Source organism: Paraburkholderia atlantica (genome assembly GCF_000092885.1).
Taxonomy (GTDB): Bacteria; Pseudomonadota; Gammaproteobacteria; order Burkholderiales; family Burkholderiaceae; genus Paraburkholderia; species Paraburkholderia atlantica.
Genome location: NC_014117.1, coordinates 2,176,482 through 2,233,201 on the forward strand (window position 1 = coordinate 2,176,482; position 56,720 = coordinate 2,233,201).

The 56,720-nt window shown below is 64.9% G+C and carries 53 protein-coding genes, 1 tRNA gene and 1 riboswitch (2 of these 55 cut by a window edge); of the genes, 29 read left to right on the forward strand and 25 right to left on the reverse strand.

Translation table 11 applies throughout. The annotated features are described in order from the left end of the window. Positions 1–1,679 carry the 3' portion of an FdhF/YdeP family oxidoreductase gene (locus tag BC1002_RS09655; RefSeq protein ID WP_013089861.1) on the forward strand. Its footprint begins 658 nt before the window's first position, so the window shows 1,679 of its 2,337 coding nt (coding positions 659–2,337); its start codon lies beyond the left edge, outside the window; its stop codon occupies positions 1,677–1,679. 38 nt (positions 1,680–1,717) lie between these two features. On the opposite strand, the gene BC1002_RS09660 is transcribed toward BC1002_RS09655, so the two are convergent. Continuing rightward, positions 1,718–2,221, reverse strand: coding sequence for a M48 metallopeptidase family protein (locus BC1002_RS09660; RefSeq protein ID WP_013089862.1), 504 nt, complete (start codon positions 2,219–2,221; stop codon positions 1,718–1,720). Positions 2,222–2,372: 151 nt separating this feature from the next. Here BC1002_RS09660 and BC1002_RS09665 point away from each other — a divergent pair, with 151 nt between their 5' ends. Beyond that, positions 2,373–2,684, forward strand: a complete 312-nt coding sequence (locus BC1002_RS09665) for a helix-turn-helix domain-containing protein (protein ID WP_085954265.1) — start codon at positions 2,373–2,375, stop codon at positions 2,682–2,684. Between the two features lie 73 nt (positions 2,685–2,757). Here the strand turns inward: BC1002_RS09665 and BC1002_RS09670 are convergent. Next, positions 2,758–2,842, reverse strand: a tRNA-Leu gene (locus tag BC1002_RS09670). 140 nt (positions 2,843–2,982) lie between these two features. On the opposite strand from BC1002_RS09670, the gene BC1002_RS09675 reads away from it, so the two are divergent. The 8 genes from BC1002_RS09675 to BC1002_RS09710 all read left to right on the forward strand — a co-directional run bounded on the left by BC1002_RS09675 (position 2,983) and on the right by BC1002_RS09710 (position 10,777). Continuing rightward, positions 2,983–4,050, forward strand: a complete 1,068-nt coding sequence (locus BC1002_RS09675) for a LacI family DNA-binding transcriptional regulator (RefSeq protein ID WP_013089863.1) — start codon at positions 2,983–2,985, stop codon at positions 4,048–4,050. Positions 4,051–4,143: 93 nt separating this feature from the next. Next, complete coding sequence (locus BC1002_RS09680; RefSeq protein ID WP_013089864.1) at positions 4,144–5,226, forward strand: ABC transporter substrate-binding protein; 1,083 nt, start codon at positions 4,144–4,146, stop codon at positions 5,224–5,226. Continuing rightward, the gene (locus BC1002_RS09685) at positions 5,223–6,047 is read left to right on the forward strand and encodes an ABC transporter permease (protein ID WP_013089865.1); all 825 of its coding nucleotides are present in this window, start codon (positions 5,223–5,225) and stop codon (positions 6,045–6,047) included. The genes BC1002_RS09680 and BC1002_RS09685 overlap by 4 nt, the downstream gene beginning before the upstream one ends. Positions 6,048–6,097: 50 nt before the next feature. Then, positions 6,098–7,018 carry an ABC transporter permease gene (locus tag BC1002_RS09690; RefSeq protein ID WP_041734658.1) on the forward strand — a complete coding sequence of 307 codons (921 nt, stop codon included), beginning with the start codon at positions 6,098–6,100 and terminating at the stop codon, positions 7,016–7,018. Next, positions 7,015–8,061, forward strand: coding sequence for an ABC transporter ATP-binding protein (locus tag BC1002_RS09695; RefSeq protein WP_013089867.1), 1,047 nt, complete (start codon positions 7,015–7,017; stop codon positions 8,059–8,061). Before BC1002_RS09690 ends, BC1002_RS09695 begins: the two co-directional genes overlap by 4 nt. A gap of 57 nt (positions 8,062–8,118) precedes the next feature. Beyond that, positions 8,119–8,943 (forward strand): phosphodiesterase, encoded by an 825-nt coding sequence (locus tag BC1002_RS09700; protein WP_013089868.1) that lies wholly within the window; start codon positions 8,119–8,121, stop codon positions 8,941–8,943. Between the two features lie 141 nt (positions 8,944–9,084). Continuing rightward, positions 9,085–10,284, forward strand: a complete 1,200-nt coding sequence (locus tag BC1002_RS09705) for an MFS transporter (RefSeq protein ID WP_013089869.1) — start codon at positions 9,085–9,087, stop codon at positions 10,282–10,284. Between the two features lie 190 nt (positions 10,285–10,474). Continuing rightward, positions 10,475–10,777, forward strand: coding sequence for a DUF1493 family protein (locus tag BC1002_RS09710; protein ID WP_157874688.1), 303 nt, complete (start codon positions 10,475–10,477; stop codon positions 10,775–10,777). Between the two features lie 22 nt (positions 10,778–10,799). Here the strand turns inward: BC1002_RS09710 and BC1002_RS09715 are convergent, their stop codons facing one another. The 5 genes from BC1002_RS09715 to BC1002_RS09735 all read right to left on the reverse strand — a co-directional run bounded on the left by BC1002_RS09715 (position 10,800) and on the right by BC1002_RS09735 (position 13,263). After that, positions 10,800–11,231 (reverse strand): response regulator, encoded by a 432-nt coding sequence (locus BC1002_RS09715; RefSeq protein WP_041734659.1) that lies wholly within the window; start codon positions 11,229–11,231, stop codon positions 10,800–10,802. 20 nt (positions 11,232–11,251) lie between these two features. Continuing rightward, the gene (locus BC1002_RS09720; RefSeq protein WP_013089872.1) at positions 11,252–11,884 is read right to left on the reverse strand and encodes a response regulator; all 633 of its coding nucleotides are present in this window, start codon (positions 11,882–11,884) and stop codon (positions 11,252–11,254) included. A gap of 182 nt (positions 11,885–12,066) precedes the next feature. Further along, a complete protein-coding gene (locus tag BC1002_RS09725; protein WP_041734383.1) occupies positions 12,067–12,612 on the reverse strand; it encodes a ferritin-like domain-containing protein in 546 nt (181 codons plus the stop codon). 219 nt (positions 12,613–12,831) lie between these two features. Further along, positions 12,832–12,993 (reverse strand): DUF1328 domain-containing protein, encoded by a 162-nt coding sequence (locus BC1002_RS36180; RefSeq protein ID WP_006052455.1) that lies wholly within the window; start codon positions 12,991–12,993, stop codon positions 12,832–12,834. Between the two features lie 93 nt (positions 12,994–13,086). Continuing rightward, a complete protein-coding gene (locus BC1002_RS09735) occupies positions 13,087–13,263 on the reverse strand; it encodes a DUF1328 family protein (RefSeq protein WP_013089874.1) in 177 nt (58 codons plus the stop codon). 40 nt (positions 13,264–13,303) lie between these two features. Between BC1002_RS09735 and BC1002_RS09740 the strand changes: the two genes are divergently transcribed. Then, positions 13,304–14,941 (forward strand): sensor histidine kinase, encoded by a 1,638-nt coding sequence (locus BC1002_RS09740; protein ID WP_013089875.1) that lies wholly within the window; start codon positions 13,304–13,306, stop codon positions 14,939–14,941. 218 nt (positions 14,942–15,159) lie between these two features. Continuing rightward, complete coding sequence (locus BC1002_RS09745) at positions 15,160–15,297, forward strand: entericidin A/B family lipoprotein (RefSeq protein ID WP_013089876.1); 138 nt, start codon at positions 15,160–15,162, stop codon at positions 15,295–15,297. A 266-nt stretch (positions 15,298–15,563) separates the two neighbouring features. Here BC1002_RS09745 and BC1002_RS09750 read toward each other — a convergent pair whose 3' ends face one another. Continuing rightward, positions 15,564–16,361 carry a DUF4397 domain-containing protein gene (locus BC1002_RS09750; RefSeq protein WP_013089877.1) on the reverse strand — a complete coding sequence of 266 codons (798 nt, stop codon included), beginning with the start codon at positions 16,359–16,361 and terminating at the stop codon, positions 15,564–15,566. 308 nt (positions 16,362–16,669) lie between these two features. Here BC1002_RS09750 and BC1002_RS09755 point away from each other — a divergent pair, with 308 nt between their 5' ends. Beyond that, entirely contained in the window at positions 16,670–18,712 is a 2,043-nt protein-coding gene (locus BC1002_RS09755; RefSeq protein WP_013089878.1) for an NADPH-dependent 2,4-dienoyl-CoA reductase, read from the forward strand. Positions 18,713–18,748: 36 nt separating this feature from the next. Here the strand turns inward: BC1002_RS09755 and BC1002_RS09760 are convergent, their stop codons facing one another. The 6 genes from BC1002_RS09760 to BC1002_RS09785 all read right to left on the reverse strand — a co-directional run bounded on the left by BC1002_RS09760 (position 18,749) and on the right by BC1002_RS09785 (position 23,467). Further along, a complete protein-coding gene (locus tag BC1002_RS09760) occupies positions 18,749–19,678 on the reverse strand; it encodes an EamA family transporter (RefSeq protein WP_013089879.1) in 930 nt (309 codons plus the stop codon). A gap of 436 nt (positions 19,679–20,114) precedes the next feature. Beyond that, a complete protein-coding gene (locus tag BC1002_RS09765) occupies positions 20,115–20,363 on the reverse strand; it encodes a pentapeptide MXKDX repeat protein (protein ID WP_013089880.1) in 249 nt (82 codons plus the stop codon). 93 nt (positions 20,364–20,456) lie between these two features. Then, positions 20,457–21,260, reverse strand: coding sequence for a molybdopterin-dependent oxidoreductase (locus tag BC1002_RS09770; protein WP_013089881.1), 804 nt, complete (start codon positions 21,258–21,260; stop codon positions 20,457–20,459). Positions 21,261–21,335: 75 nt separating this feature from the next. Next, complete coding sequence (locus tag BC1002_RS09775; protein ID WP_013089882.1) at positions 21,336–21,986, reverse strand: cytochrome b/b6 domain-containing protein; 651 nt, start codon at positions 21,984–21,986, stop codon at positions 21,336–21,338. A 49-nt stretch (positions 21,987–22,035) separates the two neighbouring features. Beyond that, the gene (locus BC1002_RS09780; RefSeq protein WP_013089883.1) at positions 22,036–22,899 is read right to left on the reverse strand and encodes a DUF1223 domain-containing protein; all 864 of its coding nucleotides are present in this window, start codon (positions 22,897–22,899) and stop codon (positions 22,036–22,038) included. Positions 22,900–23,008: 109 nt separating this feature from the next. Continuing rightward, positions 23,009–23,467, reverse strand: coding sequence for a hypothetical protein (locus BC1002_RS09785; protein WP_013089884.1), 459 nt, complete (start codon positions 23,465–23,467; stop codon positions 23,009–23,011). A 582-nt stretch (positions 23,468–24,049) separates the two neighbouring features. Here BC1002_RS09785 and BC1002_RS09795 point away from each other — a divergent pair. From BC1002_RS09795 to BC1002_RS09820, 6 genes are all read left to right on the forward strand, one after another. Further along, positions 24,050–24,454 carry a GreA/GreB family elongation factor gene (locus tag BC1002_RS09795; protein WP_013089885.1) on the forward strand — a complete coding sequence of 135 codons (405 nt, stop codon included), beginning with the start codon at positions 24,050–24,052 and terminating at the stop codon, positions 24,452–24,454. Positions 24,455–24,595: 141 nt separating this feature from the next. Further along, positions 24,596–24,713, forward strand: a riboswitch (TPP riboswitch). 88 nt (positions 24,714–24,801) lie between these two features. Continuing rightward, positions 24,802–26,733, forward strand: coding sequence for a phosphomethylpyrimidine synthase ThiC (gene thiC, locus BC1002_RS09800; RefSeq protein ID WP_013089886.1), 1,932 nt, complete (start codon positions 24,802–24,804; stop codon positions 26,731–26,733). Positions 26,734–26,879: 146 nt separating this feature from the next. Beyond that, a complete protein-coding gene (locus tag BC1002_RS09805; RefSeq protein ID WP_013089887.1) occupies positions 26,880–27,104 on the forward strand; it encodes a glycine zipper 2TM domain-containing protein in 225 nt (74 codons plus the stop codon). Positions 27,105–27,348: 244 nt separating this feature from the next. Continuing rightward, a complete protein-coding gene (locus BC1002_RS09810; RefSeq protein ID WP_013089888.1) occupies positions 27,349–27,828 on the forward strand; it encodes a hypothetical protein in 480 nt (159 codons plus the stop codon). A gap of 213 nt (positions 27,829–28,041) precedes the next feature. Then, positions 28,042–29,640 (forward strand): L-lactate permease, encoded by a 1,599-nt coding sequence (locus tag BC1002_RS09815; protein ID WP_013089889.1) that lies wholly within the window; start codon positions 28,042–28,044, stop codon positions 29,638–29,640. Between the two features lie 292 nt (positions 29,641–29,932). Continuing rightward, positions 29,933–30,862 carry a DMT family transporter gene (locus tag BC1002_RS09820; RefSeq protein ID WP_013089890.1) on the forward strand — a complete coding sequence of 310 codons (930 nt, stop codon included), beginning with the start codon at positions 29,933–29,935 and terminating at the stop codon, positions 30,860–30,862. An 82-nt stretch (positions 30,863–30,944) separates the two neighbouring features. Here BC1002_RS09820 and bamC read toward each other — a convergent pair whose 3' ends face one another. Beyond that, the gene (gene bamC / locus BC1002_RS09825) at positions 30,945–32,174 is read right to left on the reverse strand and encodes an outer membrane protein assembly factor BamC (protein ID WP_013089891.1); all 1,230 of its coding nucleotides are present in this window, start codon (positions 32,172–32,174) and stop codon (positions 30,945–30,947) included. A 398-nt stretch (positions 32,175–32,572) separates the two neighbouring features. On the opposite strand from bamC, the gene BC1002_RS09830 reads away from it, so the two are divergent. Together BC1002_RS09830 and BC1002_RS09835 are read left to right on the forward strand one after the other, a co-directional pair. Further along, complete coding sequence (locus tag BC1002_RS09830; RefSeq protein ID WP_013089892.1) at positions 32,573–33,037, forward strand: DUF2844 domain-containing protein; 465 nt, start codon at positions 32,573–32,575, stop codon at positions 33,035–33,037. Between the two features lie 67 nt (positions 33,038–33,104). Next, positions 33,105–34,367, forward strand: a complete 1,263-nt coding sequence (locus BC1002_RS09835) for a DUF3443 domain-containing protein (RefSeq protein ID WP_013089893.1) — start codon at positions 33,105–33,107, stop codon at positions 34,365–34,367. A gap of 50 nt (positions 34,368–34,417) precedes the next feature. Here BC1002_RS09835 and BC1002_RS09840 read toward each other — a convergent pair whose 3' ends face one another. Together BC1002_RS09840 and BC1002_RS09845 are read right to left on the reverse strand one after the other, a co-directional pair. Further along, on the reverse strand, positions 34,418–34,861 hold the full coding sequence (locus tag BC1002_RS09840; RefSeq protein ID WP_013089894.1) for a hypothetical protein: 444 nt from the start codon (positions 34,859–34,861) through the stop codon (positions 34,418–34,420). Positions 34,862–35,221: 360 nt separating this feature from the next. After that, entirely contained in the window at positions 35,222–35,554 is a 333-nt protein-coding gene (locus BC1002_RS09845) for a hypothetical protein (protein WP_013089895.1), read from the reverse strand. Positions 35,555–35,883: 329 nt separating this feature from the next. On the opposite strand from BC1002_RS09845, the gene leuA reads away from it, so the two are divergent. Then, positions 35,884–37,590, forward strand: coding sequence for a 2-isopropylmalate synthase (gene leuA / locus BC1002_RS09850; RefSeq protein ID WP_013089896.1), 1,707 nt, complete (start codon positions 35,884–35,886; stop codon positions 37,588–37,590). A 130-nt stretch (positions 37,591–37,720) separates the two neighbouring features. Here the strand turns inward: leuA and BC1002_RS09855 are convergent, their stop codons facing one another. The 5 genes from BC1002_RS09855 to BC1002_RS09875 all read right to left on the reverse strand — a co-directional run bounded on the left by BC1002_RS09855 (position 37,721) and on the right by BC1002_RS09875 (position 44,255). Then, positions 37,721–38,500 carry an amino acid ABC transporter substrate-binding protein gene (locus BC1002_RS09855; RefSeq protein ID WP_013089897.1) on the reverse strand — a complete coding sequence of 260 codons (780 nt, stop codon included), beginning with the start codon at positions 38,498–38,500 and terminating at the stop codon, positions 37,721–37,723. Positions 38,501–38,640: 140 nt separating this feature from the next. Beyond that, positions 38,641–39,879: a benzoyl-CoA 2,3-epoxidase subunit BoxA gene (gene boxA / locus BC1002_RS09860; RefSeq protein WP_013089898.1), complete on the reverse strand. Its 1,239-nt coding sequence runs from the start codon at positions 39,877–39,879 to the stop codon at positions 38,641–38,643. 59 nt (positions 39,880–39,938) lie between these two features. Continuing rightward, the gene (gene boxB / locus BC1002_RS09865; RefSeq protein ID WP_013089899.1) at positions 39,939–41,366 is read right to left on the reverse strand and encodes a benzoyl-CoA 2,3-epoxidase subunit BoxB; all 1,428 of its coding nucleotides are present in this window, start codon (positions 41,364–41,366) and stop codon (positions 39,939–39,941) included. 98 nt (positions 41,367–41,464) lie between these two features. After that, complete coding sequence (gene boxC, locus BC1002_RS09870) at positions 41,465–43,144, reverse strand: 2,3-epoxybenzoyl-CoA dihydrolase (RefSeq protein WP_013089900.1); 1,680 nt, start codon at positions 43,142–43,144, stop codon at positions 41,465–41,467. A 112-nt stretch (positions 43,145–43,256) separates the two neighbouring features. Beyond that, a complete protein-coding gene (locus BC1002_RS09875) occupies positions 43,257–44,255 on the reverse strand; it encodes a helix-turn-helix transcriptional regulator (protein ID WP_013089901.1) in 999 nt (332 codons plus the stop codon). 238 nt (positions 44,256–44,493) lie between these two features. Between BC1002_RS09875 and BC1002_RS09880 the strand changes: the two genes are divergently transcribed. From BC1002_RS09880 to BC1002_RS09900, 5 genes are all read left to right on the forward strand, one after another. Next, positions 44,494–44,961 (forward strand): DUF4863 family protein, encoded by a 468-nt coding sequence (locus tag BC1002_RS09880; RefSeq protein WP_013089902.1) that lies wholly within the window; start codon positions 44,494–44,496, stop codon positions 44,959–44,961. A 71-nt stretch (positions 44,962–45,032) separates the two neighbouring features. After that, positions 45,033–46,622 carry a benzoate-CoA ligase family protein gene (locus tag BC1002_RS09885; protein ID WP_013089903.1) on the forward strand — a complete coding sequence of 530 codons (1,590 nt, stop codon included), beginning with the start codon at positions 45,033–45,035 and terminating at the stop codon, positions 46,620–46,622. Positions 46,623–46,634: 12 nt separating this feature from the next. Next, entirely contained in the window at positions 46,635–47,495 is an 861-nt protein-coding gene (locus BC1002_RS09890; protein ID WP_013089904.1) for an alpha/beta fold hydrolase, read from the forward strand. A gap of 120 nt (positions 47,496–47,615) precedes the next feature. Next, positions 47,616–47,927, forward strand: a complete 312-nt coding sequence (locus BC1002_RS09895) for a hypothetical protein (RefSeq protein WP_013089905.1) — start codon at positions 47,616–47,618, stop codon at positions 47,925–47,927. 119 nt (positions 47,928–48,046) lie between these two features. After that, entirely contained in the window at positions 48,047–50,164 is a 2,118-nt protein-coding gene (locus tag BC1002_RS09900; protein ID WP_013089906.1) for a phosphocholine-specific phospholipase C, read from the forward strand. Positions 50,165–50,279: 115 nt separating this feature from the next. Here BC1002_RS09900 and BC1002_RS09905 read toward each other — a convergent pair whose 3' ends face one another. Both BC1002_RS09905 and BC1002_RS09910 read right to left on the reverse strand, forming a co-directional pair. Then, on the reverse strand, positions 50,280–50,660 hold the full coding sequence (locus BC1002_RS09905; protein ID WP_013089907.1) for a DUF5594 family protein: 381 nt from the start codon (positions 50,658–50,660) through the stop codon (positions 50,280–50,282). A 49-nt stretch (positions 50,661–50,709) separates the two neighbouring features. Continuing rightward, a complete protein-coding gene (locus tag BC1002_RS09910; protein ID WP_013089908.1) occupies positions 50,710–52,374 on the reverse strand; it encodes an acyl-CoA synthetase in 1,665 nt (554 codons plus the stop codon). Between the two features lie 326 nt (positions 52,375–52,700). Here BC1002_RS09910 and BC1002_RS09915 point away from each other — a divergent pair, with 326 nt between their 5' ends. Next, on the forward strand, positions 52,701–53,567 hold the full coding sequence (locus BC1002_RS09915) for a hypothetical protein (protein WP_013089909.1): 867 nt from the start codon (positions 52,701–52,703) through the stop codon (positions 53,565–53,567). A 10-nt stretch (positions 53,568–53,577) separates the two neighbouring features. Here BC1002_RS09915 and BC1002_RS09920 read toward each other — a convergent pair whose 3' ends face one another. Beyond that, the gene (locus BC1002_RS09920) at positions 53,578–54,486 is read right to left on the reverse strand and encodes a LysR family transcriptional regulator (protein WP_013089910.1); all 909 of its coding nucleotides are present in this window, start codon (positions 54,484–54,486) and stop codon (positions 53,578–53,580) included. A 126-nt stretch (positions 54,487–54,612) separates the two neighbouring features. Between BC1002_RS09920 and BC1002_RS09925 the strand changes: the two genes are divergently transcribed. Then, positions 54,613–56,720, forward strand: partial view of a 3-hydroxyacyl-CoA dehydrogenase NAD-binding domain-containing protein gene (locus tag BC1002_RS09925; RefSeq protein ID WP_013089911.1) — the 5' portion only. The gene runs 13 nt beyond the window's last position; only the first 2,108 of its 2,121 coding nucleotides appear in the window; it begins with the start codon at positions 54,613–54,615; its stop codon lies beyond the right edge, outside the window.

Consider the following 56,720-nt stretch of genomic DNA (forward strand, 5'->3'; position numbering starts at 1 on the left):
TGATCTTCGGCCAGAACCCGGCCACCAACCATCCGCGCATGCTCGGCGAGTTGCGCGAATGCGCGAAGCGCGGCGCCACGATCGTGTCGATCAATCCGCTGAAGGAGCGCGGCCTCGAACGTTTCGCGAGCCCGCAGCATCCGGTCGAAATGCTGACGATGGGCAGCACCAGAATCAGCTCGGTGTTCATCCGACCGAAGGTCGGCGGCGATTTCGCGCTGCTTAAGGGCGTCGCCAAACGCGTGCTCGAACTCGACGACGAAGCGCTCGTGTCGGGCCTCGAGCGCGTACTCGACGTCGACTTCATCGCCGAACACACGGTCGGTTTCGCCGCCTTCGCTGACGATCTGCGCGCCGAGCGCTGGGACACGATCGTGGCCGAGGCCGGCGTGCCGCTCGACGAGGTGCTGAAGCTCGCCGATATCTATGTGAAGGGCCGCGCGGTGATTTCGACCTGGGGCATGGGTCTCACGCAGCACAAGAACTCGGTCGCGACGGTGCAGTTGCTGTCGAATCTGATGATGATGCGCGGCAATATCGGCCGGCGCGGCGCGGGGCTGTGCCCGGTGCGCGGCCACTCGAACGTGCAGGGCGACCGCACCGTCGGCATCGAGGAAAAGCCTACTGAAGCGTTTCTCGACCGCCTCGGCGCAGCCTACGATTTCGCGCCGCCGCGCGAGCACGGACTCGATGTCGTCAACACGATTCAGGCGATGCTCGATGGCAACGTGAAAGTGTTCATCGGCCTCGGCGGCAATTTCTCGATCGCGACGCCGGACACGCCGCGCACGTGGGACGCGATGCGCGCATGCGAGCTGACCGTGCACGTGACGACGAAGCTCAATCGCAGCCACCTCGTGCACGGCCGCGACGCGCTGATCCTGCCGACGCTCGGGCGCACCGAGATCGATATTCAGAACGGCGTGGCGCAAGGCGTCAGCGTCGAGGATTCGATGAGCATGGTGCACATCTCGTACGGGATGAACAAGCCGGCGTCGGACAATCTGCTATCCGAAGTGGCGATCGTCGCGCGGATGGCGCATGCGACTTTGGGCAGCGGCAAGGTGGACTGGCTCGCGCATGCGGCCGACTACGCGCTGATTCGCGATGGCATTGCGAAGGTGATCGACGGCTTCGACGACTACAACGAGCGCCTGAAGAAGCCGGGCGGTTTCCATCTCGGCGTCGCGTCGCGCGATCGCATCTGGAAGACGCCGAGCGGCAAGGCGCAGTTCATCGCCCACGCGATCGCGCTCGACACGCCGATTCATCAGGCGAAGAAACGTCACGGCGAACGCCTGATGACGCTGATGACCACGCGCTCGCATGATCAGTACAACACGACGATTTATGGTCTCGATGATCGCTATCGCGGCGTGTACGGACAGCGGCGCGTGCTGTTCGCCAACAAGGACGATCTCGCGATGCTCGGGTTCGCGGCCGGTCAGCGCGTCGATATCACGAGCGTGTGGGCCGATGGCATCGAGCGACGGGTGGACGGCTTTCTGCTAGTCGAATATGACATTCCGCGCGGCTGCCTCGGCGCTTACTATCCGGAGACGAATCCGCTGGTGCCGCTCTCCTCGGTCGCGGATGGCGCGGGGACGCCGACGTCGAAGTCGATTCCGGTTTTGCTGACCGCGTCGGCGGTGCAGGATGCCGCTGCTCTGGCGGCCTGAAGTCAGCTCTATTTTCCGCGCCTGCCGCGCGGCGTCCCTCACACGGGCTTTTTCGCCAGATCGCGATGCGTCAGATACAGACGTAGATCGAATTCGATCTGGTGGTAACCCGGCTGCATGAACTCGCACAGACGATAGAACGCCTTGTTGTGATCGCTCTCTTTCAGATGCGCGAGTTCATGCACGACGATCATCTTCAGAAACTCCGGCGCCGCGCCCTTGAATAACGACGCGATGCGGATTTCCTTCTTCGCCTTCAGCTTGCTGCCCTGCACGCGCGAAATGCTCGTATGCAGGCCGAGCGCGTGACGCATCACGTCGAGCTTGCTGTCGTAAGTGACCTTGTCGATCTGCTCCGCGTTGCGCAGGTGTTCGCGTTTCAGCTCGGCGCAGTACTCGTAGAGCGCGCGGTCGGTTTGCACCTCGTGCGTGTTCGGGTACTTCTGCGCGAGGTAGGAGCCGAGCTGATCGTCGGCGATCAGCGTTCTCACCTTGTCTTGCAGAGGTGCGGGGTAGCCGGTCAGGTATTTGAGCGAAGACATGAAGGCGGATTGCGGTTGGCGGGGGTGATATTACGCTCTAGCGGATGCTACGGTTTGCGATTCGTCTGTTTGTTGTCCAGACGCCTGGTCAACGTCACAGCCCTGCACGAGCGGTCGAGTTGGCTTCATCCGGTCAACGCCGAAAACTTATATTGTCCAGATCATCAACGGGCCGGACGGGAAGCCCGCCTTCGTCGTCATTCCCTACGCGGATTACATGACTGAGCGCAATGCGGACCGAAACCTGATTCCGAACGACGTCGCGAGCCGCACGGTTGACGGCGCTTCACCGGTACGCGCATGGCGCGAACATCTCGGTTTCACTCAGGCGGACATCGCGGCGCGTCTTGGCATCAGCCAGTCTGCTTATGCACAACAGGAAAACAGCGACCGTCTGCGCAAATCATCGCGCGAAAAGATCGCGGCCGCGCTCGGTATCAGCGCGAAGCAACTGGACTTCTGATCGGGAAAACTGGAGAGCGAGATCGGCACGGCGATCATCGGCGTGCGCGCTTCGTGCCTGTCATTTGAAACTCTGGTGCCGGGGACCGGACTTGAACCGGCAAGCCCGAAGGCGGCGGATTTTAAGTCCGCTATGTTTACCAATTTCATCACCCCGGCAGGGTCGCAATCGCGCGTGGTCGCGAATTCTACCATCGCCTCGCCGGAGCCCCAAGAACGCCCGACACCACGTTCATCCCCAAGTCACAAACCTTGCCGATAATCCGCTCACGAAAACGATTACAGCGGACCGCAAACCGATGACGCCGACGATCAAGGATGTCGCCGCCCACGCGGGCTTTTCCATCGCCACGGTATCGCGCGCGATCAACGCGCCGCATACCGTGAACCCCATCACGCTCGACAAGGTACGTCAGTCGATCGACGCGCTGAACTTCCGCCCAAGCCCGCTCGGCAGGCAATTGCGCGGCGAGCGTACGCGCCTGATCGGCGTCGTTCTGCCGACTCTCGCAAACCCGGTGTTCGCCGAATGCCTGCAAGGCATCGACGATCTCGCGTCGGCGCAAGGCTATCGGCTGATGCTGATGACCACGCAGTACGACGTGGACCGCGAACGTCACGCGATCGAAACGCTGCGCGAGCATCGCGTCGAAGGCCTGATCCTGACCGTCGCCGATGCCGACACCCATCCGCTGCTCGACGAACTCGACCGCGACGGCCTGCTGTACGTGCTGATGCACAACGACACGGTACGCCGCCCGTCGGTGTCGGTCGACAACCGCCTCGCCGCCTACGACGGCGTGTGCCGGCTCATCGCAAACGGCCATCGCCGCATCCTGATGCTGGCCGGCTCGTTCGCCGCGTCGGATCGCGCGCGTCAGCGGCATCTCGGCTACACCCAGGCGATGCAGCAGGCCGGCCTCACGGCCGCGCCCGCGCTCGAAGTCGATTTCAACGCCGACGAACTCGCGCCGTCCGTGCTCGCGCACCTGACGCACGGCGCAAACCGTCCGACCGCCCTCTTCTGCAGCAACGATCTGCTCGCGATGGTCGTGATGCGCGGCCTGCGCCGCGCGCGGCTGAGAATTCCGCAGGACATGTCGATTCTCGGCTTCGACGGCCTCGCGATGGGCGAACTGCTGTCGCCCGCGCTCGCCAGCATCTGCGCGCCGAATCGCGAGATCGGCCGCGCGGCGTGGCAGCGTCTGCTCGCACGCATCGGCGGCGCTCGCGACGAGCGCACATTCCCCGCCACCTCGCTCGCATTGACCTTGCCGCACAGCGTGCGCGAAGGCGCGACGATCGCGGCGCTCGGGTCGCAGACAGATCACTACAGGGCATCACCAACGCAAGGGCTGACCGCCTAGCAGCCTTCGCGCAATACAACCGCTTGCAACCACCTTTTACGGGCCCGGAGTCAGTGCGAAAGCACTTGCACCGATCGACACAGGAGACCTGCAGTGACCCGCTCGACCTCACGCTTCGCCACCTCGCGCAATCCGCTCTGGCAGAAACTCTCGCACGCCGCCGCGACCGTACTGCCGGCGAGCCTGCTCGTCGCCGGCGCGGCCCTCGTCACGCTCGCGCCGCAAAGCGCGCGCGCCGATGAAACCGCGATCTGCTACAACTGCCCGCCCGAATGGGCCGACTGGGCGAGCCAGATCAAGGCGATCCAGCAAAAGACCGGCATTCGCGTGCCGTTCGACAACAAGAACTCGGGCCAATCGATCGCGCAGCTGATGGCCGAGCAGAAAAGCCCGGTCGCCGATGTCGTGTATCTCGGCGTGTCGTCGGCGTTCCAGGTCAAGGATAAGGGCGTGATCCAGCCGTACAAGCCCGCGCATTGGGACGACATTCCCGCCGGCCTGAAAGACCCGCAAGGCTACTGGTTCACGATCCACTCGGGCACCCTCGGCTTCTTCGTCAACAGGGACGCGCTCGAAGGCAAGCCGGTGCCGCGCTCGTGGGCAGATCTGCTGAAGCCCGAATACAAAGGCATGATCGGCTACCTCGATCCGTCGAGCGCGTTCGTCGGCTATGCGGGCGCGGTCGCGGTGAACCAGGCGCTCGGCGGCACGCTCGACAACTTCGAGCCGGGCCTCGACTGGTTCCGCAAGCTCAAGGCGAACGCGCCGATCGTGCCGAAGCAAACCGCGTACGCGCGCGTGCTGTCGGGCGAAATTCCGATCCTGCTCGACTACGACTTCGATGCGTACCGTGCGAAGTACAAGGATCACGCGAACGTCGAGTTCGTGATTCCGCAGGAAGGCACGATCTCGGTGCCGTACGTGATGAGCCTCGTGAAGGGCGCACCGCACGAAACGAACGGCAAGAAGGTGCTCGATTTCGTGCTGTCCGACGAAGGCCAGAAACTGTGGTCGCAGGCGTATCTGCGACCGGTGCGCGCGAGCGCGATGAATGCCGAGACCGCCGCGCAGTTCCTGCCCGCGAATGAATACGCGCGCGCCAAGCCGGTCGACTTCGCGAAGATGGCCGAGAAGCAGTCGGGCTTCGGCGAGCGCTATCTGCAGGTGATGCATTGAACGACGTCACGTTCCCGCTGCGCTGGCGCATCGCATTGCTGGCGCCGGCGCTGGCGGTGTTCATCGCGTTCTGGCTGCTGCCGATGGGCGCGCTCGCGCAGCTCTCCGGCGGCGGCCACGCATTCGCGACCTATCGCGCGATGCTGACCAATCCGCGCTATATGTCGAGCCTTGGCGCGACCGTCGTGCTGTCGGCGGCGGTCACGGCGGCCACGCTGGTGCTATCGGTGATCGCGGGGCTGCTGCTCGCGCGCCGCGAATTCGCCGGCAAGCGCACGCTACTCGCGCTGCTGACGTTTCCGCTCGCGTTTCCCGGCGTCGTCGTGGGCTTCATGGTCATCATGCTCGCCGGACGTCAGGGGTTGATCGGCGCGCTGTCGCTGAAGCTCGCGGGCGATCGTTGGGTGTTCGCGTATTCGATGAGCGGCCTGTTTCTCGGCTATCTGTACTTCTCGATTCCGCGCGTGATCGTCACCGTGATGGCCTCCGCGACCAAGCTCGATGCGTCGCTCGAAGAGGCCGCGCGCTCGCTCGGCGCATCGCCGTGGCGCATCATGCGCGACATCGTGCTGCCGGCGCTGTCGCCCGGACTGATCGCGGCGGGCGCCGTATGCTTCGCGACCGCGATGGGCGCCTTCGGCACCGCGTTCACGCTCGCCACCGACATCGACGTGCTGCCGATGACCATCTATACCGAGTTCACGCTGAACGCGAACATGGTGACCGCCGCGGGTCTTTCGATCGTGCTGGGCATCGTCACGTGGGCGGTGCTGGCGATCGCGCGCAGCGCGAGCGGTTCGGGCGTGGCGGCGAGCGCATGAACGGCGCGTCGCCTGAAGCCAGCGTGAGCGCACATAACGACAATCTATCCATGAACTCAGTTACGGTCTCCTCGCCCTCCTCGCCGTCGCAGCCGGCCGCGGGACCGCGCGCGCGACGCGCATGGCCTTCCACGCGAAGCTGGCTCGCCGCGGGTCAATGGTTCGTCACACTGCTGCTGTGCGCCTTCCTGATCGTGCCGGTCGTCATGTCGATCGTCGCGGGGCTGACGGTCAACTACTTCAAGGGCGTGTCGAGCGGACTCACGCTGCGCTGGCTCGTCGAAGTGTGGACCCAGTATCACGGCTCTGTGTGGCTGTCGCTCGAAGTGGCCGCGGCGACGCTCGTCGTCACGCTGGTGACCGGCGTGCCTGCGGGCTACGTGCTCGCGCGCAGCAAGACGCGCTTCGCACGCATCGTCGAGGAGTTTCTGGTGCTGCCGATCGCGCTGCCCGGCCTCGCTTCGGCGCTGGCGCTGCTGGTGATCTACGGCGGCTTCACCGCATTCCGGATGAGCGCGGCGTTCATCGTGGTCGGGCATGTGGTGTTCACGCTGCCGTTCATGGTGCGCGCGGTCGCCGCGGTCTGCGCGAGCAGCGATCTGCGCACGCTCGAAGAAGGCGCGGCAAGCCTCGGCGCGGGCTTCTTCACGCGCTTCGTCACGATCGTGCTGCCGAACGCGCGGCCCGGCATCGTCGCGGGCGCACTCGCGGTGCTGACGCTGTCGATCGGCGAATTCAACCTCACGTGGATGCTGCACACGCCCGATACGAAGACGCTGCCGGTCGGCCTCGCCGATACCTACGCGTCGATGCGCATCGAGATCGGCAGCGCTTACACGATCCTGTTTTTCATCATGACGATGCCGCTGCTCGTCGCGATGCAATGGCTCGGCGTCGATGCGACCGGCCAGCGCAGCGCGTCGAAAAAGCGCGGCGCCGCCTCTTGCCCTAAACCCATCGACACGCCATGAAACTGACCTCGGTTCCCATCACGCTCACGCAGTGCGCCAAAACGTTTCGCGGCACGCGCGTGCTCGAACCGCTCGACCTGTCGATTGGCGCGGGCGAAACTCTCGTGCTGCTCGGACCGTCGGGCTGCGGCAAGACGACGACGCTGCGCCTGATCGCCGGCCTCGAAACCCCGGACGCGGGCGGCCGCATCGCATTCGGCGACGACGACGTGACCACGCTGCCGATCGAAAAACGCGCGGTCGGCATGGTGTTCCAGAGCTACGCGCTGTTTCCGAACCTGACCGTGCGCGGCAACATCGGCTACGGTCTGAAGATCAAGCGTGTGCCGGCGGCCATCGCCCGGCAACGCGTCGACGAACTGCTCGGCATGATGCGGCTAACCGCTCACGCGGACAAACCGATCGATCAACTGTCGGGCGGCCAGCGTCAACGTGTGGCGCTCGCGCGCGCGCTCGCGGTGCAGCCGCGCGTGCTGCTGCTCGACGAACCGCTGACCGCGCTCGACGCGCGTCTGCGCGACGCATTGCGCACCGAGATGAACGCGCTGTTGCGCGAGCTCGGCATCACCACCGTTTACGTGACCCACGATCAGGCCGAAGCAATGGAGCTCGGCGATCGCATCGTCGTGATGAGCGCGGGACGCATCGAGCAGATCGGCTCGCCGCGTGACATCTACTATCGCCCGGCCAATCGCACGGTCGCGCAGTTCGTCGGCACGATCAACCGTATCGCGGGCGAGCCGCGCGACGGCATGCTGACGACGAGCGGCGGCGCCGTGCCGTTGCCCGCGCATGCGTCGAATCCGAACGGCGCGCACGAGATCTTCTTTCGCCCCGAGGACGCACGGCTCACCGACCCCGCGCTCGCGCAACTGCGCGGCCAGATCGAAAGCACCGCGTTCCTCGGCGAACGCACGCGCCTGACGATCGGCGGCGCCGCGCCCGAGCCGCTTTTCGTCGACGTCGCGGGTCGTATCGAGCTTGCGCGCGGCACGCCGGTTGGTATCTCGATCGAGCAGGACGCACTGATTGCGCTATCGTAGGTACAAACAGCGCCGCAGCCTGGCGCTCAACACGAAGCAACCCGAAGGACCTCTGTCATGCTGCTGGCTCAAATAAGCGACCTGCATATCAAGCAACCCGGCGCACTCGCGTATCGCCGAGTCGATACCGCTCCGTACCTCGCGCGTTGCATCGACGCGCTGAACGCGCTCACACCGCGCCCCGACGCGGTGCTGATGACCGGCGACCTCGTCGATCAGGGTGACCCTCGGCAGTATGCGCACCTGAAGACACTGCTCGATCGGCTCGAGATCCCTTACTTCCTGATGGTCGGCAATCACGACGAACGCAACGCGTTGCGCGCGGCGTTTCCCGAGCGCGAGGAATTGCTAAGCGGCGGCGAGTTCGTGCAGTACGCGGTCGACGTCGGCCCGCTGCGCGTGATCGCACTGGATTCGCTGGTGCCCGGCTCGAGCGCCGGCATGCTGTGTGACACGCGGCTCGCGTGGCTCGCGCAGCAACTCGATGCGGCGCACGGCAAGCCGGTCGTGGTCGCGCTGCATCACCCGCCGTTCGCGTGCGGCATCGGACATATGGACGAGATCCGGCTCGACCCGGCGGCATCGGACAAGCTCGCGGCGCTGATCGCCCGCTATCCCAACGTCGAGCGCGTGCTCTGCGGGCACGTGCATCGCTCGATGTTCGTGCGCTTCGGCGGCACGATCGCGAGCGCGATTCCAGCGCCCGCGCATCAGGTGGCGCTCGATTTTCGCGAAGAAGGACCGTCGGCGTTCGTGATGGAGCCGCCCGCTTACGCGCTGCATTACTACGCTCCGGAGACGGGCATCGTCACGCATCATGCGTATGTCGATGCGGCCGACGGCCCGTATCCGTTCTACGACGCTGGCGCGTTGATCGACTGAAACGGGCGGTATATCTCTCTGCAACCTGATAGCGGCCGCGCGAGCGAGCCTCGCGCGGCCGTCAGCAGGAACCCCACCGCTCCGGTATGATCGGCACGCTTGAGGACCGCGCATGGGCCGGTCCGTCGATCCGCCTCCGTCATGTCCACTTCCGACGCTTCCACTTCCGCTTCCTCCGCCCGGTCGTTGCGCGGCGTGTTGCTGCTGCTCGCGACGATCGCTGGTGTCTCGGTCGCGAACATCTACTTCAATCAGCCGCTGCTCGACAACTTGCGCCAATCGTTTCCGGACAGCGCGTCCTGGGTCGGAGCGGTGCCTGCCGTCACGCAGCTCGGCTACGCCGCCGGCATGCTGCTGCTCGCGCCGCTCGGCGACCGCTTCGACCGGCGTCTGTTGATCCTGCTGCAGATCGCCGGCCTGTGCGGCGCGCTCGTCGTCGCGGCGTCGGCACCGACGCTCGCGGTGCTGATCGTCACGAGTCTCGCGATCGGCGTACTCGCGACGATCGCGCAACAGGCGGTGCCGTTCGCGGCCGAACTCGCACCGCCCTCCGAGCGCGGCCACGCGGTCGGCACCGTGATGAGCGGCCTCTTGCTCGGCATCCTGCTCGCGCGGACCGCGGCGGGCATCGTCGGCGAATACTTCGGCTGGCGCGCGGTGTTCGGCGCATCGGTCGTCGCGCTGCTCGCGCTCGCGGTCGTCATCATTTTGCGTCTGCCGAAGAGCCAGCCGACTTCGACGCTGCCGTACGGCAAGCTGCTCGTGTCGATGTGGCATCTGGTGACCGAGCATCGCGCGCTGCGTGAGGCGTCGCTGACCGGCGCGGCGTTGTTCGGCGCGTTCAGCCTTTTCTGGTCGGTGCTCGCGCTGCTGCTCGCGGGCGCGCCGTTTCATCTCGGGCCGCAGGCGGCGGGGCTGTTCGGTATCGTCGGCGCGGCTGGCGCGCTCGCCGCACCGCTGGCGGGCAAGTTCGCCGACCGGCGTGGACCGCGCGCGATCATCACCGTGTCGCTCGTGCTGGTCGTGATCGCGTTCGTGATCTTCGGCGCGTCGGCGAAGAGCATCGCGGGACTCGTGGTCGGCGTGATCATTCTCGACATCGGCGTGCAGGCCGCGCAGATTTCCAATCAGTCGCGCATCTATGCGTTGAAGCCCGATGCGCGCAGCCGCGTGAATACCGTGTACATGGTCGCGTATTTCATCGGCGGGGCGCTGGGCTCGGGTGTCGGCGCGATCGTGTGGCCGGCGTTCGGGTGGATTGGCGTCACGATCGCGGGGATCGGGTTTGCCGGGCTCGGCGCGTGGAATCATTTGCGCTTGCCGGCGCGGGCGGGGAATTGATATCAGGCTGATCAGGGCCGGATCAGAATCGTCTTGTCGATTTGCCACCGCTGGCGGAGCCTGCTAACGCCTGTCGCATTCCGTCGCGCGTAATCATCCTTCGCCCATTTCATTACTCGTCGTTACTGGATAGCTTAACGGACTGGTGTGGCACGAGTCGAAGATTCGCGCCATTGTTCATCGACGCGTTATGCGTTGTCCCCTGCCCGATCAAGTCCACACGCGCGACATGGATCTGTATCACGATCTGGAGTGGGAGCCGCCGAAAATCGTCGACGTGATGCGGGCATGGGCTGAACGCTTCAATGTGGACCTGCGCGATTTCGACGTCGCATATTACGTTCCATCCGCCAACATGCGAAAGCGCGACATCGTCGCGGCCGCGTTGAAGTCCCCGTTTAGTGCCAGCGCGCGAGAATTACTCGGTGGACGTTCGCTTACCCTTGGGATGCTCGAAGAAACCATGAAGCGCGGATCATTGGAAACCGACTAGAAGCGTCCGCCAGCGCGAGTTCTTACTCGTCGCCACCCCGCCCCAACGCATACTCATGCAGCGCATCGAGCACACGATCGAACTCGAACGATTTGTCGTAAAAGTGCCGCACACCGTACTGCTCGCAGCGCGCTCGATACGCGGGCAACGCATGATTGGTCAGCACCGCCGCGAACATCGAATCGATCAGCCCCTCGCGCTGCAGATACGCGAGCACCGGCACGCCCGAGCCCTGCTTCAGCTGCAAATCGACGATCACCGCGTCGAATGCTTCGTCGCCGAGCAACGCGATCGCCTGATCGGCGGAATCGGCATAAGCGGCCACGCGCAGCAGGCCCGAAGCATCGATCGCTTCCACGAGGCTGCGGCGAATCAGCGGCGAATCCTCGATCAGCAGCACGCGCAACGGCGCGCGGCTGGCTGGATCGGTAGCAGGGTTCGATTCGCTGTTCATCGGGATGTCTCGATCGTCCGTCATTCGATCAGACCATTCTTGATCGCGTAATACGTGAGGTCCGCGTTGTTCGCGAGTCGCATCTTCTCGAGCACCCGCGCGCGATACGTGCTCACCGTTTTAACCGACAGATGCAGTTCTTCGGCGATCTCCGTCGGCAACTGGCCGGCCGCGAGCTTGCAGAAGATCTGGAATTCGCGCTCCGACAGCGCCTCATGCGGACGCCCGGCGGCGGGCTTGTCGAGATTGTCGGCAAGCGTATCGGCAACCGCCTCCGACAGATAGCGATGCCCGCGCGCGACCGAGCGGATCGCGCGCACGATTTCCTCGGGCTCGCAGTCCTTGTTCAGATAGCCGTTCGCGCCTGCGCGCAGCAGATTGATCGCGTACTGGCTCTCGGGGTAGCCCGACAGGATCAGCACGCCCTGCTCGGGACGCACCTGCTTGATCACCCGCAACGTATCGATGCCGTTCTTGTCCGGCATCGCGATGTCGAGCAGCACCACGTCGAAGGCCTGCTCGCGCACGAGGCCGATCGCTTCCTCGCCGGTGGCGGCCTCGGCGGCGACGCACATATCCGGCTCGTCGGCGACGAACTGTCTGAAACCACCTCGAACGATCGCATGATCGTCAGCTATCAGCACTCGAATCATCGGTTGGGTGTCCGTGCAAAGGGAGTCGCTCCTAAGCCGACATTGTAATGAGCCGGGGCCACGACTGAACGCGAAATGCGCGGGCGGCTTCGCACCGTAGCCGCCGGCATTCGCGGGTTCGCTGGCGCCCGGTCGACGCTTTTTCGCCGCGTCTTCCGTCGCCTTCCTGTCACCTTGGCGTGCTATTCACGCCCCGCGAGCAGATCCGCCATATCGTCGGCATGCTCTTCCTCGACCGCGAGAATCTCCTCGAACAGCCGGCGCGTGGTCACGTCCTTCTCGCCGAGATAGCGGACGATCTCGCGGTACGTGTCGATCGCGATGCGCTCCGCGATCAGGTTCTCGCGAATCATGTCGGTCAGATCGGTGCCTTCCTTGTATTCCGAATGCGCGCGTGCCTTTATGCCGTCCGGCGCGAAATCGGGTTCGCCGCCAAGCTGCACGATGCGCTCGGCGATGCGATCGGCGTGTTCCTGCTCCTCGCTCGCATGCTCGGCGAATTCCGTCGCGACCGCCTCGGAGTTGATGCCCTTCGCCATGAAGTAGTGCCGCTTGTAGCGCAGCGTGCAGACGAGCTCGGTGGCGAGCGCGTCGTTCAGCAGCTTGAGCACCGTGTCGCGATTCGCGCCGTAAGTCGGCGTGACCGGACCATCCGACATATGCTTGCGCGCGTCCTCGCGGATCTTCTTGATGTCCATCACGAACGTGTCGCCAGATTGCTTCATCATCGAACTTCTCCTTTATCCGGTATTGGGGGAATCGCGCATCAGCACGCGTCGCGCCTGATGCGCCGAGGGTGGAATGACGGCGCGTTTCGAACGCCGGCGCCTCGATCGAAGGATTCAGACGCCGTGCGTTCACGCGCCTTGTTGACTACCTGTTTCTATGTATACGTATTGCGTACTTCGCTGCCGATTTCGTGTTGCGTTCATCCACGGCTCGCGCCGCTAGGTTCGAAACACGCCGAGCAGCAACGTGACCACGAACACGACGAGGAAGATGTAGAACAGGATCTTCGCGATTTCGGCCGCGCCGGCCGCGATGCCGGTAAAGCCGAACACCGCCGCGATGATCGCAATCACGAAGAAGACGATGGCATAGTGAAGCATGGCATTTCTCCCTTTTGTTGGCCTTGCAATCGACTACCAGCAAACCACTCGCCTGCTATCAAGGCGCGGCTTGCCGCCACTGCGATGGCCGCGCTAATCGATCGTTTTCTTCGTCACGACGAAGCCCAGCACGAGGAACACCACGCACAGCACGACAAAGACGAAGAACAGGAACTTCGCGATCGCCGCCGCGCCGGCCGCGATGCCGGTAAAGCCGAGAAGACCCGCGATCACCGCGATGATCGCGAAGAACAGCGCCCACTTCAACATGATGGTTTTCTCCCGAAACATTGAATGAACGATCGGGTCCATGCTATCGATGCGTGGCGCCGCGCGCATTCCGACGCTCGCCGTTTTTCGTGTGAGAATCCGCTTACATTGGATTACGACGACGTTACGCGCGGCTTCGCTCGATGCTGCAGTCGACGCCCGAGTCGATGCCCTCTTTCTGGAGTCAAATGTGTCGAATCTGCAGAACCCGCCGGAACAGCCCGGCGCGCGCGGCACGGCGCGGCTAGCCGACTGGATGCGCAAGCGCAGCTGGGCGATCGCGATGACGGTGGCGATCGTGATCACGGTGGGCGGCCTTGTGATTCTGGAGAGCGCGCGTCAGCGCATTACGGCCGAGTACGAAACCGCGCTCGAAGCGCGCGACGTCACCGTGCAACTGAGCACGCTCGCGAGCGACCTGTCGCGCCTCAGCGCGCAACAAAACCAGTTTCTTCTGACGAAGGACGACGCATCCGCCCGTGCGTTCTGCGCGAGCGCCGCACGCATCCGCGAGACCACGCAGCAGTTGGACCACTTCTATCGCGGCGGCCGCGCGGACAGTGCGGAGCTCGCGAGCTTTACGCAGATACTCACGCTGATCGATGCGCGCATCGGCGCGGGCGCCGCCGCGATGCAGCACGCGGCGCCGCATCCGCTCGAGCTCGGCGCATGCGGGCCCGTGAGCGACGTCAATCCGGCGGACGCGTCCTTGATCGACAGCACGCTCACGCTACTGCGCGACAACGAGGAGCGTCGCGCGCAGCACGCGCTGGCCGCGAGCCGCGCCGATCAGCGGCTGTCGACGCTGTGCGCGGCGGGTCTGTCGGCGCTGAACATCGTGCTGTTCATTCTGCTGTTTCGCAATCTCGGCATTCAGATAGACCGGCAGGCGCGCGCGCAGCGTCAGTTGATCACACAGCAGGAGGAACTCGACCAGTTGGTCAACGAGCGTACGCGCCAGCTCGAAGCGCTCGGCTGGCATCTGCAGGCGGTCAGCGAAAACGAAAAGACCCAGCTCGCGCGCGAGTTGCACGACGAGCTCGGCGCGATTCTGACCGCATGCCGGATGGATGTCGCGTGGGCGCGCCGCAAGCTGAAGGACAGCGAGCCGGACATCGCCGACAAGCTGCAGCGCGCGCTCGCCAATCTCGACCAGGGCATCGCGTTGAAGCGGCGCATCATCGAGGACATGCGGCCGACCGTACTCGCCAATTTCGGGCTCGTCACCGCGCTGCGCACGCTCGCCGACGAAGCCGCGCAGCGCAACAACTGGACGCTCGAACTGCACCTGCCCGCCGACGATGTCCAGCTCGACGAACAGACCGAGATCGCGCTCTTTCGGGTCGCGCAGGAGTCGCTTACGAACGCCGCCAAGTACGCGCGGGCCTCGAAGGTCGGCATCGCATTGCGGGTCGGCGACGGCGAGGTCGCGCTGCATATCGCGGACAACGGCGTCGGCATCATGCCGGCCGATCTGAAACGCACGCATACGCACGGCCTGCTCGGCATGCGCCAACGCGTGGCCGCGCATGGCGGGCGCTTCGACATCCGCCGTGGCGCGCAAAACGGCACCGAAATCGACGTCGTGATGCCGAGCGCGAGCACCGCGACTCCTTCGGTGGATCAGCCGCTGACGTCGCCGGCCACGCCGTCTACTTCGTCGCAAAGTCCCGTCTGACAGGCACTCGCCGCGGCAACGCCAAGCCATTGTAGGAGTGCGCCGACGCAAACACCGGAGCACGCCTACAACAAAATCGCGGCACGGCCGACAGCGCCGCCCCCGCCCTTTTTTTACCATGCAATCAGGCCGGTTCGAAACCGGATCGAAACCTGATCGACTGGCATGGCCCCGGTCGGACGACATCAACCGATGCATTCTCGACAAGGAGAAGTTTCATGACTCGACTGATCGCTTTGCTTGTGCTCGCAGGAACCGCCATGCTTGTCACTGGTTGCAACACGATGGCCGGCGCCGGCCAGGATATTTCGAAGGGCGGCCACGCCATCACGAACGAGGCGGAAAAGGCAAAATAAGCCGGCACATGGCAGCAGGATTTGCAGAGCCCGTCGCGGGATGCCGCGGCGGGTTTTTTTTCGTGGAAGTTTGCTTGCAGGTTTGTGGCGCGGCGCGACGCGACGTGTTTTCAGAACGCCATCAAACAGAACGGCGACCCACTGTCGTGGATCGCCGTGCCGTCCTCCCGCTTTCCGACCACCCGAAGTCCTTGATTGTCCGGCTGGCGCGAGCGGCTCATCAATGCTCACGCCGCGCGAGGCTCATCCGATGATCGGCGGCCCCGTCATTGCCCGGTCAACGTATTCGACAGTTCCACACTCGGCGTGCTCGTGTTGCCGTTCTGTACGACCAACAGGTGAATCTGCCCCGGCACCAGTTGGCTCAATGCGCCCGCGATCGGCACGGACGTGATCAGCCAGTCCGCGTTGTTCGCCAGCGAGAACGAGTTCGACTGGAAGATCGGCGTCTTGCTGCCGGCCACCGTCGCGATCAGCACGTACTGACCGCCCGACACGTAGATCGAATCCTGGCCGCTCGCCGGCACCGCGTTCTTGAACGACACGCCGGAGATCGTCGGCGACACCTTGGCGATGCTGGTGGCGGTGGCCTGCACGAGATAAAGGTCGAGGTCCGGCGCGTTCGCCGACGCATTGAAGCCGCGCACGCGCGCGTCATTGGTCAGCAGTCCCTTGTCGAACGGATCGTCGATCAGGCCGATGTCGGGCGCGGACACACCCGGCAACGCGAGCACCGTGTACACGTGGCCCTTCGCGACATTGGGGAAGGTGCCGCTCGCGAGCGCGTTCTTCGTGCCGGTCGCCGCATACGCGACGGTGGTCGAGCCCGTGTCGATATTGGTGAGGTTGGTCACGCCTTTATACGAGATGTTGGTCTGTCCGGAAGGCGCGCTGCCATTGACGAGGAAGTCGACCGCGGGCCCGCCCGGAAACGCGTGAACGAAGTGGATCTCGGGATTGGTCAACCCCAGCTCCTTGCCCGCATCGCTGCCACCACCGCCGCCGCACGCGCTCAATACCGCCGCGGCCGCAACGACCGCCATCATGGTTCGGATCATTTTCATTGTGTTCACCTGTGTCGATGTCGGGCTTGACGCTCATCGCCCATTGATACGTGGACGCCCGCGGAAGACCTCGCGGTCGCCCTCCTCCCATCCGTGCCGCACGGCGCGCCGGTTTTGTCGGTGGCGTGTCCGTGTCGATGGACGCTCGCAGTCAGCAATGGATGTGCCGTGCCCTTAATATCTGGCGTGAGACAACTGACCAAGGTGTTGCGGATCAATGGATTGCGGCGATTTAGAATTTTTCCTCGGCGGCCTGGTCCCGCGCGCGGTGTATCGTTCGTGCGGCCCTTCACTTACACGGTCCCTGCATGTCTTACCAACACTTACTCGCCGAGCTCGACCTGGGCTTCACACGTCTGTCCAACCGCGTGGTGATGGGCTCGATGCACACGGGCATGGAAGACCGCTTCTGGCATTACCCGCAACTGGCCGCGTACTTCCGCGAGCGCGCGAAAGGCGGCGTCGGCCTGATCATCACGGGCGGCATTTCGCCGAATCGCGAGGGCTGGCTGCTGCCGTTCGGCGGCACGCTCAACTCGGTATTCGATCTGCGCAATCACCGGCTCGTGACCGAAGCCGTGCATGCGGAGGGTGGCAAGATCGCGCTGCAGATCCTGCATGCGGGCCGTTATGGCTACCAGCCGTTGGTGGTGTCGGCGTCGGCGTTGAAGTCGCCGATCTCGAAGTTCAAGCCGCGTGCGCTGACGCTCGCCGGCATCGACCGAACCGTGCGCGACTACGCGCGCTGCGCGCGGCTCGCGCAACGCGCGGGCTACGACGGCGTGGAGATCATGGGAAGCGAAGGCTATCTGCTGAACCAGTTCCTGTGCCCGCGCACGAACCGCCGCACCGACCGATACGGCGGCAGCATCGAGAATCGCATGCGGCTCGCCTGTGAGATCGTCGAGCGGGTGCGCGCCGAATGCGGCGAGCGCTTCATCGTCGTGTACCGGCTGTCGCTGATCGATCTGGTCGAGGGCGGCAATACGTGGGAGGAAACCGTGCAGGTCGCGCAAGCGCTCGAAGCGGCCGGCGTGACGATCTTCAACACCGGCATCGGCTGGCACGAGGCACGCGTGCCGACCATCGTGACCTCCGTGCCGCGCGCGGCGTTCGCTTCGCTCACCGCGCGTCTGAAAGCATCCGTCAACGTGCCGGTGATCGCGTCGAACCGCATCAACACGCCCGAGGTGGCCGAAGCGCTGATCGCCGACGGCGCGGCGGATCTCGTGTCGATGGCGCGGCCGCTGCTCGCCGATCCCGACTTCGTGCTGAAAACCGCCGAGGACCGCGCGCACGAAATCAACACCTGCATCGCGTGCAATCAGGCCTGCCTCGATCACACGTTCAGGAATCAGCGCGCGAGCTGCCTCGTCAATCCGCGCGCGGGGCGCGAAACCGAGCTCGTCTACCGGCCGCTCGCGAGCGCTCGCGAGGCGCGCTCGATCGCAGTGGTCGGCGCCGGTCCGGCCGGGCTATCGGCCGCGACGTTGGCGGCCTCGCGCGGGCATCGCGTGACGCTGTTCGAGGCCAGCGACACGCTCGGCGGCCAGTTCAATCTCGCGATGCGCGTGCCGGGCAAGGAAGAGTTCAGCGAAACGATCCGCTACTTTGGCAGCCAGTTGCAACGCCATCGTGTCGACGTGCGGCTCGGCACGCGCGTCGATGCTGCACTGCTTGCCGCGGGCGCCTACGACGACGTGATCGTCGCGACCGGCATCGTGCCGCGGCGGCCGGCGATTGCCGGCATCGACGGGTCCAACGTGCTGTCGTATGTCGACGTGCTGCGCGGTGCGCCGGTCGGCACGCGCGTCGCGGTGATCGGCGCGGGCGGCATCGGCTTCGACGTCAGCGAGTTTCTGCTGCATCGCGCGGGCGAGCCGCTGCCGGTGCCGCGCGATACGTGGCTCGACGAATGGGGCGTCGACCTCGCGGTGCGCGAGCGCGGCGGCCTGAAGCCGCCCGTTGCCGCGCAACCGGCGCGGCAGATCTGGCTATTGCAGCGCAAGGCCGGCAAGCTCGGCGCGGGGCTCGGCAAGACGTCGGGCTGGGTGCATCGCGCGGCGCTCGCGAGGAACGGCGTGCAGATGCTCGGCGGCGTCGAGTATCGGGAGATCAGCGCGCGCGGTCTGAAAATCGCGCGAGACGGTACCGACGAATGGCTCGACGTCGATACGATCGTCGTGTGCGCGGGGCAGGAGTCGTTGCGCGAGCTGTTGCCGTCGACGGTCGATGGCAAGCACGGCGGTGGCGGTCCGCGTTTTCACGTGATCGGCGGGGCGAAGCTCGCGACCGAGCTCGATGCGAAGCGAGCGATCCGCGAGGGCGCGGAGCTGGCGGCGGCGCTCTGACAACAGCGGCGCGATTCGACGAGAACCGCGCCGCTCTCAGGCGCTGCCGTTCTTCTGGTAGTCGAACCAGAACGACAAGCCGACGCTGCTCAGGATCACGATCGTCGCGATCACCGTCGAGCGCGTGACCGGCTCGCCGAGCAGCAGCGCGCCCAATGCAACTGCGACGATCGGATTCACGTACATGCAGCTGCTCGCAATGATCGGGCTCGTGTGGCGGATCAGATAACCGTACGCGACGAACGCGGCCATCGTGCCGATCAGCATCAGATACAGGAACGCGACGAGCGGCAGAAAATGCAGTTCCAGCATCTGCTCGCCCGCCGCCCACGCGACCAGCGTCGAGATCGCGCCGCCGAGGCCGATCTGCAGCGAGGTCGACAGAAACAGGTCCGACGGAAGCTTCAATACCCCGGCCAGATGCGCGCCGCCAGCCCAGAACAGCGCGCCGCACAGAATCGCGAGACTGCCGCCCACCGAGCCCGGCGTGCTGTCGCCGTGACTCAGAATCACGATGCCGGCGAGTCCGAGCCCGACCGCGAACCATTCGCCGCGGCCAATCTTTTGTCCGGCGACGGCCGCGATCACGGTCGCGAACAGCGGCACGGTCGCGACCATCACGGCCGCGGTGCCGGTGCCGACCGTGCGCATGCCGTACGCGAGCATGCCGCTCGACAGACCCACCAGCATCGTGCCGACGAGGCCCGCGTTGCGAATCTCGGCGACGCTCGGCCAGGCCGGCTTGCGGCGCGCGGCGAACACGAACAGACCAATGCCGGCGAACAGGTTGCGCAAGCCCGACATCAGCAGCGGCGGGAACGAGCCGAGCGCGACGTGCACGGCGAGATAGGTCGAGCCCCACACCAGATAAACGACGGCAAGCGCGAGCGCGACCCGCCCTTTGCGCGACTGCGGCAGACGCAGCGGCCAGCCACGCGGAGAAAAGATTAAACGTTGCAGCGACATGCGTTCAGCCCGCCGTCGCCACTCGACCCGCGCATTGCGCTCGATGCCCGCGAGGCGCCGGGCCTGCGTCGATGCTTTTCGGGCGGGATGGCGGGCACCGCATCGGCGATGCGGTCTGACGGGTGAGGCAGGCGGACATGTCGGTGGAACAGTAAGACGATGAGCGGCGCAGGGAGCGCCAGAAACGGCTGTGGCGGCGGAATCGGTCAAAACGACACGATGCAACGCGGCCGTGATGCGCGGCGATGCCGCCGGCGAAAGCCGCGGCGCGCAACGCATTATGCAGTAAGCGCCGAGTGCGCCGCGCGACAGAATCGTAACTTTTTGGTGTTCCTGCAACAGAAAAGCCGGGGACGCATCCCCGGCTTGCATTCGGTTCCGTATCCGTTCGATGCTCAGCGCATCAGCAGGATCGCTAAGCACCGTGGGCGCGGACTCAGTTGCCCATCGCGCCCGACGCCTCGTGCTTCATGCCCATCGCGCCGCCGTCCTTTTTCATCGAATCGTGTTTCATCGCGTCTTTTTTCATGCTGCCCTTCGACATGCTGTCTTTGGACATCGAACCTTTCGACATCGCGTCTTTCGACATTGCATCGTTGGACATCGCGCCGCTCGCCTGAGCGAATGCCGCGCCGCCGCTTGCCAGCATCAGCAACGCGATCGTGGTGATTGCAATCTTCTTCATGGGATGACTCCGTGGGTAGTGGATGAATCGAAACCGGCTCGTGCCGGCGTGCTTCCGAAGCCGCTGCCGCAAGCGCGCGTGCGCCCGCATGCGTCAGGAGCCTCCGAACCAGTTGTAGCCCTGGTCGACCCAATAGCCGCCGGGATACGTGTTGGTGACGAAAATCTCGACGATGTGCTTCGGATTCTTGTAGCCGAGCTTGGTCGGCATCCGCAGCTTCATCGGGTAGCCGTATTTCGCGGGCAGCCGCTCGCCGTCGTAGGAAAACGTCAGCAGCGTTTGCGGATGCAATGCGGTCGGCATGTCGATGCTTTCGTAGTAGTCGTCCGCGCATTTGAAGCCGACGTACTTCGCCGTCGTATCCGCGCCGACACGTCGCAGAAAATCGCCGAACGGCGTGCCGCCCCAGCGGCCGATCGCGCTCCAGCCTTCCACGCAGATATGTCGCGTGATCTGCTCCGCATGCGGCAGCGCATACAGTTCGGGCAGCGTCCACACGCGCTGGCCGGTCACGAGCCCGCTCAGTTTCAGCTGGTAATCGGAGCCGTCCACGTGGGGCACGTCATCGATGCCGTAGTACGCGTTGAAGGGAAACGGTCGCGTGATCTGCGCTTCGGTGTAGGTCGGCGCGAGCTGCTTCGGATCGAACAGCGCGGCCTGCGCGCGATCGTTCAGCCGCGATACGGCGCTCAGGAAGCGGTTCACGGAAGTGTCGTCGGTCAGCGAGCAGCCGGTCAGCATCGATAGCCCGCCGAGCGTCAATAGCTGCTTGCCGAACAGGCGTCGCGACGGCATCGCCAGTTCGCGCTTCGCATCGAGCAGGATCGATGCACGGTCGAGCGTGTGGCTTACGCGCTGCGTGGATTGGCCTGCTGGTTTGTCGATCGGCTTGTTCATGATTCGATATCCGTAGGGTGTTCGCATTGCGCTTTCAGGAGCGTGAACATGAGCATGGTCGTGGGCAGCCGCGGCTCAACGTCCGCGCAGCATCGCGAGCAACGAACGCGGCACGAGCGCCACCATCGCCAGATGCACCGCAAGAAACGCGGCCAGCAGCGACATCGCGGTGAAGTGCACGACGCGCGCGTTGTCGTAGCCGCCCATCAGTTCACGCAGCAGCGGAAACTGCACCGACTTCCAGATCGCGAGCCCCGATAGCACCAGCACGATCAAATCGGCGATCGCGAACAGGTAGGCGAATTTCTGCACTGCGTTGTAGACGCGCAGATCGTCGTGCGACAGCTTCCCGCGCAACGCGGCGATGAAATCGCGCAGCACCGCGCGCGGCGTCAACGGCAGGAACTTGCGCACGAAACGCCCGCTCGCGAGATTCAGCGCGATGTACACGAGGCCGTTGAACACCAGCAGCCACATCGCCGCGAAGTGCCATTGCAGCGCGCCGCCGAGCCAGCCGCCCAGCGTGATCGCGGTCGGAAAGCTGAACGCCGGGAAGATCGGCGACGCGTCGTAGATGCGCCAGCCCGACAGCATCATCACGATCGCGGCGAACGCGTTCAGCCAATGCGTGATGCGCAGCCACAGCGGGTGAATGACGGCGCGCTTCGGTGCGGCGGGCGCAGCGGGTGCGCCGGGGCGCAACGCGTGGGGTGTGGGTGTGGACATGGCGGCTCTCCTCGGGCAGCGGTAGAGAATGCGTCGCGTGCGATGTCGATCAACGGCACGCGGGAAGATCGGCCGCTTGCAGCACGTCGCCGCTCGCGTCGCTTTCGACGAATGCGACCACGCCAAAGCGGTCGGCGGCGTGGGCGACTGGATCGGCTTTCGCGTCGACGCTCGCATCGCGTACATCGATGTCCTGACGAATCCGCGCGTGACCGGCGACGAGTGGCACGGGCCCGAACCACGCACGCACGACGCGTTCGTGATGCAGCGTCGCGCCGCGGTTTTCGCCCGCGCCGACCTGCGTCGTCAGCGCGTTCTCGTAGACCGCGAGATAGGCGCTCAACGGACCCGTGGCGGGTGCGGCCGTCGTGCTGAACTGCGCATCGACATCGAATGCGCCGGGCTCACGCGGGCTCAGCGCGAGCGCGACGCTCGCCTGCGCGGGTGCGGCGACGAGCTCGTCGATGCGGCGCTCGAAACTGTCGCGTTGCGACCAGTCGCGCAGCTCGCGGCCCGCGACGAACACTTCCGGCGTATAGATCGTGTGCGCGCCCGCGAGGTGCGTCAGCGTCTGCTGACGTTCGGTGAAGCGATGCTGGGAAAAGCGGTCGGTCCAGCCGAGGCTGTTCCAGTAGTCGACGTGCAGCGCGAGCGGCACGATGCCGTGCGCGGCGCTATTGCTTTTCCATTGACCGAGCCAGCGGTCGGCGGGCGGGCAGCTATCGCAGCCCTCGCTGCTGTACAGCTCGACCAGCGCGAGCCGGTGCGCGGGGCTGTGCGTCGCGCATTGGGGTCCGGCCGCGTCGGCCGCACTGATGCCGGAAGCGCTCAGCAGAACAAGCGCGAGGCTGGCGGCGGGCTTGGAAAGAATCGTAAAGCGATGAAGTATCGAGCGATTGTGCGCGGTCGACATGACGTGCTCCGATCGTAATCTGCACGTTTGTCGAACCGCGCGGCCGGTTATGACAGGCCTCTTTTAATTTTTTTCCGGCATGTGGAGCGAGCCCGAGCTCGCCTGCGACTCAGTCGTAACTGACCACCACCGTCATGCGCGTGTCCGTATCGGTGCGCTGCGCGTTCAGCGACAGCACGCCGCCGGTGCGATCGACCGCGTAGTGGCCGTCGCGGGCCAGCACGACGTGCCCGCCGCCATCGACGAAACGCGCTGCCACCAGATCGCGCGACTGCGTGCCGCCGTTCACTTCGAGCGCGACATCGGCCCCGCTGACGACGCCCGGCGGCGCGCTGAACGTCACCGTGCGCGACAAGCGCTGACCGGGCACGCTCGCGCTATCGACGGCGACGCCAGTGGGCGCCGTATCCGCGCTGATCTGCAGCGGCGGCGCGACGATCATCCCCACGAACCGGATCACGCCGCCCGTCACCGTCGATGCCGCCGGCGCCGCCAGCGGCGCGGCTAGCAACGCCACCACCGCGGCTGTGCGACCGAACGTTCGCCACCGCATTCTTTCCGCTTTCATGTGCACCTCTCTGTCAATCGACCCGAGTCGCCTCGCGCCGTTCACGCGCCATCCGGCGAATCGCTTCGCTGGAGTGCGGCCTTCGCTGCACTTTGTTTAACGGCAATCCTCTGACTGGCTTGAACGCCGTGCGGATCACGTCGCTTTCATCTGGCACCGCACGATCGACGCAGCGCGATGTCGCCAACGGAAGGGGCCGAGACAGCGTGCTAACATCAAGCTTTCGTCGCTGGTGTCGCGAACTTCACGTTTTGCTGCGCGGCAACCTCCCGTTCGCTGTTCCCCATCACCTGGTCGTTTTGCCCGTGACTTCTGTGCGTCGTCCGACTTTCCGTGCCCTCGCCCGCTTGCGCCCATGCCGCGCAGGCGGCTGCGCGCGCGCGGGCGTCGCGCTGCACGGCGCCGGCGAGACGTCCCGAACGCTCCCGCTTCACGCCGCCCGGCGCCCTCGCTGACGTAGCCTGCCAATACCGAGGGCCGCGTCGCCGGGCTCCGGGCTTTCCCATTCGTCCACTCATCCGCCGACCACCCATATGGCGTCGTCGCACGCGGCCTTCCTTCACCGACCTATCCGGAGTGCTGATGATGAAGAAGATCAAAACCTGCTATCTGACCGAACTCGACGTGACCCGCCTCGAGAAATATGCGGCCGCCAATGCCAAACTGCAGCACATGCTCGACGACGTGCTCGAGCGCGCGGTAATCGTCGACTCGCACGATATCCCCGCCGACGTCGTCACGATGAACTCGCAAGCAACGCTGATCGACACGGCGAGCGGCGAACAAATGACATGGACCGTCGTCTATCCGCCCAATGCCGATTTCGCGCAGGGGCGGCTGAACGTGTTTTCGCCGGCTGGACTCGCGCTGCTCGGCGCGCGCCGCGGCGAGAGCATCCGCTTCACGCCACCCAGCGGCGATCAGCAAGTGCTCAAGATCGACAAAATCCTGTATCAGCCCGAAGCCGCCGACGATTTTTCGCTGTAAGCCGGCTGTTCCATTGCTGTAAGTTGCCCTGTCTGATGCGGTCTCGAAACAAGCATAGGAGATGTCCGGTTTCATCCGGACCAGTTTTTTGAATCACTCAGACAGGTTGCCAAACCGCTGGCGGGCGGTGTATCGTGTGCGCTGCTAACGCGGGGGTCCTGCGTAGCGCGGAGCTGGAGGTCCGTGTTGCGTGGGTGAGAAATACCCTTTGAACCTGATCTGGATAATGCCAGCGCAGGGAAGCGTACGGATCTCGCACCAGCCTCAACAGCCTCACCTCTTAGCGATTTCCGACCACTTCCATCTCAGTCTCCTGCTTAGCCGCCCCACTTTGTACGGAGACTTACATGAACGCCAATCCGAAGTTTATTTCCGCCGAAGCCCATGTGGACGAGGCCGCCGTCGCGCCGCTGCCGAATTCGCGCAAGGTCTACGTGACCGGCTCACGCCCCGACATCCGCGTGCCGATGCGTGAAATCTCGCAAGCAGACACGCCCGACAGCTTCGGCGGCGAAAAGAATCCGCCGATCTACGTGTACGACACGTCGGGCCCCTACTCCGACCCGGACGCGAAGATCGACATTCGCGCGGGCCTGCCCGCGCTGCGTCAGGCGTGGATCGAGGAGCGCGGCGACACCGAGCCGCTGACCGGCCTGTCGAGCAGCTTCAGCCGCGAGCGCGCCGCCGATCCGGCCACCGCGCAGCTGCGTTTTCCCGGCCTGCATCGCACGCCGCGCCGCGCGATCGCCGGCAAGAACGTGACGCAGATGCACTACGCGAAGCAAGGCATCATCACGCCGGAAATGGAATACATCGCGATTCGCGAAAACCAGCGCCGTGCCGAGTATCTGGAGACGCTGAAGGCGAGCGGCCCGAACGGCGCGAAGCTCGCCGCGATGATGGGCCGCCAGCACCCCGGCCAGGCATTCGGCGCGAGCGCATTCGGTCCGAACGGCCTCACCGAAATCACCGCGGAATTCGTGCGCGAGGAAATCGCGCGCGGCCGCGCGATCATCCCGAACAACATCAATCACCCGGAAAGCGAGCCGATGATCATCGGCCGCAATTTCCTCGTGAAGGTCAATGCGAACATCGGCAACTCGGCGGTGACCTCCTCCATCGGCGAGGAAGTCGACAAGATGACGTGGGCGATCCGCTGGGGCGGCGACACGGTGATGGATCTGTCGACCGGCAAGCACATTCATGAAACGCGCGAATGGATCATCCGCAACAGCCCGGTGCCGATCGGCACGGTGCCGATCTATCAGGCGCTCGAAAAGGTCAACGGCAAGGCTGAAGATCTGACGTGGGAGATCTTCCGCGACACGCTCATTGAACAGGCTGAGCAGGGCGTCGACTACTTCACGATCCACGCTGGCGTGCGTCTGCAATACGTGCCGCTCACCGCGAACCGGATGACCGGCATCGTGTCGCGCGGCGGCTCGATCATGGCCAAGTGGTGTCTCGCGCATCACAAGGAAAGCTTCCTGTACGAGCATTTCGAAGACATCTGCGAAATCATGAAGGCCTACGACGTGGCCTTCTCGCTCGGCGACGGCCTGCGCCCCGGCTCGATCTACGACGCGAACGACGAAGCGCAACTGGGCGAGCTGAAGACGCTCGGCGAGCTCACGCAGATCGCGTGGAAGCACGACGTGCAGGTGATGATCGAAGGTCCGGGACATGTGCCGATGCAGCTGATCAAGGAGAACATGGACCTGCAGCTCGACTGGTGCGACGAAGCGCCGTTCTACACGCTCGGGCCGCTCACGACCGATATCGCGCCGGGCTACGACCACATCACGTCGGGTATCGGCGCCGCGATGATCGGCTGGTTCGGCACCGCGATGCTGTGTTACGTGACGCCGAAGGAACACCTCGGTCTGCCGAACAAGGACGACGTGAAGACCGGCATCATCACGTACAAGCTCGCCGCGCACGCAGCGGACCTCGCGAAGGGTCATCCCGGCGCGCAGGTACGCGACAATGCGCTGTCGAAGGCGCGCTTCGAATTCCGCTGGGAAGACCAGTTCAATCTCGGTCTCGATCCGGACAAGGCGCGTGAATTCCACGACGAAACGCTGCCGAAGGACTCGGCCAAGGTCGCGCATTTCTGCTCGATGTGTGGCCCGCACTTCTGCTCGATGAAGATAACCCAGGACGTGCGCGAGTTCGCCGCGCAACAAGGCGTCAGCGATAACGAAGCGCTGCAGAAAGGCATGGAAGTCAAGTCGATCGAATTCATGAAGCAAGGCGCGGAGATTTATCAGCGGCAATAAGCGGCATACGCGATTCGCGCGAGTCAGCACCGCGGTATCGAAGCCCGCCGGCATGGCGGGCTTTTTCTATTTGGCCGCGTCGAGCAGGCACGTTGTGTGCTCACTGAAGGGAACAACTGCTTCCAACAACGAAGGGAGTCAGCATCATGAAATCGATCCGTCAACTCGCTACTCGTCTTGGCACGGTCGCAGTCGCGCTTTCGCTGGTCGCGGGTCTCGCGGCATGCGGCGACATGTCCCCACGCACACGCGATACCGCGATCGGCGCGGGTGTCGGCGGCGCGGCCGGCGCGGCGATCGGCGGCAGCGGCTTGTCGACGTTGGGCGGCGCGGCGGTGGGCGGTGTCATCGGTAATCAGATCGGCAAGTGAGCGGCCAGTGAGCGTTGTTTCCGATCACGCGTCTAACGATTCATACAGGACGGCAAACGATTCTTTCGGACCACGATCCGCACTGCCAAGGGCCGCGGATGCGGTGTGCCTTCGTGCCGACAATCCGCGTGGAAATAGACTGAAATATGCGGTTGCGGTTTTGCCACAGCGTTGCCGCGGCAGGAGCGTAAGCTCCTCATAACGACGTCGCGCGAGGCGGCATCGGTTCATCGAGGAGCGCGTTATGAAGTCCCGCGTCGTCACCCATCTTCGCGCGGTGCACCTCTCGACGCCACGCGAGTCGTCCAGTTTTCCCGCAAGGTTCGCGCGGCCTGCCGCCGCGTTTTCCGCGCTCGCCTCGAGTCTATTTTTAGCCGGCTGCTATTACCCCGCCGGTTACTATCCCGCGGGCTATTACACGTCGTACTATTCGACCGCGCCCGCGACCACGGCGAACCAAGCCGCACCGGCGACCGATCCGCAGCAAGCGCCTCAAGCCCAGGCGCAAATGCAGGTCGCGCCGCAGGACATGCCGCCCGGTTATGCTGCCCCCGCGCCCGTGTACGTGGCGCCTCCGGTCTATCCCGCCTACTATCCGCCGCCGGCTTATCCCTATCCCGCTTATTACGGCTACCCCGCCTACTACGGACCGTCGATTGCGATCGGCATTGGTGGCTATTGGGGCGGCCATTGGGGCGGCCATTGGGGCGGCCACTGGCATTGACCTGTCTCTGTTCGCCCACCACCGCGCCCACCCCGCCCGTACTTTCCCGGCTTGACTCGCCGATATGGCGCTCTATTCTTGAAAGGTTGCACGCAGCACCCGCTTAAATCAGGCGCCGCCGTCGAGGCCACTCGCAAGCGTCCGCCGTGCCAGAGCGACGCGCCGTCATGCGCAATCTCCCGCGTCGAATTACACAACAACGAAGGAGACATGATGTTTCATCAACTGCTCACTCCAGTCGGTAATTCGCTTTTTCCGTCGTTTATCGTCGCCGCGCTGCCGATCATCGTCGTGCTCGCGTTGCTCGGCTGGGCGCGCAGGCCAGCGTGGCAAGCGTCGCTCGCGGGACTGATCGTCGGTTTGATTGTCGCGATTTTGGTCTGGCAGTTTCCGGTCGGACTCGCATTCAACTCGGTCGCGGCCGGCATCGTGTTCGCAATCTGGCCAGTGATGTGGATCGTGTTCACCGCGATCCTGCTGTACAACATCGCGCAGCGCTCGGGACGCTTCGAGGCCTTCCGCCTGTGGATGATCGAAAACCTGCCGAACGACCGGCGCATCGTGCTCGTCGTGGTCGGCTTTTCATTCGGCGCGCTGCTCGAGGGCATTTCGGGCTTCGGCACGCCGGTCGCGATCACGAGTTCGCTGTTGATCATGCTCGGCTTTCCGACGCTGGAAGCGCTGATCTTTACGCTGATCTTCAACACCGCGCCAGTAGCGTTCGGCGCGCTCGGCGTGCCGATCACGGTGCTCGGCGCGGTCACGCATCTGCCGTCCGATGTGCTCGGCAAGATGGTCGGGCGGCAATTGCCGTTCTTTGCGGTCGTGCTGCCCTTCTATGTGATCGGCGTGTATGCGGGCTTTCGCAACATGCTGCGGATCTGGCCGGTGCTGCTGGTGTCGGGGCTGAGCTTCGCGCTGACCCAGTTCGTCGTCTCGAACTTCGTGAACTACAGCCTGACCGACGTGCTGTCGTCGCTGGTTTCGCTGATTCTTACCGTCGCGTTCCTGCGGGTCTGGAAACCCGCCGCCGATCCGAAGTTTGCGATCAACGTTGATCGTATCAACGAGGTGCGCGGCAAGATCGGCGGCGCGCAGGGTTGGTATCCGTGGATCATCGTGTCGGTTGTCGTGATCATCTGGACGATCGCCAGGATCTTCACGATCGGCGAAGTCAAGGTGCCCTGGCCTGGCCTCGACAAGGCCGTGTTCATCACGCTGTATAACGCGCCGTACGGCGCAATCTGGGACTTCCAGCCGCTCGCGACCGGCACCGCGATCCTCGTCGCGGCAATCATCACCGCGTTGATCGTGCGGCTCTCCGTCGCCGAGTTCGGCAAAGCGATCGCCGATACGTGGGTACAGACGCGCATCGCGATTCTGACCGTGGCGACGATCGTCGGCCTCGCATATCTGATGAACTACTCGGGCCTCAACTACACGCTCGGCCTAGGCGTCGCGTCGGTCGGGCCGGTGTTTCCGCTCGTGTCGGCGTTCCTCGGCTGGGTCGCGGTGTTCCTGTCGGGCAGCGATACGTCGGGCAATGCGCTGTTCGGCAATCTGCAGGTGGTGGCGGCCAAGCAGCTCAATCTGAATCCGGTGCTGATGGCGGCGACCAACTCGTCGGGCGGCGTGATGGGCAAGATGATCTCACCGCAGAACATTTCGACCGGCGTCGCAACCACCGAGTTGAAGGGCAAGGAAGGCGTCGTGTTCGCCAAGACCTTCAAGCATTCGATTCTGCTCACGGTGCTGCTCGGCGTGCTCGTGTGGGCGCAGCAGAACTTCCTGCAATGGATGATTCCGCAGTGAGCTCGCGCCGCTAACGACGCAATGCGATTCACATCGTTCCGGACGGACGCCCGCACACCGCGGGCGCCGTTTGCAATTGCATCCCCACAACCGCTCCGCCGCATCGCAATTTTTCTCACATATCGGTGAGAATTGCTCGTTTTGCCTGCGCCTTCGCAGCGCTTAGCATCGACCTACCCGGACGCGGCCGTCTCCCGGATCTTGCCGTTTCATCCCGCATTGAAACGAATCGCGCGATCGCACTGTTAGGATGAGCTGGCGTCCCGACTCAACTGCGCGCGGCGCCATTCCAATGAAAGCCAGAAACCTTCTGCAACTGCTGATCCTCGCCGCCCTGTGGGGCGCATCGTTCCTGTTTATCCGCGTCGGCGTGACCGACTTCGGCGTCGCGCCGCTGATGGCGCTGCGCGTCGGCATCGGCGCCCTCTTTCTCGCGATCCTGCTGATCGCGCGACGGCCGCTGCAACAGTCCGCCACGCTGTTGCGCACGCACGCGGTGCCGCTGCTCGTGGTCGGCATCCTCAATTCGGCGGCACCATTCTGCCTGTTCGCGTATGCCGAGCTGACGCTGTCGGCGGGCGTCACGTCGGTGATCAATGCGTGCGCGCCGCTGTGGGGCGCGCTGGTCGGCTTTCTGTGGCTGCGCGACCGGCTCAGCGCGCTGCGCACGCTCGGCCTCGTGGTCGGCTTTCTCGGCGTGCTGATGCTCGTGTGGGACCAGATCGCGGCGCCGGACGGCTCGGCCGCCTCGCCGCTCACCGTCGCACTCGCGGCCGGCGCCGCGCTCGGCGCCACGCTGCTCTATGGCATCGCCGCCAATTACACGAAGCGTCACCTGACTGGCGTCGACGCGCTGAGCGTCGCGACCGGCACGATGATCGGCGCGACCATCGTGCTGCTGCCGCTCGCGGTGATCTACTGGCCCGCCGCGCCGATCTCGCTGCACGCGTGGGGCGCGGTGATCGCGCTCGGCGTCGCCTGCACCGGCATCGCGTACATGCTGTTCTTCCACCTGATCGCGGTCGCCGGACCGACGCGCGCGATCACCGTGACCTTCGTGATTCCGATCTTCGGCATTCTGTGGGGCGCGTTGTTTCTCGGCGAGACGGTGTCGCCGGGCATGCTCGAAGGGTGCGCGGTGATTCTGGTCGGCACCGCGTTGGCGACCGGCGTGATCAAGCGCTTGCCGTGGGTCGGCACGCGACGGCGCGCGGATACCTGAGTAAGCAGTCGAAAAAAAACCGCCCGGATTGCTCCGGGCGGTTTTTCGTCGAACCGGCGGCGTTGGCCGCGAGGCTCTCGTATCAGTGCAGCTGGTAGGCCATCAGGCTCATGATCTGCTTGGCCTGCGAGCTTTCGTCGACTTGCCCCTTGTCGTCGACCACGGCCACGCGGGTCTGGCTCGGCGTCACGGCGCGCACGTTCACGCGATACTGCTTGGCGACCTTCTCCTTCCGACCGTGGAAGACCTGGCTCCAGAAGCCCTGCTCGGCCGACGACATATCCTTCGGATCGACGTAGCGCACGAAATACAGGCCGCGGCTCACGTCGCGGTCGTCGACCGTGAAATTGCTGCGATCGAGCGCGAGGCCCACGCGCAGCCACGCGCGGTCATACGGCTCGCCGAGCGTGAGTTCGGTCGATGAGAGCTGCGCCGACGTGTTGTTGGCCGAATCCGTATCCAGCGTCGACGGCTGGGCCGCGAGCGCGACGTTCTGCGCGACAACGGCGGCCGTCGCCGATTTCGCACCCGCCGTCGCGGCGTTCGGCGCGATCTGCGTGCCCGCCGGCGACAGCTCGGCGTTCTGCGTGCCGCCCCCGCCCGCTTCGGCCCGCGCCAGCGAGGCCATCAGGCGCTTCAGATACTCCTGCTCGAGCGCCGGGTCGTTCGGCTTGGGTTGCCATTGGGTCGACTCGTTGTTCGTACCTGTGATCGCCTCACGCATGCCTTTCTGGCTGACGAACACGTAGGTGCCGCCCTTCGGCGCCGCTTCGAGACGCGTGCGGAACTTGTTGCGCTCCGAGCTCACGTAGCTGTTGCCCATCGCCTTCGACAGCGTGTTGCGGATAAAGCCGTCGTTGATCTGCGCGTGGGTTTCGTTCCAGTCGGTTTCCATCACGCCCTTGTCGCGCTGGTCGACGACCAGCAGGAAGCCCTGCTCCTGCCAGAAGCGGCGGATTTGCGGCCAGGCCTGATCGGGCGATTTGTTGTCGATCACGAGCCAGCTTTCGGTGCCGTCGCGCTGGATGTGGATGCCCTGGACGGGCGGCACGACCGCGACCGCGTCGCCGGCCGGCGCCTGCGCCTGGACCTGTTTCAGCGTGGACAGCGAGGTTTCGCCGCCCTGCGGCGGCAGCGAACGCTGATCGGCCGTCTCGTCGATCATGTTCGGCGGTACGGCAAGCGATACCTGCTTCGAACGGGAGTCGCTCCTATAGTCGATTTTGGTCGGCGACGAGGTACCGCAGCCGGCGACCAGCCCGCCTGCCATGAGCATTGCTGCAAACCGCTTGGTGAGACGAAAATCAGTCATGTTCGGGGAATCCTTCCGCTACGCCACGGCAAGTTTCCGTGGATCAACCCAACATTTTACCGGTCCCGGCGAGGCGTGTGCAAAAACTGGGGTTTGCCCGGGAAGCGCCGCTTATCACGGCGACGAAACAGTCACGGGAAAAAAGTCCGCGCCGATCACGCTATTTGCCCTCTTATGAGGTAAATTTAACACTCAATGACACTTTCGAGTTGACATTGGGAGTATTCCCAAGTCGTTGCCGGAAGCCCGCCGAATAGGGGCTTCCAGTTTGCATGCGGCTTCTTTTTCAACACGGCGTGCGGCCCTGTCCGCCGCGATGTGCAAAAACCAGAAGAAAACCGGTGCTACGTTAATCGAGCTATCTCAATAAAAATCCGGCGCCAAACGAGGAAGGCCCCATGTCCAATTCCTGTCTCACTCCATCCGCGATCGCCTCGGTGATCGCCGTCGTCGCGTGCTGCGCGAGCTTCGGCGCGCATGCCGAGTTGGGCGGCACGATGCCGAGCCAGGCGGTGGCGGGCGCGAGCGCGCCGCGCACTCTGCTCAATGGCGCACTGCGCGAGCGCACGTGGACCGACGCCGGCAATACGGCCATCAACGAATACGCAACCAGTACCGGCCTGATCGTCGCCTACGCATGGCAAGGCCCGACGATGCCGGATCTGCACGCGCTGCTCGGCAAATACGGCGATTCGTACAAGACCGGCGCCGCGGCGGCGGCCGGCAGCGGCAATCTGCATTCGTCGCGGGTCTCGCGCTCCGACGTGATCGTCGAGTCCGGCGGACCGATGCGTGGCTACGTCGGCCGCGCGTGGCTCCCGGCGGCTTTGCCCGCCGGCGTCACCTCCGACGACATCCAGTGACGCGTGCGCCGCACGCGTCGCTCGCGCCCCCTTCACGCCTGAGTTCCACCCGACGGACCGCCACGCCATGAAATCCGCCTTGCGTTTCCATGCCCTGCTTCTGATCGTCTGCGCGGCCCTGGTCGGCTGCGGCGGCGGAGGCGGCAGTTCGTCGTCCGGCTCATCCGGCTCGGGCTCGGGCTCGACGCCGTCCGCGAGCGCGCCGACCAGTTCGACGGGCGCGTCGAATACGAGCGCGAACGTGCCGCAATCGACCACGCCCAACGTGCAGCCGGTCACGGTCGGCGTGGCGCCCGGCAATACGCGCAACATGCTGATGACGAGCGTCACCGTCTGCCTGGCCGGCACCAGCAACTGCGCAACGATCGATGACATCCAGGTCGACACCGGCTCGAACGGCCTGCGCATCCTCGCCTCGGCGCTGCCGACGACCTTGTCGCTGCCGACCATCGCCGCGGGCAGCGGCGTGAGCGCCGAATGCGCGGTGTTCGGCAGCGGCTACGCGTGGGGCTCGATCCGCACCGCGGACGTGCGCATGGCCGGACAACAGGCGTCATCGATTCCGATTCAGCTGATCGCCGACAGCGGGCTGCCCGGCGCGCCCGCCGACTGCGCGAACTCCGGCGGCGCGTCGCTGCTGGCCGTATCGAGCCTGCACGCGAACGGCATCCTCGGCGTGGGCCTGTTCCCGGTCGACTGCGGCAACGGCTGCGCGAACTCCGCCTTGCCGCGCTGGTACTACAGTTGCACGACGAACGGCTGCAGCGCGACCGCGCAGCCGCTCGCGCAGCAGGTGACCAACCCGGTCAGCAGCTTCCCGCTCGATAACAACGGCGTCGTGATCGACCTGCCCGCCGTCGCCGATGCGGGCGCGGCGAGCGTCTCGGGCTCGTTGATCTTCGGCATCGGCACCCAGTCGAACAATACGCTGACGAGCACGAACGTTGTGAGGGCGAACTCGGCGACCGGGTACGTGACGACGAACTCGGGCGGCCTGACCTATGCGGTGAGTTATCTCGACAGCGGCTCGAACGGCCTCTTTTTCCACTCGACGCAGTTCCCGTTGTGCGGCTTCTGGTACTGCCCGACATCGACGCAGTCGGCGAACGCGTCGATCACCGGCATCGATGGCGTGTCGCGCTCGGTGTCGTTCGACATCGCCAATTCGAACACGCTGTTCGCGTCGTCGAACAACGCGTTCGACAATCTCGCCGGCAATTCGAGTCTAGGCTTCGGCTGGGGCTTGCCGTTCTTTTACGGCAAACGCATTTACACGGCGATCGCGACGCGCAATACATCGGCCGGCCAGGGGCCCTATTACGCGTTCTGAGCTTTGCCTCGGTTAGATGCGTAACAACGGTGCGGGGCGCCGGCGCGAACTCAGCCCGCTGCGCTGGCCGGTTGTGCAGCCGGCGTGGCCAGCTGCGGCGGCGCGAGCCAGCGGAACACGTCGAGCTGTTCGCCATGGAATGTGCACTCGGCGGCGGCCGGCGTGCGGACCCTCTGCGGCTGGGCCGGCTTCGCGGCGACCTCGACCTCGGACGCCGCTTGCGACGCCGATGCGGCAAGCGGTGCGGAAGCCGCCGTCGCGGACGCGCTCCCCACATGCTCGATCGTCCCCTCCACCACGACGCGCGAGCCGCGAATCGCGGCCCCGCGATGGGTGACCCGCAGCCTATCCGACGACATCCCCGACGACGGCTCGGCCAGCTTGCCGCGCATCAATTGCTCGCAGGCGTTCGAGTTGCGCGTGACGATCGTGCAGGCCGCCAGCAGCGCCGCGGCGCTCGCGAGACAGGCGACAGAGAGAAGGCGAATCTTCATCGATGTTCCGTTGTTCGAGGCCCCGGTCATTGTAGCCGCTTGACCTTGACGCGGCGCATCGGCATCGTGTCGGCCGGTGGCGCAATCGGCCGCCGGGTTGGCCACATTGCGCGGCGAATTCAAAGCGCCCCCCCGGGTAACGACTCCGGCTTCTTCATGCTCAGCCTCGTCCTGCTCGCGATCGTCGCCTACGCCGCCACCAATATCGACAACCTGTTCGTGCTGCTCGGCTTTCTGACCGAAGCGGGCGTAGAGCGGCGTCGCGTGGTCGCGGGACAGTACGCGGGATCATTGATCCTCGTCGCCGCCGCGCTCGTGCTCGCGGCCTTGCTCACGCGCCTGCCGGCCGGTTACGAGAAGTCAATTCGCCGGCCGCGGCGGTTGCACGTAGGTACGCACACCCGCCAGCGGCGCGCCATAGCCGCCCGCGCTCGGGTTGTTCGGCAAGCCGTTGACCAGTTGCGCGCGCGGATCTGTCGGATTCAGATTCAGCTCTCCCGCCTGCTGATTGCCGTGCGTCGGATACTCGCTGCCGAGCGCCGCATGTGGCATCAGGCGCGTGCTGTTCTGCGGCGCGTTCATGTCGTTCTGCGCGCTGAGCCCCTGCGCGCCGGCTTGCCCGACGAACCCGCATGCCACCGCCGCGCATGCGCAGATCCTTGCGACGGAGGATATCCACACGACCCTGTTCATGTTCGCCTCCTGCTCAGTGAATTGACGACGCCTCGTGAGCTCACCCGTGAATCGGACGCGGCACGAGCCACTGCGTGCCCTTGACGCAATCTCAATAATATGTTCCCATTGCGCACTATGTACCGCACCCAGACCACCCTATCGCTACTACTAGCCCGCTCTACCGGGCTAGGTCTGCTGCTGCGCGCTTCCGCTTCTCTCTGATACACCGAAGCATCGCTTGAATCCCCAGTAACTGACCCAGCCCCGGTTTCCGACCGGCGGCCCAGTATCGCGTTTTCGTCGTCCGGTCGACACCCGTTCCACGGTCTCTCCCTCGGATGATGAAAATGTTGAAAAACCCCGCTACCAAGTACCGTTCGTTCAAGCCGATCAATTTGACGGATCGCCAGTGGCCGTCGCGCACGATCACGCGTGCGCCGATCTGGATGAGCACCGACCTGCGCGACGGCAACCAGGCGCTGTTCGAGCCGATGAACGCCGAGCGCAAGATGCGCATGTTCAAGACGCTGGTGCAGATCGGCTTCAAGGAAATCGAAGTCGGGTTTCCGTCGGCGTCGCAGACCGATTTCGACTTCGTGCGCGAGCTGATCCAGGGCGGCCATATTCCCGACGACGTGACGATCGAAGTGCTCACGCAGGCGCGCGACGATCTGATCGAGCGCACGTTCGAATCGTTGCGCGGCGCCCCGCGCGCGATCGTCCACCTGTACAACGCGACCGCGCCGGACTTCCGCAAGATCGTGTTCGGCCTCGAAAAGAGCGGCGTGATCGAACTCGCGCAGAAGGCCGCGCGCACGGTGAAGCGTCTCGCCGACGCGCAGCCGGAAACGCACTTCACGCTGCAATACAGCCCGGAAGTGTTCAGCGGCACCGAACTCGAATTCGCGAAGGAAGTCTGCGACGCGGTGTTCGACATCTGGCAACCGACGCCCGAGCACAAGGCGATCGTCAATCTGCCGGCCACCGTCGAGATGGCCACGCCGAACGTCTACGCGGACCAGATCGAATGGATGCACCGCAATCTCGCGCGCCGCGATTCGCTGATCGTCTCCGTCCACCCCCATAACGACCGCGGTACCGCCGTCGCCGCCGCGGAGCTCGCCGTGATGGCGGGCGCGGATCGCGTCGAAGGCTGCCTGTTCGGCAACGGCGAGCGCACCGGCAATGTCGATCTCGTCACGCTCGCGTTGAATCTGTACACGCAAGGCGTCGATCCCGAGCTCGATTTCTCGAACATCAACGAAGTCGCGCGCACAGCCGAGGAATGCACGCAGTTGCCGATCCATCCGCGTCATCCGTATGTCGGCGATCTCGTCTTCACCGCGTTCTCGGGCTCGCACCAGGACGCGATCAAGAAGGGCTTCGCCGCGCAGAAGCCGGACGCCATCTGGGAAGTGCCGTACATGCCGATCGATCCGAGCGACCTCGGCCGCACCTACGACTCCGTGATTCGCGTGAACAGCCAGTCGGGCAAGGGCGGCATCGCGTATCTGCTCGAGCAGAGCTACGGCGTCGTGTTGCCGCGCCGCCTGCAGGTCGATTTCAGCTCGGCCGTGCAGCGCTTCACCGACGACAGCGGCCAGGAAGTCACGCCCGCGCAGATCTGGGAACTGTTCCAGCAGGAATACGTGCGCACGGCCGAGCCGGTCCGCTATATCAGCCACAGCCTGTCCGAGCATAACGGCCGCGAGCACATCAAGCTCAACGTCGAAATCAACGGCACGCCGCGCGTGCTGACGGGCGCCGGTAACGGCCCGCTCGACGCGCTGATGCAAGCGTTCGACGTGCCCGTGCGCATCCAGCACTACGAGGAACGCGCGCTCACGCAGGGCGCCGATGCACGTGCGATCGCGATCGCCGAAATGGCCGGCGCCGATGTGGCCGGCAGCGCGTTCGGCGTCGGTGTCGATGCGAACCTGATCACCGCGTCGATTCGCGCGGTGATCAGCGGCGTGAACCGCGCGTATGCACGTGTGAACGCGGATGCGCAGGAGCGTTTCTTCGACGCCGCGCTGAGCGACGCGACGGTGTGAGGTCAGGGTCTGCCGCGTTGAACGTGCGGTGCGCCGCATGTTCAAATGGCTGACGGTAACGAAGAAGGGGCGTCTCGACGACGCCCCTTCTTTTTACCGTGAATTTATCCGCGTCAGCCCCGGCCGAGGTTCACTGAAACACGTCCCGGCCGAAGTACTTCAGCGAAATCCGCTGATATGTACCGTCTTTTCTGATGCGGGCGAGCGCGTCGTCGATCGCGAGGCGCAGCTTCGGATTGCCCTTGCGGATCAATACCGCCGACTTGTCGCTGCTATCGGGCGACGTATCGACCGCGACGACCTTGATCCTCGCGTCGGGCACGCGCTTCTTATAGTCGAGAAACGACAATGAATCGTTGACGGTCGCATCGACGCGTCCCGCGACGAGCAGATCGATCGATTCGTCGAAGCCCTGCGCCGGGATCACCTGCGCGCCGTGCGCGGCCGCGATCCTGCCGACGTTGCTGGTCAGTGTATTGGCCGACTTGCGGCCCTTCAGGTCATCGAAAGATCTGATCGTCGTATTGTCCGAGGCGACGATCAACACCGCGTGCGATGTGATGTACGGGTCCGAGTAATCGTATTTGAGCTTGCGCTCGTCGGTGACCGCGACCTCGTTGATCACCGCGTCATAGCGATTGACGTCGAGACCGGCGATCAACCCGTCCCATTTGCCTTCGATGAATTGCGGCTTGACGCCCAGACGCTGCGCGATCGCGCTGGCGAGTTCGACGTCGAAGCCGGTCAGCTTGCCCGCGTCGTCGTGATAGGTGAACGGTGCGTACGTGCCTTCGGTGCCGATCCGGAACACGCCCGATGCCTTGATTTGCGCGAGGTCGTCGGCGCTCGCCGGATGCGCCAGCACCGCCTGCAATAGCGCGGCCATCGCGAGTGAACGAATCGGCTTCATCGGACGGCTCCGTCTGAGTGGCTGCGCAGGTGGCGGACTGCCGCATTTGGCGATGGGGACGCCGGCGCGCGGCCGGCTGTGTGGGCCGACTGTAGCAAACCGTCCGCGATTTTCAAAATGATTCGCGCGCGATCACTGCGTCAGTACGTCTCCAGATGCAGCCGCCCTTCCCGCTTCAGTTTCGCCCACAATGCTTCCCAATCGATCTGATGCAGCTCGCCGATGTCCTTGAGCGCCTGCAACACGCCGTCTTCCATGCCTTTGAGGCCGCACACGTAGATATAGGTGTTGTCGTCTCTCAGCAGGTTCGCGACGTCGGCCGAACGTTCGCGCATCGCGTCCTGCACGTAGCGCTTCGTCTGCCCCGGCGTGCGCGAAAACGCGAGCGTGGTGTCGATGAAATCCTTCGGCAGATTCGCCAGCGGCCCGAAGTACGGCAGCTCCTCCTTGGTGCGCGCGCCGAAGAACAGCATCAGCTTGCCGGTCGCGCCTTTCAGGCGCTTGCGCCGGCGGTACTCGGTCATCGCGCGCATCGGCGCGGAACCGGTGCCCGTGCAGATCATCAGCAGATGCGAGTTCGGATGATTCGGCATCAGGAAGGTGCTGCCGAACGGGCCGATCACGTTGACCACGTCGCCCTTCTTCAGATCGCATAGATAGTTCGAGCAGACGCCGTCGATCGCGTCGCCGTGCTGCTGCGACACGCGCTTGACCGTCAGCGACACGTTGTTATAGCCGGGCCGCTCGCCGTCGCGCGGACTTGCGATCGAGTACTGGCGCGCGTGGTGCACGCGGCCGTCGGCGGCAGCGCCCGGCGGCAGAATGCCGATCGATTGGCCTTCGAGCACCGGAAACGGCATCGAGCCGAAATCGAGCACGATGTGATGTATGTCGCTCGACGTCGCGCTGTCGGTGAGCCGGTAGTTGCCGACCACCGTCGCGGTGGTCGGCGCCTTGTGCGTGTACAGATTCACATACGGCTTCGCGGCCGACCACGGCGGCACGACCGCACCGCGCACGGTGTCGACTTCGAGGCCGTCCGCTTCGGCGGAACTGTCGCCCGCGGCGGATGCGGCCGCCGTTTCTTCAGCCGGCACCGCCATCGTGTTCTGCTCCGGCAGCACGTCCCACGTGAACTGCTCGTCGATCGAATACGCATCGGCTTTCAACACCGTGCGCCAGTTGTCGATCGCGCCGGTCGGGCACGGCGGCACGCAGGCCATGCAGCCGTTGCAGACGTCGGCCTTCACGACGTAGTTGTTGTCGTCGTGCGTGATCGCATCGATCGGACAGGTCTCTTCGCAGGTATTGCAGCGAATGCAGATCTCCGGATCGATCAGATGCTGCCGCAGAATTTCGATCGATACTGGGCCGTTCATGACTTCCTCCACCTCGCAATACGGCGCGCGGAGGGCGCGCCTTTCGTGCTTCGCCTGCTTCAGTTGAAGCGCACGTATTCGAAATCGACCGGCTGACGGTTCACGCCCATCGCGGGCGGCGCGATCCAGTTCGCGAACGTGCCCGGCTCCGCGACGCGGCCCATCAGCGACGCGACGAACGCACGGTCTTCCGGCGTGGCGAGCCATTTCGCTTCGTTGGCGACCCATTCGGCTTCGCTGACGACGCGGCCATCGGGCGACACCCGCGTGCCCGCGAACGTGCCGATCTGCCGGTTGAACGCCTTGTGCGGCACCGTCATGCGAAAGTCGATGCCGGCCTTCTCGAGCACCTTGTTCCAGCGCCCGACGCCCGAGACCGAGTCCTTGATGTAATCGTCGCGCAGCACTTCGTTCATCGCATTGAGCATCGGCACTTCGCGCTCGACGAGCTTGCCGTCCTGCACGTCGAGCAGCTTGTAGCTATGCTCGCTCAGCCGATGATCGTCGTCGCGCTTGTTTTCCTCGTAACGGCCCTTCAGGCCCGAGCTATAGAACGTCGCCGCGTTCGACGAATGATCGGCGCCGAACAGGTCGATCGTGACCGAGTAATGGAAGTTCAGATAGCGCTGGATGGTCGGCAGATCGATCACGCCTGCCGCGCGAATCTTCGCGACGTCGTCGGTGCCGAGTTCGTTCATCACCTGAGCGGTGCGCTGGATCACGCGCGACACGCCCGATTCGCCGACGAACATGTGATGCGCTTCCTCGGTCAGCATGAACTTCGTGGTGCGCGCGAGCGGATCGAAACCCGACTCCGCGAGCGCCGACAACTGGAACTTGCCGTCGCGGTCGGTGAAGTACGTGAACATGTAGAACGCGAGCCAGTCCGGCGTCTTCTCGTTGAACGCGCCGAGAATGCGCGGATTGTCGTCGTCGCCCGAGCGGCGGCCGAGCAAGGCTTCGGCTTCCTCTCGACCGTCGCGGCCGAAGTAGCGATGCAGCAGATACACCATCGCCCACAGATGTCGGCCTTCCTCGACGTTGACCTGGAACAGGTTGCGCAAATCGTACAGCGACGGCGCGGTCAAGCCGAGGTGACGCTGCTGCTCGACCGAAGCCGGCTCCGTATCGCCCTGCGTGACGATGATGCGGCGCAGGTTCGCGCGATGCTCGCCGGGCACGTCATGCCACGCGGCTTCACCCTTGTGCTCGCCGAAGTGGATCTTTCGATCCTGCTCGCCCGGCGTGAGGAAAATGCCCCAGCGGTACTCCGGCATCTTCACGTAGTCGAAATGCGCCCAGCCGCCCGGGTCGACGCTGGTCGCGGTGCGCAGATACACGTCGTAGCCGTGCGAGCCTTCCGGACCCATATCGCCCCACCACGACAGAAAGTTCGGCTGCCACTGTTCGAGCGCACGCTGCAGTGCGCGGTCGTCGGCGAGGTTGACGTTGTTCGGAATCTTTTCGCTGTAGTTGATCGAGGACATGGTCGGTTCCCTGGGTCAATTCCCTGTTCGGAAGCTGCAGTGGCGAGAGGCGCGTATCGGCAGGCGGCGTCGTTTAGTCGGAGTGAGCGCGCGGCATCTCACACGCGCGACACATCGAATTGCGCCTTGCTGCCCTTGCCGTACACCTTGAGCGCACCCTTGTCGCCCACTGCGTTCGGCCGGTTGAAGATCCAGTTCTGCCAGGCGGTGAGACGGCCGAAAATGCGCGTCTCCATCGTCTCCGGCCCATTGAAGCGCAGATTCGCTTCGAGGCCCGTCAACGCATCGGGCGACATCGCCGCGCGCTCTTCGAGCGCGATGCGGATTTCGTCGGCCCAGTCGATATCGTCCGGCGACGCGGTGACGAGACCGAGGCGCTCGGCGTCGAGCGCCTTGACCGGCTGGCCGATCAGTGCGCGGACCGCGTCGAGCGGCTCGGCTTCCTCGTAAAAGCGCCGCGCGAGCCGCGACTGATGCGTGACCATCGGATACAGACCGAAGTTGGCTTCCGACAGCGTGATCGCCGGCTCCTCGTCCTCGTTGTCGGGCAGCGCGGCCATGTAAGTGCGATCGGCGGCGAACGCGAGTTCGGCGAACGTGCCGGCGAAGCACGAACCCGGCTCGATCAGCGTGAAGATGGAACGCGACGACACGTCGAGACGCGCGAGCGTACGGCGCAGCATGCCGATCGTTTCGCGCACGAACCAGTGATCCTTGTGCTGCAGCAGCGTCGCATCGACGGCGAGCAGGTGGCGAGCGTCGCCTTCGGTCTTGAACGCCCAGGTGCCGATGTCGAGCGCGTTGGTGCGCATCGACAGGATCGCGTCGTCGAGCTCGCGGGCGAATTGCAGCGGCCACCAGTTGGCGCCAGCCGCGACGATCGCGGCGAGGTCGGTCGGTTGCTCGGTGCGCGGCGCGCGCGCGGTGAAGGTCGCCACCCGTTTCGCGCGATCGATCGTTACGTCGACCGTCTGATAGCCGAGGCCGTCTGCGCGATCCGTGCGTTCGATGCGCGTGAGCGCGACGCCCTTTGCATCGGCCGGACGATCGCTATGCGCGCCGAGTTCGAGCGCGCGCGCCTGAATGGCCTGCTCGAACTGGTTCGGCTTCACGACTTCGTCGACGAGACGCCATGCCTTCGCACGCTCGCCACGCACACCCTCGACCACCGTGCAGAAAATATCCGCGCGATCGTGGCGCACCTTGCGTTTATCGGTCACGCGCGTGAGACCGCCGGTGCCGGGCAGCACGCCGAGCAGCGGCACTTCCGGCAGCGACACCGAAGAGGAACGATCGTCGATCAGATAGATTTCGTCGCAGGCGAGCGCGAGCTCATAACCGCCGCCCGCGCATGCGCCGTTCACCGCGGCGAGAAACTTAAGCCCCGAATGGCGCGACGAATCTTCGAGCCCGTTGCGGGTTTCGTTCGTGAACTTGCAGAAGTTGACCTTCCACGCGTGCGACGACAGCCCCAGCATGAAGATATTCGCGCCCGAGCAGAACACCCGGTCCTTCAGGCTCGTCACCACCACCGTGCGAACTTCCGGATGCTCGAAGCGAATCCGCTGGATCGCGTCATGCAGCTCGATGTCGACGCCGAGGTCATACGAATTGAGCTTCAGCTTGTAGCCGTCGCGAATGCCGCCGTCCTCGGCGATGTCGATGCCGAGCGTCGCGACCGGGCCGTTGAAGTTCAGCTTCCAGTGCCTGTACTGCGACGGCTCGGTGCGGTAGTCGACCGGCGCGGCCTCGGCAACGGCGGTGGGGGCTGTGGACATGGGGCGTCTCCTGACTGGACGATGCGATCTTTTTTTGAACAATAGTGCATCTACATACACACGTAAAGCACTTTAGTGCACTTTTACGTGGAAACCCTGGCGCCCCGATCGGTCAGTTCACCCGCGCTTCGTCTGGCGCTTCCGCCGCGAGCCGCGCGGCGAGACGGTCACGCAATTGCAGGTAGGCATCGGCGAGCGTCTTTTCGCTGGTGTCGAACGTCATGTCGGCGCGCCCGTACAACTCGGCACGCCCGGCGAGGATGCGCTTCAGGTCGTCCATCGCTTCGCGGTTGCCGGACATCGGCCGCAGATCGCCTTGCGCGACGACGCGGCGCATGTGTTCCTCGGGCGTCGCCTGCAACCACACGGTGAAGCAGTGCGACAGCAGCACGTTGAACGTGCCCGATTCCGACACGAGCCCGCCCGGCGATGCGATCACCGCGCGCGAATGCTCGTGGATCACCGCTTCGAGCGCGCGCTGCTCATAGCGTCGATACGCGCTCGCGCCGTACAGCGAATGAATCTCCGACGGCGGACAGCCCGCAAGCTGTTCGATCACGCGCGTGAGCTCGATGAACGGCACCTTGCGCTCCTGCGCGAGCATGCGTCCGAGAGTCGACTTACCCGCGCCGCGCAGACCGATCAGCGCGATGCGGTCCTTGCGATGCGGGTCGCGCGGCGCCTGCGCGAACATCTCCGCAAGCGCGATGCGCGCGCGCTGCAGCGCCGCCTGGTCGCGCCCCTGCAGCAGTTCGCGGATCAGCAGCCATTCGGCGGACGCGGTGGTTTCGTCGCCGATCACCTCGGCGAGCGGACAGTTCAGCGTGGCCGCGAGCTGCCGCAGCACCAGCACCGACGCATTGCCGACGCCCGATTCGAGATTCGCCAGATGCCGCTCCGACAAACCGGTTTCGGCCGCCAACGTCTTGCGCGTCATGCCGCGGCGCGCGCGCAGCAAACGCACTCGTTCGCCCATCGCGGTCAGAAACGGGTCGCGTTCTTCGCGCTCGCCGCCGCGCTCGGCCGTGCGTTCACCCGCGCGTTCGGGAGGTTCGGCGCGGGCCGCGTCGTCGGTTGCGTCCAACGGTGGAGGAGGATACTTTTGGTTCATGTTTTGCGACCTCATGACTACGACACATGTACTATAGTGCTTGACACGCACCAGGTGAACGGTTTAATTTTCGCCAAAAGCTGATCCAATCACAAACACAGTCGCGCGCCGCGCTTGCAGTCCGGCCGCGTCACGGAGACGGCGCCGCACTGCGCATGCACCAAAGTTCCGCGGGCCGGCCATCCGGCGTTCGGCGGCGGGACATCCGGCCTGCGTGAGCGCGCTTCTGGAGGCTCGCATGTCCGCACAGGAATTCCAGCGCCTGATTGCAGGCGTCACTGGGCAACTCGCCGGGCGGCCGCTCGACGCCGCGCTTGCCGACTGGCTCAACGAAACCTGGCCGGCCGACAGCCCCACCTTTCAAGAACTCGCGAACGCGTGCCGCAGCGGTGTCGCCGAAGGCTGGCTGTGCAATCGCGAGGCCGGCGGCATCCGCTACGGCCGCATCTTCAAGGCGCTGCCCGACACGCACGACTTTTCCGTCGACGTCGTCGATATGCACGACATTGCCGGTCCGCACCACGTCCATCCGCACGGCGAGATCGATCTGATCATGCCGCTCACCGAAGGCGCGACGTTCGACGGCCATCCGGCCGGCTGGTGCGTGTACGGCCCCGGCTCCGCGCATCGTCCGACCGTCGCGAACGGCGAGGCGCTGGTGCTGTATCTGTTGCCGCAAGGGGCGATCGAATTCACGCGCGCGTGAGCGGCGAGCGGCAAGCATCGAGCGGATCACGAGCACAAAAGCCGGACCGCGTCCACGGATGGAGGAGACATATGGAAGCCCTGCTGGAAACGAGCGCGCGCGAGCCGGTTGCGCCGCCGCCCCCGCTGTTCAACTTCGCGAGGCATCTGTTCCAGCTGAACGAAGCGCGCGCGAGCAAAGTCGCTTATATCGACGACCACGGCGCGACGACCTACGGCGAACTCGAACAGCGCGCGCGGCGCTGCGCCAGCGCACTGCTGGCGCTCGGCGTGCATCCCGAGGAGCGCGTGCTGCTCGTGATGCTCGACACCGTATCGTTGCCAGTCGCGTTTCTCGGCGCGCTGTACGCCGGCATCGTGCCGGTCGTCGCGAACACCTTGCTGACCGCCGCCGACTATACGTACATGCTGACGCACAGCCATGCGCGAGCCGTGATCGTGTCGGAACCGTTGCTCCCCAACGTGACGCAGGCGCTGAACAGCATCGACGACGACGGCTGCCAGCTGATCGTCTCGCAGCCTGACGCTTCCACCGAAAAGCCGCTTACGGCGCCGCGCTTCGAAACGTTGGTCGACACCGCGCCGCCCGCGCTCAAAAGCTGCGCGAGCAACGCGGACGACATCGCCTTCTGGCTCTACTCGTCGGGCTCGACCGGCAAGCCGAAAGGCACTGTCCACACGCACGCGAATCTATACTGGACCGCCGAGCTGTATGCGAAGCCGGTGCTCGGCATCGTCGAGAGCGACGTGGTGTTTTCTGCGGCGAAGCTGTTCTTCGCATATGGGCTCGGCAACGCGCTGACGTTTCCGCTGTCGGTCGGCGCGACCGCGATCCTGATGGCCGAACGGCCGACCGCCGACGCGATCTTCACGCGCCTTGTCAAGCATCGTCCGACGGTGTTCTACGGCGTGCCGACCTTGTACGCGAACATGCTGGTGTCGCCCAATCTGCCCGCGCGCGCCGACGTTGCGATCCGCGTATGCGCGTCGGCCGGCGAGGCGTTGCCGCGCGACGTCGGCGAACGCTTCACCGCGCACTTCGGCGCCGAGATTCTCGACGGCATCGGCTCGACGGAGATGCTGCACATCTTCCTGTCGAATCGCGCGGGCGAAGTCGAATACGGCACGACCGGGCGCCCCGTGCCCGGCTACGAAGTCGAGTTGCGCGACGAAGCTGGGCGGCCTGTGCCCGATGACGAAGTCGGCGACCTGTTCATCAAGGGGCCGAGCGCGGCGCTGATGTACTGGAGCAATCGCGAGAAAACGCGCGCGACGTTTCTCGGCGAATGGATCAGGAGCGGCGACAAGTACCGGCGTCTCGCGAACGGCTGTTATGTGTACGCGGGCCGCAGCGACGACATGCTGAAAGTAAGCGGCCAGTATGTGTCGCCGGTCGAGGTCGAGATGGTGCTCGTCGCGCATCCGGCGGTGCTCGAAGCGGCGGTGGTCGGCGTCGATCATGGCGGACTCGTCAAAACGCGCGCGTTCGTCGTGCTCAAGCGCGACTTCATGCCGTCCGAGATGCTCGCGGACGAGCTGAAGGCCTTCGTCAAGGAACGGCTCGCGCCGCATAAGTATCCGCGCGACATCGTGTTCACCGACGATCTGCCGAAGACCGCCACCGGCAAGATTCAACGCTTCAAACTGCGCGAACTGTCATAGGTGATTCATTTGATGCAGAACCGAGGTGCCGCCCCCGCTACTCCCTCCGCGAATGCCGCGAGCGGCTTCGCCGAACTGCCGGCAACCGCGTCGCATGGGCCGCTGCGCATCGAGTACCGCTGGGTCAACGAGCAGGCGAATGATCAACACGACGATCCGCCGATCGCGGTCTTCCTGCACGAAGGTCTCGGCTCGATCGCGATGTGGCGCGACTGGCCGCAGACGTTGTGCGAGCGGCTCGGCATGCGCGGGCTCGTCTATTCGCGGCCCGGCTACGGACTCTCGACACCGCGAGCGCCTCAAGACAAATGGCCGGTCGATTTCATGACCGCACAGGCGCGCGACGTTCTCCCCGCCTTGCTCGACGCGCTCGATATCGACCTGCGGCAACGCCAGCGCATGTGGGTGATCGGCCATAGCGACGGCGGCTCGATCGCGCTGCTGTACGCGGCGCTGTATCCCGATGCGCTCGCGGGCGCGGTCGTGATCGCACCGCACGTATTCGTCGAAGACATCTCCGTGCAAAGCATCGCCCAGACGAAGCAGCTTTACGAAACCACCGATCTGCGCGCGAAGCTCGCCCGCTATCACGCGGACGTCGATTCCGCGTTCTACGGCTGGAACGATATCTGGCTCGATCCCGAGTTCAGGCATTGGTCGATCGTCGAGGCGCTCGCGCCGATCCGGCGACCGCTGCTCGCGATCCAGGGCCACGACGACAACTACGGCACGATGGCGCAGATCGACACGATCGCCGCGCGCGTGCCGCACGCGCAACTCGTCAAGCTAGACGCATGCGGACACTCGCCGCATCGCGATGCGCCCGCCGCGCTCAATGACGCTGTCGCGGCGTTCGTTCGCGCGCAGCGATAAGCGGCGCCCCACCTGTTACACGTACTTCATAAAACTTACACGGATCGGCGATTATGCTGCTGCATCGCTGACCTCGGCACTCGATGGCGAGGCATCCCTTCCCCGCCCGGAGACAGTGCCATGCCTTTCGTGTCGAAGCCGATTCGCGCGCCGCGTCGCAAACGTTTGACCGGCGCCGTGACGGTCATCGCGCTGTGCGCGCTAGCGGGAGCATGCAGCAACGACGAACCGCCCGCGAGCACGAACACGATCAGTTCAACGGAGCCTTCCGCCGCTAACCCCGGCGACCCATCGATCGCCCCGCCGCCGGCCGACTCCGCGCCGCCGACGCTGACGATCCAGACACCAGCGGCACCCGCATCCGAAGCCGGCACGGCGCTGTCCGCCGCCGCGCCGCCGCTTGCCCGCCCCATCATCCATACCGTCGATTGAGCATCGCGCCGCGCTCGGCGGCTAGCCTGCCTGCGCGTGTCCGACGCAGCATTGCCGTTCAGTACCGCAAGTCGTCTTCCCCGTGCCTTTTTCCTCCACCGAAGATCGAAGCCACAACCATGACCTCAACAAATCGCCGTGATTTTCTGCGCTCGGCCGCGCAAGCCGCCGGTTCCTTCACCGCGTTGAGCATGCTTCCGCCGGGCATCCGCAATGCGCTCGCGATTCCAGCCAACAACCGCACCGGCACGATCCGCGACGTCGAGCACATCGTCGTGCTGATGCAGGAGAACCGCTCGTTCGACCACTACTTCGGCACGCTGAAGGGGGTGCGCGGCTTCGGCGACACCCGCGCGATCAACCTCGCTAATGGTCAACCGGTGTGGTATCAGCCGCTCACCACCGATACCACCGGCGCCAGCTACGTGCTGCCGTTCCGTCCGAGCGCGCCGAACCTCGGCCTGCAATTCCTGCAGGATCTCGCGCACGACTGGGGCACCACGCACGCCGCATGGAACGGCGGCCGCAACGATCAGTGGGTACCGTCGAAAGGCGCGACCACGATGGCCTACCTGACGCGCGACGACATCCCGTTCCACTATCAGCTCGCCGACGCATTCACGATCTGCGACGCGTACCACTGCTCGCTGATGGGGCCGACCGATCCGAACCGCTACTACATGTGGAGCGGCTGGGTCGGCAACGACGGCAGCGGCGGCGGTCCGGTGATCGACAACTCGGAGCTCGGCTACGGCTGGTCGACCTTCCCCGAAGTGCTGCAGAACGCGGGCATCTCGTGGAAGATCTATCAGGACATCGGCACCGGGCTCGACGCGAACGGCTCGTGGGGCTGGACGCAGAACGCGTACATCGGCAACTACGGCGACAACTCGCTGCTCTATTTCAACCAGTACCGCAACGCGCAGCCGGGCAACCCGCTGTACGACAACGCGCGCACCGGCACCAACGCAGCGAACGGCGACGGCTACTTCGACGTCCTGAAGCGCGACGTGCAAAACGGCACGCTGCCGCAGGTGTCGTGGATCGTCGCGCCCGAAGCGTACAGCGAACATCCGAACTGGCCGACCAACTACGGCGCGTGGTACATCGACCAGGTGCTGCAGATCCTCACGTCGAACCCGGACGTGTGGAGCAAGACCGTGCTGCTGATCAACTACGACGAGAACGACGGCTTCTTCGATCACATCGCTGCACCGTTCGCGGCGGCGTCGAGCGCGAACGGTCTGTCGACCGTCGACATCACGAAAGACATCTATGCTGGCGATCCGAAGAACGTCGCCGGGCCGTACGGGCTCGGACCGCGCGTGCCGATGCTCGTGGTGTCGCCGTGGTCCAAAGGCGGCTACGTGTGCTCGGAAGTGTTCGACCACACGTCTGTGATCCGCTTCATCGAAAAGCGCTTCGGCCGCGAGCACGATCTCGGCGAATCGAACATCACGCCGTGGCGCCGCGCGGTGTGCGGCGATCTGACCTCCGCGTTCAACTTCGCGAATCCGAACGCGTCGGTGCCGTCGCTGCCGAGCACGAGCGGCTACGTGCCGCCCGACCAGAACCGTCACGAGGACTACGTGCCGCAAGCGCCGACGGTGCAGACGGTGCCGAAGCAGGAAGCGGGTGTGCGCCCGGCTCGCGCGCTGCCATACGAACTGTTCGTGCGCGTCGACGAAGGCTCGAACGGCAAGCTGACGATGCGCTTCGTCAACACGGGCCGAGTGGGCGCGGTGTTTCTCGTGTACGCAGCCAATAGCGCCGACGCGCCGCGCAGTTATACCGTCGAAGCGGGCAAGTCTTTGCAGGACGCGCTGCTCGTCAATGCCGATGGCAGCTACGACTTCAGCGTGCACGGACCGAACGGTTTCCTGCGCCGCTTCGCGGGCAAGGTGGTCGCGCGCAACTGGTGGAATGGTTCGGATACCGCACGGCCGGCCGTCGCCGAAGGCTACGATGTCGCAAACGGCAATCTGCAACTGCGGCTCGAGAACGCGGGCAGCGCGCGTTGCCGGTTCACGATCGTCAACGCGTACGACAAGAACCATGTGATCAAGCATTGGGTGCGCGGCGGCGACACCGACAATCTGTACCTCGATCTGCGCAAAGCATACGGCTGGTACGATCTCGAGATCACCGTCGATACCGACCCGACGTTCGCGCGCCGCATCGCCGGTCATGTCGAGACGGGCAATGACAGCATCAGCGACCCGGCGCTGGGCCGCTGAGCGTCGCTGTCACCGACGGCTGTAAAAGCAACGGCCGCTGGCTCTTCGAGCACAGCGGCCGTTTTTATCCAGCTATCGAGCGGGAAACCGCAACCCCGCAAACCCACGCAAGCGTCTACGCTTCGAAATCGAGCCCGCCGATCAACGTAACCGGCTCACCCTGCGTATGCGTCGAGAAGTCGAGTTCGCGCGCCTGGGTCCACGCGTTGAGCTTGCGCGGCAGCGCGGCCAGATATCGGGCGAAACGCGTCGCGCCCTGCTCCCCCATCAGTCTTTCTATTTCATCGCTGTCCCAGGTCAGATACAGATTCAACGGATGCGGGTAATGACCGAGCTCGTCGAGCGGCGTCGCGTGAATCCGCAGGCGGGTGGGCTGGCCCTGTTCGCCATGCGGCAGCACGTCGGTGTGCACGGTCTTCGCGACACACGAGGCGATCGCCTCGGCAATGCGCGGCGCGAACTCCTGGTCGAAACGAATTGCACTCTCGGGGCGCATTCCATGTCTCCGCTGTGATTCTCGTCGTGGGTGGGTCATCGTAGCAGACTCAGTTTTTCGCCGGCGGGGTCGCGTCCGGGTCGTGCGTCACCGCCTCGCGCAGTGCCTTGCGGATCACCTTGCCGGTGGCCGTCATCGGCAGGCTTTCGACGAAGCGAATCTCGCGCGGATATTCGTGCGCAGCCAGACGCGTCTTTACGTGCTGCTGGATCTCGCGCACCAGCGCATCGTCGCCGACGAAGCCCGCTTTCAGCACGACGAACGCCATCACGATTTCGGTGCGCTCGCGATCGGGCGCGCCGACCACGGCCGCCATCGCGACGGCGGGATGACGCAGCAGCGAATCTTCGATCGACGCCGGCCCGATCCGGTAGCCGGCGCTCGTGATCACGTCGTCGCCGCGCCCGACGAAGCGAATGAAGCCGTCCACGTCGCGCGTGCCGAGATCGCCGGTCAGCAGAAACTTGCCGCGGAATTTCTCGCGCGTCGCCGCCTCGTTGCGCCAGTAGCCGACAAACATCACCGGATCGGGCGAGGCCACGGCGATATCGCCGATCGCGCCGGGCGGCAGTTCGTTGCCGGCGGCATCGACGATCGCGACATGGTGCCCCGGCACCGCGCGCCCGATCGCGCCGAAGCGCGGCTCGAACAGCGCCGCGCACGACGACACGACGACGTTGCACTCGGTCTGTCCGTAGAACTCGTTGATCGTCACGCCGAGCGCGTCGCGCCCCCAGCCGATCAGTTCCTCGCCCAGCGATTCGCCGCCGCTCGCGACCGATCGCAATGCAAGCCGCAGATGAGCGGGCCGCTCGACGCCACGCATCATCTTCAGCGCGGTCGGCGGTAAAAACGCATGGGAAACCGCGTGACGCGCGAGCAGATCGAACGCGGCGTGGCCGTCGAATTTCGCAAAACGGCGCGCGAGCACCGCGACGCCGTGATGCCACGACGGCAGCAGCACGTCGAACAGACCGCCGATCCACGCCCAGTCCGCGGGCGTCCACATCAGCGTCGCGTGGGCGGGAAAGCCCTGCTGCGACATCTCGACGCCGGGCAGATGCCCGAGCAACACGCGATGCCCGTGCAACGCGCCCTTCGGTTTTCCGGTCGTGCCCGACGTATAGATGATGATCGCCGGATCGTCCGCGGCGGTATCGACCGGCGTGAACTCAGCGGGAGCGCCATGCAACGCCTGCCAGAACGACCGCACGGGTGCGTCCGATGCTTCGTCATCCTGCTCGATATCGACGCTGAACACGTGTCGCAACCCGGGCAGCGCGCCGCGGATTTCGTCGATTTTTTGCACGCCGGCCTGATCGGTGATCAGCGCGAGCGCACCGCTGTCGCCGAGCCGATGCTCGAGCGCGTCCACGCCGAACAGCGCGAACAACGGCACCGCGACCAGGCCTGCCTTGTAGGCCGCAAGATGCGCGATGGCCGTTTCGATCGATTGCGACAGGAAGATGCCGATGCGCTCGCCGCGCCGCGCGCCCGCCGCTAGCAGCACATTGGCGAAGCGGTCGGACAGGGCTTTCAGTTCATCGAACGTATAGCGGGTCGCGCGGCCGTCGGCATCTTCGTAGATCAACGCTAGACGCCCCGAGCCATCGGCCCACTTGTCGCATGCGTCGACGCCTATGTTATAGCGCTGTGGAATGCGCCACGTGAAATTGGCCGTGAGCGAATCGTAAGTCTCGCCATCGAGGTTCATCGTGTCTCCTGGATATCGTCGCTATCGCTGCATGACGTGATGCATGGCCCTCTTGCTTGCCGCCTCTGTACGCGCATGGCCGGTGTTCGGCAGTTTAGCCCACGACCCTTTGGGTCCCGCTCGGCGCTTCGCCTTGCGCAATTGAATTCGCCAGATACGACATAGTCCCGCCCATAATCGCCGGCCCGCCGCGCTGAACTCAACGTTTTGCGACAAGTCCTGTGTGATTCAAGCCCTTTACGTCTGACTTGTGCCGTGCCCGTCTAGGATCGTTACACAGGTTCGGCGCCTATGTTGCGCCGCATGATCGCTACCTTGGATGACATATGCGCAAGGCAAGATTTGCATCGTTCTGGCACGGTCCGGAACTATCTCCCTATGAAATCGCGTGCCTGAATTCGTTCACGCAGTACGGCAGCGAGGTCGCGCTTTACGGCTACGAGCCGATCGCCGGATTGCCGCCCGGCGTGACCGCGAAGGACGCGACCACGATACTGCCGCGCGATTCGCTGAACGACTTCCCGATTCGCGGGGTGCCGTCCATCGCGCATTTCACCGACTATTTCCGCTTCGTGATGTTCACGAAGACCGACGAGATCTGGGTCGACACCGATATGCTGCTGTTGCGCGATTTCGATCTGAACGCCAAGGGCGACCTGATCGGCCGGGAGACGCCTTCGAGTATCTGCACGGCGCTGCTGCGGCTCGATCCGGATCAGCCGCGCCTGCACGAGTTGATCGAACGGGTCGAAGCGATGAAGGGTACGGCCATCAAGTGGGGCGACACCGGCCCTCGTCCGTTGACCGCCGTCTACGGCGTGAGGGCCGGTCTTCCCGAAAGCCTGTTCTATCCGGTGCATTTCAACGATTACTACAAGGTGTTCCTGCCGCGCTATTTCGAAGAGTGCGCGGCGCTCTGTTCCGACGCGTACACGCTGCATCTGTGGAACAACCGGGTCGTCAGGATGGGGCTCTTCAAGCGCATCGGCCCGCCCGTTGGGTCGTTCCTGCATCACGTGTTCGAGCAAACCGGCGCCAACGAACTGTTTCGCGAGTTTTATCCGGCGAGCGTGATGCAGGCGATGATCGACAACGCGGTGGAGAAGGTCGGCAGCGACGAAGGCGTGCGCAAGCTGCTGCGCGTCGGCGTGCCGATGGTCACGACGGCGATTGCGCGCAGACTCGGCGCCTGAGCTCCCCCCTTCAGTTCGCGCCGCCCCTGCCCGAGCCCTGCGCCTGCTCCAGCACGAAGTCGATGAACGTCGCCGCCGCGCGCGTGTGATGCCGGTTCGGCATGTACAGCATGTACATGTGCGTGCCGAAGATGCTGAGCCGCCAGGCATCGAGCGCGGTCAGCACGGCGCCGCGCTTCAGATCGTCCTGCACCACGTAGTCGGGCACGAGTCCGACGCCCAGACCGGCCAACACCGCCTGCCTTAAAAATAGAAAGTTCTCGGAAATAATCGTCGGTTCGAGCAGCACTTCATGACGCTCCTCGCGCAGATATGCGGCGAGCCGCAACTGCTTGCCGATCACGGCCGCGGTGATCAGCGGCGCGGTGCGCAGGTCGTCGAGCGTCGCGGGCATGCCGTGCGTCCGCGCGAATTCGGGGGAGGCGCAGGCCACGTACCGGACCGGCCCCATGTCTCGCGCGACGAGGTTTTGGGGCGGCTCCGACATCACCCGCACTGCTATGTCGATCTCGTCGCGCATCAGATCCTCGACGCGATTCTCGAACATCACATCGAGCACGATGCCCGGATAAAGCCGCTTGAACGCAATCAACCAGTCGGACATCACGAGCTGGCCATAGCCGCTCGGCACGCTCAGCCGCACCCTGCCTTGCAGACTCTGGCCCAGCGTCGTCACCGACTCGCGCGCGGCGAGCAACGCGTTGCGGATCGTACGGCCGTGCTCGTACAGCCGCAGACCGATCTCGGTCGGCTCGACGCGGCGCGTGGTGCGCCGCACCAATTGCAGGCCGACCGAACGCTCGAGCTGGTTCAGGTGATAGCTAACGTTGGCACGGCTCATCTTGAGCCGGCGCGCCGCTTCGCTCAGATTGCCGGCATCGAGGATGTCGACGAGCAGGGTCAGCGAATTGACGTCCATTGCGATGTCGTTGTCAAAATAATTTTGACAGTCTGTCAATCACCCATGTGATTGTCAATGAACGTTGACCACTCCAGAATCGGATGATCCGGCGCACTTCGCCAACCTCAAACGGAGACACCCACGATGACCCTTCCCCGCTCAGCCGATGTTGTCACGCGCGAATTGCGCGGCAAGGTCCTGCTCGTCACGATCGACCACGCGCCGGTCAACGCGCTCTGCGCCGACGTGCGGCGCGGCCTGCTGGGCGCGATCGAAGCCGCTGACGCCGATCGCGCCGTCGAAGCCGTGCTGATCATCGGCGCGGGGCGCAACTTCATCGCCGGTGCCGATATTCGCGAGTTCGGCAAGCCGCCAGTGCCGCCTTCGCTGCCGGACGTGTGCAACCGCATCGAGGCCTGCGCGAAACCCGTGATCGCCGCGCTGCACGGCGCCGCGCTCGGCGGCGGGCTCGAAGTGGCGCTCGCCGCGCATTACCGGATCGCCGTCGACGGCGCGAAGCTCGGCCTGCCCGAAGTGCAGCTCGGGCTGCTGCCTGGCGCGGGCGGCACGCAACGCACGCCGCGCCTGATCGGCGCGCCGGCCGCGCTCGATCTGATCCTGAGCGGCCGTCATGCGAGCGCGAAGGAAGCGCTCGCGCTCGGTCTGATCGACCGTCTCGGCGCCAGCGGCGACATCCTCGCCGAAGGGCTCGCCTACGCGCACGAGCTGCTCGCCGCGCACGCCCCGGTGCGCCGCACGCGCGACGCCGCCGCCTTGAACGACCGCGCCGCGAGCCTCGCCGCTGTCGCGAAAGCACGCGACGAAACCGCAAAGAAAGCGCGCGGCCTGTTCTCGCCGCTGAAAATCGTCGACGCCGTCGAAGCCGCGATCGAACAACCCTTCGACGAAGGCCTGAAGTTCGAACGCAAGCTGTTCCTGCAATGCCTCGACAGCCCGCAACGCGCCGGTCTCGTTCACGCGTTCTTTGCCGAGCGCGAAGTGCTGAAAGCGCCTGAAACGCGCGACGCGAAACCGCGCCAGCTCGAGGCCATTGGCGTGATCGGCGGCGGCACGATGGGCGCCGGCATTGCGATCGCGGTGCTCGACGCGGGGCTGCCCGTCACGATGATCGAACGCGACGAAGCGTCGCTCGCGCGCGGCCGCGCGCACATCGACAAGGTCTACGACGGGCTGATCGCCAAGGGCCGCCTCACCGCCGACAAGAAAGCCGCGACCATGGCGCGCTGGAGCGGCAGCACGTCGTACGATGCACTTGCTCACGCCGACCTCGTGATCGAAGCCGTGTTCGAGGACCTCGACGTCAAGAAGGCCGTGTTCGCCGAGCTCGATCGCGTCTGTAAGCCCGGCGCGGTGCTCGCGACCAACACGTCGTATCTGGACATCGAAGCGATCGCGGCCAGCATCTCGCGCCCCGCCGACGTGATCGGCCTGCACTTCTTCTCCCCCGCCAACATCATGAAACTGCTCGAAGTCGTGGTGCCGAAGCAGGTCAGCGCCGACGTCGTCGCGACCGCATTCGAGCTCGCGAAGAAGCTGCGCAAGACGCCGGTGCGCGCGGGCGTGTGCGACGGCTTCATCGGCAATCGGCTGCTCGCCGTGTATCGCGCCGCCGCGGACGCGCTGATGGAAGACGGTGCGTCGCCGTATCAGATCGACGCGGCCGTGCGCGCGTTCGGCTTGCCGATGGGCCCGTTCCAGGTGGTCGATCTCGCGGGCGGCGACATTGGCTGGGCGGCGCGCAAACGCCGCGCGGCCACGCGCGATCCGAACGCGCGTTACGTGCAGATCGCCGACCGCCTGTGCGAGCGCGGCTGGTTCGGCCAGAAGACCGGCCGGGGCTTCTATCTGTACCCTGAAGGATCGCGCGGCGGCATGACCGATCCCGAAGTCGAGGCGATCATCGACGCAGAGCGCAAGCGCGCGGGCATCACGCCGCGCAGCTTCACCGACGAGCAGATCATGCGCCGCTATATGGCCGCGATGATCAACGAAGGCGCGAACGTCGTGCACGAAGGCATCGCACTGCGCCCGCTCGACGTCGACGTGACGCTGCTGTACGGCTACGGCTTTCCGCGCTACCGCGGCGGTCCGATGAAATACGCGGACAGCGTCGGCCTGGCGACGATTCTCGCCGACATCCGCGAGTTCGCGAAGGAAGACCCGCTGTTCTGGCGGCCGTCGCCGCTGCTCGTCGAACTCGTCGAGCGCGGAGCGGATTTCGCGAGCCTGAA

Bases quoted from the DNA above. Each gene is read 5' to 3' on its own strand.
- BC1002_RS09660 (WP_013089862.1), bottom strand. From the start codon at position 2,221: ATGTCTTCGCTCAAATACCTGACCGGCTACCCCGCACCTCTGCAAGAC.
- BC1002_RS09675 (WP_013089863.1), top strand. From the start codon at position 2,983: ATGACGCCGACGATCAAGGATGTCGCCGCCCACGCGGGCTTTTCCATC.
- BC1002_RS09690 (WP_041734658.1), top strand. From the start codon at position 6,098: ATGAACTCAGTTACGGTCTCCTCGCCCTCCTCGCCGTCGCAGCCGGCC.
- BC1002_RS09695 (WP_013089867.1), top strand. From the start codon at position 7,015: ATGAAACTGACCTCGGTTCCCATCACGCTCACGCAGTGCGCCAAAACG.
- BC1002_RS09700 (WP_013089868.1), top strand. From the start codon at position 8,119: ATGCTGCTGGCTCAAATAAGCGACCTGCATATCAAGCAACCCGGCGCA.
- BC1002_RS09705 (WP_013089869.1), top strand. From the start codon at position 9,085: ATGTCCACTTCCGACGCTTCCACTTCCGCTTCCTCCGCCCGGTCGTTG.
- BC1002_RS09710 (WP_157874688.1), top strand. From the start codon at position 10,475: ATGCGTTGTCCCCTGCCCGATCAAGTCCACACGCGCGACATGGATCTG.
- BC1002_RS09715 (WP_041734659.1), bottom strand. From the start codon at position 11,231: ATGAACAGCGAATCGAACCCTGCTACCGATCCAGCCAGCCGCGCGCCG.
- BC1002_RS09720 (WP_013089872.1), bottom strand. From the start codon at position 11,884: ATGATTCGAGTGCTGATAGCTGACGATCATGCGATCGTTCGAGGTGGT.
- BC1002_RS09725 (WP_041734383.1), bottom strand. From the start codon at position 12,612: ATGATGAAGCAATCTGGCGACACGTTCGTGATGGACATCAAGAAGATC.
- BC1002_RS36180 (WP_006052455.1), bottom strand. From the start codon at position 12,993: ATGCTTCACTATGCCATCGTCTTCTTCGTGATTGCGATCATCGCGGCG.
- BC1002_RS09735 (WP_013089874.1), bottom strand. From the start codon at position 13,263: ATGTTGAAGTGGGCGCTGTTCTTCGCGATCATCGCGGTGATCGCGGGT.
- BC1002_RS09740 (WP_013089875.1), top strand. From the start codon at position 13,304: ATGCTATCGATGCGTGGCGCCGCGCGCATTCCGACGCTCGCCGTTTTT.
- BC1002_RS09745 (WP_013089876.1), top strand. From the start codon at position 15,160: ATGACTCGACTGATCGCTTTGCTTGTGCTCGCAGGAACCGCCATGCTT.
- BC1002_RS09750 (WP_013089877.1), bottom strand. From the start codon at position 16,361: ATGAAAATGATCCGAACCATGATGGCGGTCGTTGCGGCCGCGGCGGTA.
- BC1002_RS09755 (WP_013089878.1), top strand. From the start codon at position 16,670: ATGTCTTACCAACACTTACTCGCCGAGCTCGACCTGGGCTTCACACGT.
- BC1002_RS09760 (WP_013089879.1), bottom strand. From the start codon at position 19,678: ATGTCGCTGCAACGTTTAATCTTTTCTCCGCGTGGCTGGCCGCTGCGT.
- BC1002_RS09765 (WP_013089880.1), bottom strand. From the start codon at position 20,363: ATGAAGAAGATTGCAATCACCACGATCGCGTTGCTGATGCTGGCAAGC.
- BC1002_RS09770 (WP_013089881.1), bottom strand. From the start codon at position 21,260: ATGAACAAGCCGATCGACAAACCAGCAGGCCAATCCACGCAGCGCGTA.
- BC1002_RS09775 (WP_013089882.1), bottom strand. From the start codon at position 21,986: ATGTCCACACCCACACCCCACGCGTTGCGCCCCGGCGCACCCGCTGCG.
- BC1002_RS09780 (WP_013089883.1), bottom strand. From the start codon at position 22,899: ATGTCGACCGCGCACAATCGCTCGATACTTCATCGCTTTACGATTCTT.
- BC1002_RS09785 (WP_013089884.1), bottom strand. From the start codon at position 23,467: ATGAAAGCGGAAAGAATGCGGTGGCGAACGTTCGGTCGCACAGCCGCG.
- BC1002_RS09795 (WP_013089885.1), top strand. From the start codon at position 24,050: ATGATGAAGAAGATCAAAACCTGCTATCTGACCGAACTCGACGTGACC.
- thiC (WP_013089886.1), top strand. From the start codon at position 24,802: ATGAACGCCAATCCGAAGTTTATTTCCGCCGAAGCCCATGTGGACGAG.
- BC1002_RS09805 (WP_013089887.1), top strand. From the start codon at position 26,880: ATGAAATCGATCCGTCAACTCGCTACTCGTCTTGGCACGGTCGCAGTC.
- BC1002_RS09810 (WP_013089888.1), top strand. From the start codon at position 27,349: ATGAAGTCCCGCGTCGTCACCCATCTTCGCGCGGTGCACCTCTCGACG.
- BC1002_RS09815 (WP_013089889.1), top strand. From the start codon at position 28,042: ATGTTTCATCAACTGCTCACTCCAGTCGGTAATTCGCTTTTTCCGTCG.
- BC1002_RS09820 (WP_013089890.1), top strand. From the start codon at position 29,933: ATGAAAGCCAGAAACCTTCTGCAACTGCTGATCCTCGCCGCCCTGTGG.
- bamC (WP_013089891.1), bottom strand. From the start codon at position 32,174: ATGACTGATTTTCGTCTCACCAAGCGGTTTGCAGCAATGCTCATGGCA.
- BC1002_RS09830 (WP_013089892.1), top strand. From the start codon at position 32,573: ATGTCCAATTCCTGTCTCACTCCATCCGCGATCGCCTCGGTGATCGCC.
- BC1002_RS09835 (WP_013089893.1), top strand. From the start codon at position 33,105: ATGAAATCCGCCTTGCGTTTCCATGCCCTGCTTCTGATCGTCTGCGCG.
- BC1002_RS09840 (WP_013089894.1), bottom strand. From the start codon at position 34,861: ATGAAGATTCGCCTTCTCTCTGTCGCCTGTCTCGCGAGCGCCGCGGCG.
- BC1002_RS09845 (WP_013089895.1), bottom strand. From the start codon at position 35,554: ATGAACAGGGTCGTGTGGATATCCTCCGTCGCAAGGATCTGCGCATGC.
- leuA (WP_013089896.1), top strand. From the start codon at position 35,884: ATGTTGAAAAACCCCGCTACCAAGTACCGTTCGTTCAAGCCGATCAAT.
- BC1002_RS09855 (WP_013089897.1), bottom strand. From the start codon at position 38,500: ATGAAGCCGATTCGTTCACTCGCGATGGCCGCGCTATTGCAGGCGGTG.
- boxA (WP_013089898.1), bottom strand. From the start codon at position 39,879: ATGAACGGCCCAGTATCGATCGAAATTCTGCGGCAGCATCTGATCGAT.
- boxB (WP_013089899.1), bottom strand. From the start codon at position 41,366: ATGTCCTCGATCAACTACAGCGAAAAGATTCCGAACAACGTCAACCTC.
- boxC (WP_013089900.1), bottom strand. From the start codon at position 43,144: ATGTCCACAGCCCCCACCGCCGTTGCCGAGGCCGCGCCGGTCGACTAC.
- BC1002_RS09875 (WP_013089901.1), bottom strand. From the start codon at position 44,255: ATGAACCAAAAGTATCCTCCTCCACCGTTGGACGCAACCGACGACGCG.
- BC1002_RS09880 (WP_013089902.1), top strand. From the start codon at position 44,494: ATGTCCGCACAGGAATTCCAGCGCCTGATTGCAGGCGTCACTGGGCAA.
- BC1002_RS09885 (WP_013089903.1), top strand. From the start codon at position 45,033: ATGGAAGCCCTGCTGGAAACGAGCGCGCGCGAGCCGGTTGCGCCGCCG.
- BC1002_RS09890 (WP_013089904.1), top strand. From the start codon at position 46,635: ATGCAGAACCGAGGTGCCGCCCCCGCTACTCCCTCCGCGAATGCCGCG.
- BC1002_RS09895 (WP_013089905.1), top strand. From the start codon at position 47,616: ATGCCTTTCGTGTCGAAGCCGATTCGCGCGCCGCGTCGCAAACGTTTG.
- BC1002_RS09900 (WP_013089906.1), top strand. From the start codon at position 48,047: ATGACCTCAACAAATCGCCGTGATTTTCTGCGCTCGGCCGCGCAAGCC.
- BC1002_RS09905 (WP_013089907.1), bottom strand. From the start codon at position 50,660: ATGCGCCCCGAGAGTGCAATTCGTTTCGACCAGGAGTTCGCGCCGCGC.
- BC1002_RS09910 (WP_013089908.1), bottom strand. From the start codon at position 52,374: ATGAACCTCGATGGCGAGACTTACGATTCGCTCACGGCCAATTTCACG.
- BC1002_RS09915 (WP_013089909.1), top strand. From the start codon at position 52,701: ATGCGCAAGGCAAGATTTGCATCGTTCTGGCACGGTCCGGAACTATCT.
- BC1002_RS09920 (WP_013089910.1), bottom strand. From the start codon at position 54,486: ATGGACGTCAATTCGCTGACCCTGCTCGTCGACATCCTCGATGCCGGC.